The organism is Bradyrhizobium sp. JYMT SZCCT0180, assembly GCF_018130165.1.
In the GTDB taxonomy this organism is placed as follows: domain Bacteria; phylum Pseudomonadota; class Alphaproteobacteria; order Rhizobiales; family Xanthobacteraceae; genus Bradyrhizobium.
The window spans coordinates 115,344-173,014 of the sequence record NZ_JAFCLZ010000020.1 but is presented as its reverse complement, the minus strand read 5'-3'; the positions used below and the strand labels follow the sequence as shown (position 1 = coordinate 173,014).

51 protein-coding genes and 1 pseudogene (2 of these 52 cut by a window edge) are annotated in these 57,671 nt (G+C 59.7%); 40 read left to right on the top strand and 12 right to left on the bottom strand.

Features of this window, described 5'->3' with window-relative positions; all coding sequences use genetic code 11:
- Positions 1-699 carry the 3' end of a serine hydrolase gene (locus JQ641_RS27535; protein WP_211999010.1) on the top strand. Its footprint begins 1,044 nt before the window's first position, so only the last 699 of its 1,743 coding nucleotides appear in the window; its start codon lies off the left edge, out of view; its stop codon occupies positions 697-699.
- Positions 700-844: 145 nt separating this feature from the next.
- On the opposite strand, the gene JQ641_RS27530 is transcribed toward JQ641_RS27535, so the two are convergent.
- A complete protein-coding gene (locus JQ641_RS27530) occupies positions 845-1,579 on the bottom strand; it encodes a caspase family protein (protein WP_211999009.1) in 735 nt (244 codons plus the stop codon).
- A 171-nt stretch (positions 1,580-1,750) separates the two neighbouring features.
- On the opposite strand from JQ641_RS27530, the gene JQ641_RS27525 reads away from it, so the two are divergent.
- The 6 genes from JQ641_RS27525 to JQ641_RS27500 all read left to right on the top strand — a co-directional run bounded on the left by JQ641_RS27525 (position 1,751) and on the right by JQ641_RS27500 (position 8,384).
- Entirely contained in the window at positions 1,751-3,106 is a 1,356-nt protein-coding gene (locus tag JQ641_RS27525; protein WP_211999008.1) for a hypothetical protein, read from the top strand.
- 58 nt (positions 3,107-3,164) lie between these two features.
- On the top strand, positions 3,165-4,427 hold the full coding sequence (metK, locus tag JQ641_RS27520) for a methionine adenosyltransferase (protein ID WP_211999023.1): 1,263 nt from the start codon (positions 3,165-3,167) through the stop codon (positions 4,425-4,427).
- 77 nt (positions 4,428-4,504) lie between these two features.
- Positions 4,505-5,935 (top strand): adenosylhomocysteinase, encoded by a 1,431-nt coding sequence (gene ahcY, locus JQ641_RS27515; RefSeq protein ID WP_211999007.1) that lies wholly within the window; start codon positions 4,505-4,507, stop codon positions 5,933-5,935.
- A gap of 187 nt (positions 5,936-6,122) precedes the next feature.
- The gene (locus JQ641_RS27510; RefSeq protein WP_211999006.1) at positions 6,123-6,539 is read left to right on the top strand and encodes a nuclear transport factor 2 family protein; all 417 of its coding nucleotides are present in this window, start codon (positions 6,123-6,125) and stop codon (positions 6,537-6,539) included.
- Positions 6,540-6,593: 54 nt separating this feature from the next.
- Positions 6,594-8,060: a flavin-containing monooxygenase gene (locus JQ641_RS27505; RefSeq protein ID WP_211999005.1), complete on the top strand. Its 1,467-nt coding sequence runs from the start codon at positions 6,594-6,596 to the stop codon at positions 8,058-8,060.
- Between the two features lie 168 nt (positions 8,061-8,228).
- Positions 8,229-8,384, top strand: coding sequence for a hypothetical protein (locus tag JQ641_RS27500; protein ID WP_211999004.1), 156 nt, complete (start codon positions 8,229-8,231; stop codon positions 8,382-8,384).
- 131 nt (positions 8,385-8,515) lie between these two features.
- Here the strand turns inward: JQ641_RS27500 and JQ641_RS27495 are convergent.
- The 4 genes and pseudogenes from JQ641_RS27495 to galE form a co-directional block, all read right to left on the bottom strand.
- Positions 8,516-8,809 (bottom strand): annotated as a pseudogene (locus JQ641_RS27495) (GIY-YIG nuclease family protein).
- 199 nt (positions 8,810-9,008) lie between these two features.
- Positions 9,009-9,710 (bottom strand): fumarylacetoacetate hydrolase family protein, encoded by a 702-nt coding sequence (locus JQ641_RS27490; RefSeq protein ID WP_211999003.1) that lies wholly within the window; start codon positions 9,708-9,710, stop codon positions 9,009-9,011.
- A gap of 47 nt (positions 9,711-9,757) precedes the next feature.
- Entirely contained in the window at positions 9,758-11,578 is a 1,821-nt protein-coding gene (locus JQ641_RS27485) for an ABC transporter ATP-binding protein (RefSeq protein ID WP_211999002.1), read from the bottom strand.
- A gap of 108 nt (positions 11,579-11,686) precedes the next feature.
- Entirely contained in the window at positions 11,687-12,700 is a 1,014-nt protein-coding gene (galE, locus tag JQ641_RS27480) for a UDP-glucose 4-epimerase GalE (RefSeq protein WP_211999001.1), read from the bottom strand.
- A gap of 130 nt (positions 12,701-12,830) precedes the next feature.
- Between galE and JQ641_RS27475 the strand changes: the two genes are divergently transcribed.
- A complete protein-coding gene (locus JQ641_RS27475) occupies positions 12,831-13,895 on the top strand; it encodes a glycosyltransferase family 4 protein (protein ID WP_211999000.1) in 1,065 nt (354 codons plus the stop codon).
- Here the strand turns inward: JQ641_RS27475 and JQ641_RS27470 are convergent.
- The 4 genes from JQ641_RS27470 to waaF all read right to left on the bottom strand — a co-directional run bounded on the left by JQ641_RS27470 (position 13,873) and on the right by waaF (position 16,625).
- Positions 13,873-14,373 carry a cupin domain-containing protein gene (locus tag JQ641_RS27470; protein WP_211998999.1) on the bottom strand — a complete coding sequence of 167 codons (501 nt, stop codon included), beginning with the start codon at positions 14,371-14,373 and terminating at the stop codon, positions 13,873-13,875. The genes JQ641_RS27475 and JQ641_RS27470 overlap by 23 nt on opposite strands.
- Positions 14,327-14,869: a D-glycero-alpha-D-manno-heptose-1,7-bisphosphate 7-phosphatase gene (locus JQ641_RS27465; RefSeq protein ID WP_211998998.1), complete on the bottom strand. Its 543-nt coding sequence runs from the start codon at positions 14,867-14,869 to the stop codon at positions 14,327-14,329. Before JQ641_RS27465 ends, JQ641_RS27470 begins: the two co-directional genes overlap by 47 nt.
- Positions 14,866-15,468, bottom strand: a complete 603-nt coding sequence (locus JQ641_RS27460) for a D-sedoheptulose 7-phosphate isomerase (protein ID WP_211998997.1) — start codon at positions 15,466-15,468, stop codon at positions 14,866-14,868. The genes JQ641_RS27465 and JQ641_RS27460 overlap by 4 nt, the downstream gene beginning before the upstream one ends.
- 77 nt (positions 15,469-15,545) lie before the next feature.
- Positions 15,546-16,625 carry a lipopolysaccharide heptosyltransferase II gene (gene waaF / locus JQ641_RS27455; RefSeq protein WP_211998996.1) on the bottom strand — a complete coding sequence of 360 codons (1,080 nt, stop codon included), beginning with the start codon at positions 16,623-16,625 and terminating at the stop codon, positions 15,546-15,548.
- Positions 16,626-16,788: 163 nt separating this feature from the next.
- Between waaF and rfaD the strand changes: the two genes are divergently transcribed.
- From rfaD to JQ641_RS27435, 4 genes are all read left to right on the top strand, one after another.
- Positions 16,789-17,769: an ADP-glyceromanno-heptose 6-epimerase gene (gene rfaD / locus JQ641_RS27450; protein ID WP_211998995.1), complete on the top strand. Its 981-nt coding sequence runs from the start codon at positions 16,789-16,791 to the stop codon at positions 17,767-17,769.
- A gap of 18 nt (positions 17,770-17,787) precedes the next feature.
- Positions 17,788-19,260 (top strand): D-glycero-beta-D-manno-heptose-7-phosphate kinase, encoded by a 1,473-nt coding sequence (gene rfaE1 / locus JQ641_RS27445; RefSeq protein ID WP_211998994.1) that lies wholly within the window; start codon positions 17,788-17,790, stop codon positions 19,258-19,260.
- Positions 19,257-20,513, top strand: coding sequence for an O-antigen ligase family protein (locus JQ641_RS27440; RefSeq protein ID WP_502754999.1), 1,257 nt, complete (start codon positions 19,257-19,259; stop codon positions 20,511-20,513). Before rfaE1 ends, JQ641_RS27440 begins: the two co-directional genes overlap by 4 nt.
- Before the next feature lie 146 nt (positions 20,514-20,659).
- Positions 20,660-22,594 carry an SDR family NAD(P)-dependent oxidoreductase gene (locus JQ641_RS27435; protein WP_211998993.1) on the top strand — a complete coding sequence of 645 codons (1,935 nt, stop codon included), beginning with the start codon at positions 20,660-20,662 and terminating at the stop codon, positions 22,592-22,594.
- Positions 22,595-22,597: 3 nt separating this feature from the next.
- On the opposite strand, the gene JQ641_RS27430 is transcribed toward JQ641_RS27435, so the two are convergent.
- From JQ641_RS27430 to JQ641_RS27420, 3 genes are all read right to left on the bottom strand, one after another.
- Positions 22,598-23,629 carry an MraY family glycosyltransferase gene (locus JQ641_RS27430; RefSeq protein WP_211998992.1) on the bottom strand — a complete coding sequence of 344 codons (1,032 nt, stop codon included), beginning with the start codon at positions 23,627-23,629 and terminating at the stop codon, positions 22,598-22,600.
- Between the two features lie 266 nt (positions 23,630-23,895).
- Complete coding sequence (locus JQ641_RS27425; RefSeq protein ID WP_211998991.1) at positions 23,896-24,186, bottom strand: hypothetical protein; 291 nt, start codon at positions 24,184-24,186, stop codon at positions 23,896-23,898.
- Between the two features lie 130 nt (positions 24,187-24,316).
- Complete coding sequence (locus JQ641_RS27420) at positions 24,317-25,618, bottom strand: O-antigen ligase family protein (RefSeq protein ID WP_211998990.1); 1,302 nt, start codon at positions 25,616-25,618, stop codon at positions 24,317-24,319.
- Positions 25,619-26,156: 538 nt separating this feature from the next.
- Here JQ641_RS27420 and JQ641_RS27415 point away from each other — a divergent pair.
- From JQ641_RS27415 to JQ641_RS27280, 28 genes are all read left to right on the top strand, one after another.
- Positions 26,157-26,861, top strand: coding sequence for a winged helix-turn-helix transcriptional regulator (locus JQ641_RS27415; protein ID WP_349628629.1), 705 nt, complete (start codon positions 26,157-26,159; stop codon positions 26,859-26,861).
- A complete protein-coding gene (gene nusG / locus JQ641_RS27410; RefSeq protein ID WP_211998989.1) occupies positions 26,858-27,373 on the top strand; it encodes a transcription termination/antitermination protein NusG in 516 nt (171 codons plus the stop codon). Before JQ641_RS27415 ends, nusG begins: the two co-directional genes overlap by 4 nt.
- Positions 27,374-27,508: 135 nt before the next feature.
- Positions 27,509-28,450, top strand: coding sequence for a Gfo/Idh/MocA family oxidoreductase (locus JQ641_RS27405; protein ID WP_211998988.1), 942 nt, complete (start codon positions 27,509-27,511; stop codon positions 28,448-28,450).
- Complete coding sequence (locus tag JQ641_RS27400) at positions 28,447-29,037, top strand: acyltransferase (RefSeq protein WP_211998987.1); 591 nt, start codon at positions 28,447-28,449, stop codon at positions 29,035-29,037. Before JQ641_RS27405 ends, JQ641_RS27400 begins: the two co-directional genes overlap by 4 nt.
- 25 nt (positions 29,038-29,062) lie before the next feature.
- Positions 29,063-29,992: a class I SAM-dependent methyltransferase gene (locus JQ641_RS27395; protein WP_211998986.1), complete on the top strand. Its 930-nt coding sequence runs from the start codon at positions 29,063-29,065 to the stop codon at positions 29,990-29,992.
- A 93-nt stretch (positions 29,993-30,085) separates the two neighbouring features.
- Positions 30,086-30,913 carry an ABC transporter permease gene (locus JQ641_RS27390; protein WP_211998985.1) on the top strand — a complete coding sequence of 276 codons (828 nt, stop codon included), beginning with the start codon at positions 30,086-30,088 and terminating at the stop codon, positions 30,911-30,913.
- Between the two features lie 21 nt (positions 30,914-30,934).
- Positions 30,935-32,251, top strand: coding sequence for an ABC transporter ATP-binding protein (locus JQ641_RS27385; protein WP_211998984.1), 1,317 nt, complete (start codon positions 30,935-30,937; stop codon positions 32,249-32,251).
- A 63-nt stretch (positions 32,252-32,314) separates the two neighbouring features.
- Complete coding sequence (locus tag JQ641_RS27380; protein ID WP_211998983.1) at positions 32,315-33,790, top strand: ABC transporter ATP-binding protein; 1,476 nt, start codon at positions 32,315-32,317, stop codon at positions 33,788-33,790.
- A 27-nt stretch (positions 33,791-33,817) separates the two neighbouring features.
- Complete coding sequence (gene asnB / locus JQ641_RS27375; RefSeq protein WP_211998982.1) at positions 33,818-35,740, top strand: asparagine synthase (glutamine-hydrolyzing); 1,923 nt, start codon at positions 33,818-33,820, stop codon at positions 35,738-35,740.
- On the top strand, positions 35,677-36,567 hold the full coding sequence (locus JQ641_RS27370; RefSeq protein ID WP_211998981.1) for a class I SAM-dependent methyltransferase: 891 nt from the start codon (positions 35,677-35,679) through the stop codon (positions 36,565-36,567). The genes asnB (JQ641_RS27375) and JQ641_RS27370 overlap by 64 nt, the downstream gene beginning before the upstream one ends.
- A gap of 159 nt (positions 36,568-36,726) precedes the next feature.
- Positions 36,727-37,707 carry a CDP-glycerol glycerophosphotransferase family protein gene (locus tag JQ641_RS27365; RefSeq protein WP_211998980.1) on the top strand — a complete coding sequence of 327 codons (981 nt, stop codon included), beginning with the start codon at positions 36,727-36,729 and terminating at the stop codon, positions 37,705-37,707.
- On the top strand, positions 37,704-38,492 hold the full coding sequence (locus JQ641_RS27360; protein ID WP_211998979.1) for a phosphocholine cytidylyltransferase family protein: 789 nt from the start codon (positions 37,704-37,706) through the stop codon (positions 38,490-38,492). Before JQ641_RS27365 ends, JQ641_RS27360 begins: the two co-directional genes overlap by 4 nt.
- On the top strand, positions 38,489-38,899 hold the full coding sequence (locus tag JQ641_RS27355; protein WP_211998978.1) for a hypothetical protein: 411 nt from the start codon (positions 38,489-38,491) through the stop codon (positions 38,897-38,899). Before JQ641_RS27360 ends, JQ641_RS27355 begins: the two co-directional genes overlap by 4 nt.
- Positions 38,892-39,764 carry a formyl transferase gene (locus JQ641_RS27350; protein WP_211998977.1) on the top strand — a complete coding sequence of 291 codons (873 nt, stop codon included), beginning with the start codon at positions 38,892-38,894 and terminating at the stop codon, positions 39,762-39,764. Before JQ641_RS27355 ends, JQ641_RS27350 begins: the two co-directional genes overlap by 8 nt.
- 26 nt (positions 39,765-39,790) lie before the next feature.
- The gene (locus JQ641_RS27345; RefSeq protein WP_211998976.1) at positions 39,791-42,802 is read left to right on the top strand and encodes a PEP/pyruvate-binding domain-containing protein; all 3,012 of its coding nucleotides are present in this window, start codon (positions 39,791-39,793) and stop codon (positions 42,800-42,802) included.
- Positions 42,799-43,443, top strand: a complete 645-nt coding sequence (locus tag JQ641_RS27340; protein ID WP_211998975.1) for a gamma-glutamyl-gamma-aminobutyrate hydrolase family protein — start codon at positions 42,799-42,801, stop codon at positions 43,441-43,443. Before JQ641_RS27345 ends, JQ641_RS27340 begins: the two co-directional genes overlap by 4 nt.
- A gap of 1 nt (position 43,444) precedes the next feature.
- On the top strand, positions 43,445-44,854 hold the full coding sequence (locus JQ641_RS27335; protein ID WP_211998974.1) for a glycosyltransferase: 1,410 nt from the start codon (positions 43,445-43,447) through the stop codon (positions 44,852-44,854).
- A gap of 11 nt (positions 44,855-44,865) precedes the next feature.
- Positions 44,866-46,218 carry a hypothetical protein gene (locus tag JQ641_RS27330; protein ID WP_211998973.1) on the top strand — a complete coding sequence of 451 codons (1,353 nt, stop codon included), beginning with the start codon at positions 44,866-44,868 and terminating at the stop codon, positions 46,216-46,218.
- 3 nt (positions 46,219-46,221) lie between these two features.
- Positions 46,222-46,866 (top strand): imidazole glycerol phosphate synthase subunit HisH, encoded by a 645-nt coding sequence (hisH, locus tag JQ641_RS27325; protein WP_211998972.1) that lies wholly within the window; start codon positions 46,222-46,224, stop codon positions 46,864-46,866.
- Entirely contained in the window at positions 46,863-47,621 is a 759-nt protein-coding gene (locus JQ641_RS27320; RefSeq protein WP_249150736.1) for an AglZ/HisF2 family acetamidino modification protein, read from the top strand. The genes hisH and JQ641_RS27320 overlap by 4 nt, the downstream gene beginning before the upstream one ends.
- 98 nt (positions 47,622-47,719) lie before the next feature.
- Positions 47,720-48,871, top strand: a complete 1,152-nt coding sequence (locus JQ641_RS27315; RefSeq protein ID WP_349628630.1) for an N-acetyl sugar amidotransferase — start codon at positions 47,720-47,722, stop codon at positions 48,869-48,871.
- 144 nt (positions 48,872-49,015) lie between these two features.
- The gene (locus tag JQ641_RS27310; protein ID WP_211998971.1) at positions 49,016-50,545 is read left to right on the top strand and encodes a hypothetical protein; all 1,530 of its coding nucleotides are present in this window, start codon (positions 49,016-49,018) and stop codon (positions 50,543-50,545) included.
- 132 nt (positions 50,546-50,677) lie between these two features.
- Positions 50,678-52,114 carry a hypothetical protein gene (locus JQ641_RS27305; RefSeq protein ID WP_211998970.1) on the top strand — a complete coding sequence of 479 codons (1,437 nt, stop codon included), beginning with the start codon at positions 50,678-50,680 and terminating at the stop codon, positions 52,112-52,114.
- A 312-nt stretch (positions 52,115-52,426) separates the two neighbouring features.
- Positions 52,427-53,644, top strand: coding sequence for a hypothetical protein (locus JQ641_RS27300; protein ID WP_211998969.1), 1,218 nt, complete (start codon positions 52,427-52,429; stop codon positions 53,642-53,644).
- A 40-nt stretch (positions 53,645-53,684) separates the two neighbouring features.
- The gene (gene asnB / locus JQ641_RS27295) at positions 53,685-55,643 is read left to right on the top strand and encodes an asparagine synthase (glutamine-hydrolyzing) (RefSeq protein WP_211998968.1); all 1,959 of its coding nucleotides are present in this window, start codon (positions 53,685-53,687) and stop codon (positions 55,641-55,643) included.
- Positions 55,640-56,575 (top strand): NAD-dependent epimerase/dehydratase family protein, encoded by a 936-nt coding sequence (locus JQ641_RS27290; protein ID WP_211998967.1) that lies wholly within the window; start codon positions 55,640-55,642, stop codon positions 56,573-56,575. The genes asnB (JQ641_RS27295) and JQ641_RS27290 overlap by 4 nt, the downstream gene beginning before the upstream one ends.
- 14 nt (positions 56,576-56,589) lie before the next feature.
- On the top strand, positions 56,590-57,519 hold the full coding sequence (locus tag JQ641_RS27285; RefSeq protein ID WP_211998966.1) for an NAD-dependent epimerase/dehydratase family protein: 930 nt from the start codon (positions 56,590-56,592) through the stop codon (positions 57,517-57,519).
- 17 nt (positions 57,520-57,536) lie between these two features.
- Positions 57,537-57,671: the 5' portion of a class I SAM-dependent methyltransferase gene (locus JQ641_RS27280; RefSeq protein ID WP_211998965.1), read on the top strand. The gene runs 714 nt beyond the window's last position; only the first 135 of its 849 coding nucleotides appear in the window; the start codon lies at positions 57,537-57,539; its stop codon lies beyond the right edge, outside the window.

Below are 57,671 nucleotides of genomic sequence, written 5' to 3'. Positions count from 1 at the left end.
ACCTGGTACATCCTCGACCGGCTGCGCGGCCGCGAGCCGGTCGAATGGCGTGCGCGCTTCCTCAAGCAGCGCGACGAATTCATCGCCCACATGCAGGTCGATAAGGACGCGCGGGAAAAGGCGCGTCACAAGGATACGCAGCCAGCGCACGAGCTGGCGGCGTATGCCGGCGAGTACGCGCATCCGGCCTATGGCGTGATGTCGATGACTGCAAAGGACGGTGCGCTGCATTGGGCGTGGCGCGGGATGTCCGCGCCCCTGACGCACCGTCATTTCGAGACGTTCGAATTGCCCGAGGAGCCGCACCGCCTGCAGCCGGACCGGCTTGCCATTACCTTCCTGACCGATCGCGACGGCAACATCGTCAGCCTGTCGGCGCCGCTGGAACCGGTCGTGAAGGATATCGTCTTTGCACGCCTTGCGGCCGGCGACTGCACCGATCCGGCGTTCCGCGCCCGATGCGTCGGCCACTTCAAGAGCGGTTCGATAACGCATCGCGTCACGCTGGATAGCGAAAGCCGGCTCGTGCTGAAGCCCGACTACCAGCCGGCTTATCGTCTTGCGCCCGAACAGGGCAGAAGGTTTCGCATCGTCGAACTGGAAGGTTTTGTCGTCGAATTCCGCGGCGAGGCTGTTATCGACGAGGTGGTCTTTCACCAGCCGAATGGCGTCTTCGTTGCGCAGCGGGTGGAGGAGTAGGGCGTCGCCTCCCCACATCGTCATTGCCTGCGACAAACGCGAAGCGTTTGCGCAAGGGAGCGAAGCGACGAAGCAATCCATTCATCCGTTATGCCGCGAGATGGATTGCTTCGCTTCGCTCGCAATGACGATGGGGAGATCGCCGTCACTTCCCCGTCAGGTAGACCTCGCCGAGCAGCGATGAATTCGACCACGGCACCTGTTTGGATTTGGTCGCTGCGACCACTTCGGCGCGGACGCGGGTTAGCATCTGCTGCACCTCGAGCCCCGGCGTGCCAATGTGGCGCGACAGAGCTGCCGAGAACGGGCTGTTGACGCCTTCGCCGTCGAGCGCGACCTGTCCGGGCGCGGTCGCGTAAGCAATCAGCGTTCCCGCGCCCAGCGTCGAGCCGGCGCCAAGGCTGGCCGGCGCGGCGAGACCCGGTCCGGCTTGGATGCCACGGTTGGCGCCTGCGGAAGCGACCAGTGTCGTCGCCACGCGGTTGTGAAACAGGATGCCGCTTGGTGGTCCCAGCCGCAGCGCGTCGTTGAAGTCCGATATCGCGATGTCGTATTCGCCTTTGTCGTAATAGGCCGAGCCGCGCAGATTGTAGATCGCGATGTCAGGCTTGAGCCTGAGCGCCTCGCTGGCGTCGGCGATGACCTTGACGTAGTCGCCCTTCTTGTTCCAGCCGACCGCGCGCCAGAAATAGATGCCCGCGAGCTTCTCGCCGGAAAACACCTTCAGCGCGATGATCTTGTTGCAGGCATCGATCATCTGATCGGCCGGCGTGGTGTCGGTGGTGCAGAGCGGCCCGAGTTGTTTGCGGGACTGGGCGAGGGAGGGCGCCGACCACAGGGCGGCGGCGAGCAAGGTCAGCATCAGGATCGCGCGGCGCATCAATTGGTCCTTACCATCAAGGGGTTGCGTCCTTGTCTTGGTGGCGAAATGCGGGATGGCGGTTCATGCCGGCCGGGCCGGGAAAACAGGACTTTCCCCCGGTGGGCAGATGGTGGTAGGACGTCCCGGTCACCCGCCGTTGCCCACCACTGCGTCCCAAACCGCCACCCGATGAAAAACGACCGCATTCTCAGCCAGATATCGGACTTCTGCCGCCTGTCCGATATGGCGGAGACGACGTTTGGGCGGCGGGCGGTCAACGATGGCAAGCTGGTGCACCGGCTGCGCGAGGGCAAGCGCATCACCATCGACACGCTGGACCGGATCCAGGCCTACATCGCGGCCTCCACGCCGGGCGGCCTGCCGCCGCCGCGTGGCATCGAGGTGCCGCCGGAGAAACGCGATCCCAGGGGTAATTTCCGCTTCTTCGAGAACCGGCAGAAATATCTGTTGTTCGTCCATACCTGCAGCGAGAAGCGGGTGATCGCCGAGCGGGTGGCGCTGGAGCTGTCGAGCCTGCATCCGCGGCCGCCTGCGCTGCGCGTGTTCGATGCCGGAAGCGGCGACGGCACGGTGCTGGCGCGGGTGATGCGCGCGATGCACGGCCGCTTTCCCCATATGCCGTTCTATATCGCCGGAAAGGAGCTCAGCCTGGAGGATGTCCGGCTGACGCTCGACAAGATCCCGGACCGGCTGTTCGAGCATCCTGCGACCGTCTTCGTCCTCACCAACATGCATTACGCCGAGGCGCCCTGGCTGACGCCAACATCGCCGACGGCAGCCGCCGGCATGATCTGGCACGAGGTGCCGCTGCAGGGGGCTTCATCGGGAGAGTTCGAGGCGCAGATCGCTGCGCTGGGCCCATTTCTTGAGCAGAATTGGCGGGCCAATATCAGTCCCAAATCGGGCATGCCGACCTATGAACGGCCGGTGGCGCTGGTGGTTTACCGGGAGGACCACCGGTTCCTGCTTGATTCGATCATCCCCCGGGCGGGCCGAACCGAGGCCAATTTCGATCTCGTCATCGCATCCCAGCCATACCGGGCCAAATCCTCTGTGAATTTCCGCGCCAAGCGGATCATCGCGCCGCTGGCGCGGTCGCTGCGGGCCGGCGGCCGGTTGATTGGAATTCACTCCCACGGGCAGGATCCGGGGCTGGAAATCATCCAGGCGGTGTGGCCCGGAGAAAATCCTTTCGCGGTGAGCCGTCATGAGCTATTGCGCACGGTGAAATACGAGCTGGGGTCAGCCGGGCGCGACCTCAATTTTAATGCCTACGCCGATAACCGTTCCATCTTCCGTTATGATATGGAAGCGCTGCCCAACGAGGTCACCGGCTCGATCGGAACCTCGACGGCCTTTGCAGCGTGGAATGCGGCGGTGTATGTCGCCCAGATCGAAGATGACCGGTTGACGGACATGACTGGAAACAGCCGAGCCCTCGATGCCACCAGAGAGGTTCTGCGCAAGCATAATGGGCTTTGGTTTTACGACGAATCCTACGTCATCTCGCGCCGTCGCGACTGACATTCCGGGATAGATGACACACAAAGCCGCCGGGTCCGGCGGAAACAAGGGGTTGTTGATGCGCGCGTCCTATCTGTTCACAAGCGAGTCGGTTTCCGAGGGCCATCCGGACAAGGTTTCGGATCAAATCTCCGACGCCATTCTCGATGCCTTCCTCGAGAAGGACGTCAAGCTCGGCATTGCCGACGACAGCGCGGTGAATACCCGTCTCGGCTGCGAGACGCTCTGCACGACCAACAAGATCGTGATTGCGGGCGAGGGCCGTGGCCAGTTGTTCCGCGACATTCACGGCGTCTCGGTGGTCGATCGCGAACTGATCTCCGAGATCGCCCGTGGCGTGGTCAAGGACATCGGCTACGACCAGAACGGCTTCTCCTATCACGGCGCCGACATTGAGGTGCTGCTGCATGGCCAGTCGCCCGACATCGCGATGGGCGTCGATGCCAAGAAAAAGAAGAGCGGCGAAGAAGAAGGCGCCGGCGACCAGGGCATGATGTTCGGCTATGCCTGCAACGAGAGCGAAATCTACGAAAAGGGCAGCTTCATGCCCGCGCCGATTTTCTTCGCGCACCGCATCCTGAAAGTGCTGTCGGAAAAGCGCCGCAGCGGCCAGATGTTCGACCTGCAGCCCGACGCCAAGAGCCAGGTCACGGTGAAGTATGTCGACGGCAAAGCGGTCGGCTGCACCAAGGTGGTGGTCTCGACCCAGCACAATGAAAAGAGCCGCAACGGCAAGAAGTACTCGCCCGGCCTGATCAAGGACATGATCGCAGATGAGGTCGAGAAGGCGCTGCCGAAGGGCTGGATGCCGCAGAAGTCCTCAGACTTCCTGGTCAATCCGACCGGCAACTTCGTGGTCGGCGGTCCCGACGGCGATTGCGGCCTGACCGGCCGCAAGATCATCGTCGACACCTATGGCGGCTACGCGCCGCATGGCGGCGGCGCCTTCTCCGGCAAGGATCCGACCAAGGTCGACCGCTCCGCCGCCTATGCCGCGCGCTACCTCGCCAAGAACGTGGTCGCGGCCGGCTTCGCCGATCGCTGCACCATCCAGGTCGCCTATGCGATCGGCGTCGCCGATCCGATGTCGCTGCTGGTGGATACCCATGGCACCGGCAAGGTCGATGAAAAGAAGCTCGAAAAGGTGCTGCCGCAACTGTTCCGGCTGACCCCGACCAACATCCGCCGCACGCTGAAGCTGAACCGGCCGATCTATCGCCGCACCGCGTCCTATGGCCATTTCGGCCGCGCGCCGGAAAAGGATGGCGGCTTCTCCTGGGAAAAAACCGATCTGGTGTCCGCGCTGAAGGGTGCGTTCTGATTTTCTCCGTAATCGTTCTGCTTATTCCGGAAAGCCTTTCGCGCTTTTCGGAATAAGCTTTTTCAAGGGATCAACACATGACCGCCGCCGCCAAGAAGCCTGCCTTTACCGACTACATCGTCAAGGACATCTCGCTCGCCGACTTCGGCCGCAAGGAACTCTCGCTGGCCGAGACCGAAATGCCCGGCCTGATGGCGACGCGCGAGGAATACGGCCCGAAGCAGCCGCTGAAGGGCGCTCGCATCGCGGGCTCCCTGCACATGACGATCCAGACCGGCGTGCTGATCGAGACGCTGGCCGCACTCGGCGCCGACATCCGCTGGGTCTCCTGCAACATCTATTCGACGCAAGACCACGCGGCGGCGGCGATCGCAGCCGCCGGCATTCCGGTGTTTGCCGTCAAGGGCGAGAGCCTCACCGAATACTGGGATTACACCGCCAAGCTGTTCGACTGGCACGGTGGCGGTCACCCGAACATGATCCTTGACGACGGCGGCGATGCCACCATGTACGTCCATCTCGGTCTGCGCGCCGAGAACGGCGACACCAAGTTCCTGGACAAGCCGGGTTCGGAAGAAGAGGAAGTCTTCTTCGCGCTGCTGAAGAAGCAGCTCAAGGAAAAGCCGAAGGGCTACTTCGCCGAGATCGCCAAGAGCATCAAGGGCGTTTCCGAAGAGACCACCACGGGCGTGCACCGTCTCTATGACATGCAGAAGGCCGGTACGCTGTTGTGGCCGGCGATCAACGTCAACGACAGCGTGACCAAATCGAAGTTCGACAACCTCTATGGCTGCCGTGAATCGCTGGTCGACGGCATCCGCCGCGGCACCGACGTCATGATGTCCGGCAAGATTGCGATGGTCGCGGGCTTCGGCGACGTCGGCAAGGGTTCGGCCGCGTCATTGCGGCAGGCCGGCTGCCGCGTGATGGTGTCGGAAGTCGATCCGATCTGCGCGCTGCAGGCGGCGATGGAAGGCTACGAGGTCGTGACCATGGAAGACGCGGCACCCCGCGCCGACATCTTCGTCACCGCCACCGGCAACAAGGACATCATCACCATCGAGCACATGCGCGCGATGAAGGATCGCGCCATCGTCTGCAACATCGGCCACTTCGACAACGAGATCCAGATCGCGGGTCTGAAGAACCTGAAGTGGGACAACATCAAGCCGCAGGTCGACGAGATCACCTTCCCCGACAACCACCGCATCATCCTGCTGTCGGAAGGCCGCCTGGTGAACCTCGGCAACGCCATGGGCCATCCGAGCTTCGTGATGTCGGCCTCCTTCACCAACCAGACGCTGGCGCAGATCGAACTGTTCGCCAACAACAAGGACGGCAAGTACAAGAAGGAAGTCTACGTGCTGCCGAAGTCGCTGGACGAGAAGGTGGCCCGGCTGCATCTCGCCAAGATCGGCGTCAAGCTGACCGAACTGCGCCCCGACCAGGCCGAATACATCGGCGTCAAGCCGGAAGGCCCGTTCAAGGCGGACCACTACCGGTATTGATTGATCCAGATACGCGACAAAAAAGCCCCGGAGCGATCCGGGGCTTTTTTCATGGCAAAACCCTGATACGATCTGAGGTAGAAGCACGACAAGCCCGCGACTATTCTTCGGCGTCGATGCGCTGCAAGCGGGCGGTACACTTTCCAGACTTCGTTTTCAGTCGCCGAAAACATTGCGGAGGGAAGTCATGTCAAACGAAGCAGCAAATATCGCAATTCTCAAAGACGTCTATCGCCAATGGCACGACAGCAAAGGCGGCAGCGTCGAGCAGTTCCTGAGCATCGCCGATCCGAAGATCAGCTGGGGTTCGGTGCCGCGGGGTGCGGCACCGATTCAATTCGCGACGCAATACGATAGCCGCGAGGGGCTGCGGACTTACTTCGACGGGCTGCTGGCGGACTGGGCGATGATACACTACACAATCGACGAATACGTCGCACAGGGTGACGCTATTTGCGCGCGCGGCTCCACGGCGTGGACCAACAAGAAGACCGGCAAAGCCGTGGAGACGCCGAAGATGGATTTCTGGCGCTTCAAGGATGGCAAAGCGGTCGAGTTCTACGAGTATTTCGACTCTGCCGCGGTTGTCGTCGCGGCCACCTGAAGCCGGTTGCAATTTGGCGCGGCCCTGCCCATACCTGTGGGCAGGGAGAACGCGATGACCGCAGCATCAGAGCATTTCGACGTCCTCATCGTCGGCGCGGGGTTGTCGGGCATCGGCGCGGGATATCACCTGCAGGAGAAGTGCCCCGGCAAGAGCTACGCCATTCTCGAGGGCCGCGACTGCATCGGCGGCACCTGGGATCTGTTTCGTTATCCCGGCGTCCGCTCCGACAGCGACATGTTCACGCTCGGCTATTCGTTCAAGCCCTGGACCGAGCCGAAGGCGATCGCCGACGGGCCGAACATTCTCAACTATGTGCGGCAGACCGCCGTCGAGAACGGCATCGACCAGAAGATTCGCTTCAACCACAGCGTCAAACGCGCGTCGTGGTCGTCGCAGGATGCGCGCTGGACCGTGGAGGCCGAGCGCAAGGTGGGCGAGGGGGGACCCGCGACCGTGCGCTTCACCTGCAATTTCCTGTTCATGTGCTCGGGCTATTACAAATACGAGGAAGGCTACACGCCGGAGTTTGCAGGATCAGCGGATTTCGCCGGCCGCATCGTGCACCCGCAGAAATGGCCCGAAGACATCGACTATGCCGGCAAGCGCGTCGTGGTGATCGGCTCGGGCGCGACAGCGGTAACGCTGGTACCGGAGATGGCCAAGACCGCTTCGCACGTCACCATGCTGCAACGCTCGCCGACCTATGTGGTGGCGCGGCCCGCGGAAGACACGCTCGCCAACAAGCTGCGGCGCAATCTGTCCGCAAAACTCGCCTATCACATGATCCGCTGGCGCAACGTGCTGTTCGGCATGTATTTCTTCCAGCTCTGCCGGCGCAAACCCGACCGCGCCAAGCAGCTGATCCTCGGCGGCGTCAAAATGGCGCTTGGCCCCGACTACGACATCGGCACGCATTTCACCCCGCGCTACAATCCCTGGGAGCAGCGGCTGTGCCTGGTGCCGGACGGCGACCTGTTCAAGGCGATCAGGGACAAGCGCGCCTCCGTCGTCACCAATCATATCGATACCTTCACCAAAAGCGGCATCAAGCTGAAAGACGGCAGCGAACTCGAAGCCGACATCATTGTCACCGCGACCGGGCTTAACCTGCAGGTGCTCGGCGGTCTCGACGTCAGCGTCGACGGCAGGAAAGTCGATTTCGCGCGGACGCTGAACTACAAGGGCATGATGTATTCGGACGTGCCGAACATGGCTTCGGCGTTCGGCTACACCAACGCGTCGTGGACGTTGAAATGCGATCTCACCTGCGAATATGTCTGCCGGCTGATCAACTACATGCACCGGCACGGCTACAGGCAATGTGTGCCGCACAACCTCGATCCCACGGTGTCGGAACTGCCGTCGCTGGATTTTTCTTCCGGCTACGTGCAGCGCGCGATCGCGCAGATGCCCAAGCAGGGTTCGAAGCGGCCGTGGCGGCTCTACCAGAACTACGCCCTCGACATCGTCACGCTACGCTACGGCAAGATCGATGACGGGGTGATGCAATATTCGTGACGGCCTCGCCGCGGGCTGTCCGTGGCGCCCGCCGGAAAGCGCCCTGCGTAATTTCGCGTATACGCGGGCCCGTGCAAATCGTTCAGTCTGCTCCAACGGTTAACACCGGATTAACCGGTGCCGCCTACGCTGTCTGGCCTGAGGCTAACTGACAGCACGAGGAAGCCCATGGACGCCCAGCGAATTGCCGTCGATGCCGTGGTTGCATTGACCGATTGCGACCGCGACGCGGTCGTTGCCTTTATCCGCAGGCTCTATCTGGCCGGTGTCACGGACCCCAAGCGCCTGACCTTCAAGGGCCTGCAGGCGATGGGGCGGAGCTGAACTCTCCCTTTTTCGTTTGCCACACCCGCTCAACCTCGTGTCCCGGACGCGGTGCAGCGCCCCTTGGCAGTGCACCGCAGAGCCGGGACCCATCTCGACATACAGCAAATACCTCGATAAGGCGCACCGCGCTACGAATTGATCTGGTCCGTCAGGTCAGGCCAATCAGGATTGAGCTTCTCGATCAATTCGATCTTCCAGGCGCGCCGTCACCGCTTCAATGAATGCTCTCGGGCGCGTGCTTCGAGAATGGAATCGAAAGCCTCGATGTAGACAAGCCGATCGATGCCGTATTGTCGGGCGAAGCCGGGGACGAGTTTGGCTTTGTGTTCGGCGATGCGCCGAGCCAGAGAATTGGTGACGCCGATGTACAGCGTTCCGTTTCGCTTACTGGCGAGGATGTAGACGAAAAAGGGTGCGTCCATGCGGCTTTACCGAATGCAGACATAGGCTGGACACAGTTTTGCAAGGATCGAAGGGCGCTGCCAAGCCCTGTGGGTCCCGGCGCTGCGGTGCACCGCCAAGCGGCGCTGCACCGCGTCCGGGACACGAGAGCTAGTTTACCTCGAAAAAAGGCCCCGGACGATCTCCGGGGCCTTTCAAAGTTCGGATGTCGCGCAATCGCTATTCCGGCTCTCCAATCGCAACCTTGAGCGTGCCGACGCCATCGACGCCGCATTCGATCTTGTCGCCCGGCTTGAGCTGGGAGACGCCGGCCGGCGTACCCGTCATGATGATGTCGCCGGCGGCAAGCGCGACCTGCTGCGAGAGCTGCCAGATGATTTCCGGCACGTTCCAGATCAGTTCGGTCAAATCGCCCTTTTGCGTTTCTGACCCGTTGACCGTGAGCCAGATCTTGCCCTTGGCGGGATGGCCGATCTTCGAGGCCGGCTGCAGCGCCGAGCAGGGCGCGGAATAGTCGAACGACTTGCCGACTTCCCACGGGCGCTCTTTCTTGCGCGAGGCGATCTGCAGGTCGCGGCGGGTCAGGTCGATGCCGACGGCATAGCCGTAGACATGGTCGAGCGCCTTGTCGGTGGGAATATTCAGGCCGCCGCTCTTCATCGCGACGATCAGCTCGACCTCGTGATGCAGGTCCTTGGTCAGCGGCGGATAGGGAATGGTGGCGCCGTCAGGCACCAGCATGTCGGCGTGCTTGGCGAAGAAGAACGGCGGCGCGCGCTCGTCATTGCCCATCTCGCGGATGTGCTCGAGATAGTTGCGCCCGACGCACCAGATGCGGCGCACGGGATAGGACTTTGTCTCTCCGACGACGGGAAGCGACGGCTGCGGGGGGACGGGAATGACGTAGGATGCGGCGTTCATGAAATGGGTCTCTGGACGGGTTTTGGGGTGGAACGGCGGCGATAGCTTTACGCGGTTGCGCTGATCGGCGCCAGACTGGGGTGACCGGCGTCGCGCTGTTGCAGGCGGAAGAACGAGGCGTAGCGCCCGCCGCGCCGCAACAGGTCGTCATGCTGGCCGCGCTCGACGATCTCGCCGCCTTCGACCACCAGGATGGCGTCGGCGTGCATGATGGTGTGCAGGCGGTGGGCGATCACGATCGTGGTCCGGTTCCGGCACAGATGCTCGATGGCTTCCTGCACGGCTTTCTCGGATTCCGAATCCAGCGCGGCGGTGGCCTCGTCCAAGAGGATGATCGGCGCGTTCTTGATCAGTGCCCGGGCCACCGCGATGCGCTGGCGCTGGCCGCCGGACAGTTGCGTGCCGTGCTCGCCGACCGGGGTGTCGTAGCCGAGCGGAAAACCCATGATGAAGTCGTGGGCACAGGCGGCCTTGGCGGCGGCCTCGATTTCGTCCCTGGTGGCGCCGACCTTGCCGAAGGCGATGTTGGCGCCGATCGTATCGCGGAACAAATAGACGTCCTGGCCGACATAGCCGGTCTGCTGGCGCAGCGAATGGCGCGAGACGCCCGAGATCGCCTGGCCATCGATCAGGATGGCGCCGTCGGTCACTTCGTAGAGCCGCAGCAGCAGCGCCAGCACGGTGGATTTGCCGCCGCCGGACGGGCCGACCAAAGCGGTGGTCTTGCCGGGTTCGGCCATGAAGCTCATGCGGCGCAATACCGGCTCGTTCGGCCGGTAACCGAAGGTCACGTCGCGAAACTCGACCCGCGCGTCGATAAGTTTCAGGGCCGGCTTGTCGTCGTCGGCGGGCTCGGTGGGCGGGCTGTCGACGATTTCCAGCAGCTTGCGCGCGCCGATCAGATTGCTGTTCAACTCGATATTGAGCCGCGCCAGCCGCTTGGCCGGCTCATAGGCCAGCAGGAACGCGGTCAGGAACGAGAAGAACTGGCCGGGCGAGGCGCCCATCGCGACCACGCGATAACCGCCATACATCAGTCCCGCGGCGATCGCGAAACCGCCCAGCGTTTCCATCAGCGGGCTCGATCGGCTGGAGACCCGCGCCATCTTGTTGGCGTTGCGCTCGACGGCGGTGATGCTGGCGTCGATGCGCTCGCGCATCGCCTGTTCGAGCGTGAAGGCTTTCACGGTGCGGATGCCCTGCAGCGATTCCTGCATGGTTTCCATGATGTCGGCGGTGCCGGAGAACTGGTTATGCGCCAGGCCCTTGATGCGCTTGACCAGCTTGCGCAGCACCAGCATCGCCGGCGGGGCTACGCCGAAACCCAGCAGCGCCATGTACGGGTCCGTCATCAGCATGACGACGACGAGCGCGATCAGCGACAGCAGATCGCGGCCGATGGCGTTGATCAGGAGATTGAGGACCTGCGTCACCGACGTGGCGCCGGCGGTCAGCCGTGCCAGAAATTCCGAGGAATGCCGTTCGGAAAAGAAGGCGATGTTTTCGCTCATCAGCTTGGCGAACAGCTGGCGCTGGTTGTTGGCGAGGATCGCGTTGCCGATCTGCGACAGGATCACGGTGTGGCCGTAGGTCGCCGCGCCCTTGAGCGTGAAGATGACGATGGTGACCAGCGACAGGATCGCAATCCCGCGCACATCCTTGTCGACATAGGCCTTGTTGATGACTTCGCCGAGCAGATAGGCGGAACCGGCCGTCGTCGCCGCCGCAACCCCCATCAGCGCGAACGCCAGCAGATAGCGCCGCCAATAGGCGAGGCCCTGTTCGGCCACTAGGCGGCGAATCAGGATCGCTGCGCCATAGGGGTCATCAGTGATTTTTCTCGGCGTTTCTTTGGGAGGCTCGGTCATCCGCGTTCCATCGACGGCGCAGGGCGTGAATTACCCGCGTGTCAGGGCTGCTACGGTGACTGCTTGCCCGCTAAATGGCGGTTTTTCAAGCCAAATAACAGCTTGATTTTACGCCGATTCCGCTTGCCGGCCGAGGCCGCCGCGCTCGTGGAACAGCCGCTCTTCCCAGGCCAGCGCGTGGGTGGCGATGGTCTCGAGATCATCATATTGCGGCGTCCAGTCCAGCGTGGCGCGGATGCGGCTGGTGTCGGCCACCATGGTCATGATGTCGCCGGGCCGGCGCGGCGCGTATTGGACCGCGAAATTGCGCATGGCGACGCGGCGCACCGCCTCAATGGTCTCCAGCACCGAATAGCCGCGGCCATAGCCGCAGTTCAGCGTGACCGAGCTTCCGCCGCTGCGCAGATACGACAACGCCGCGAGGTGCGCCTGCGCGAGATCGCTGACGTGAATGAAATCGCGGATGCAGCTGCCGTCCGGCGTCGGATAATCGGTCCCGAACACGTCGATCTTGGCGCGTTGTCCGGTCGCGGCTTCGACGGCGATCTTCAGCAGATGCGTCGCGCCGACGGTGGCGAGGCCGACGCGTCCCTTTGGATCGGCGCCGGCGACATTGAAGTAACGCAGCGCGACATATTTCAGATCATGCGCCGCGGCGACGTCGTGCAGCATCAGTTCGGTCATCAGCTTGGAAGAGCCGTAGGGCGACAGCGGCCGCGTCGGCGCATGCTCGGGCACCGGCACAGTATCGGGATTGCCATAGACGGCCGCGGTGGATGAAAAGATGAAGCGGTTGACGCCGCCCTTGACGGCTGCGTTCAGCAGGCTGCGCGTCGTCATGGTGTTGTTGCGGTAATAGGCCAGGGGATCGCGCATCGAATCCGGCACCACAACCGAGCCGGCGAAATGGATGATGCTCTCGACGCCGTGCTGGGAGAGCACGCCCTCGACGAGGTTTTCGTCGCCGGCGTCGCCGATGAACAGCGGCACGCCCTCGGGCAGGAAGGCGGAGAATCCGGTGGAGAGATTGTCGATCACGACGACGCTTTCGCCGGCGTCCGCCAGCGCGTGAACCATATGACTTCCGATATAGCCGGCGCCACCGGTGACAAGCACGGTCATGGGCTTACCCTCTCTCCCAGTTGTTGCCGCCGATGCTAGCCGGGGCGCGGTGAAGAGTGGGTTTCGGCATGAGTGAACTGGCCACTATGCTTAATGTTGCGTATAGGAACCCATCTAAACGGAGCCGGACGTGCCGATCGAGAACAATTCAGCCGATGATCTGCAGCTGATCGTGCCGAATCTGCACAGGCGCTATTCCGGCGTCACGGCAACCAACCGGATGGTGGCGCCGAAGCTCGCCCTAATGTTTCGCGCGGCATGGCTCGGTTCCCATGCCCCTGACGGCATCGCGCGGTTGGGTTTCGGCGATTTGCCAAAACTCTGGCGCCGCCGCACGCCGCTGATCTGGCACGCGCGGCGCAACGACGAGATGATTGCCGGTGTGTTGTTGCGCGCGCTCGGCTGGCCGCTGAAGCTCGTGTTCACGTCGGCGGCGCAGCGGCATCATAAATCGCTGACGCGCTGGCTGATCCGGCGCATGGACGCGATCATCGCCACCAGCGCGCTGTCGGCTTCCTTCCTCAAACGCGACTCGACGGTCGTGATGCATGGCGTCGATACTATCAGTTATGCACCGCCGGCCGATCGCGCGGCGGCGTTTGCGCAGAGCGGATTGCCGGGCCGATATGCGATCGGCTGCTTCGGCCGCGTCCGCGCGCAAAAAGGCAGCGACGTTTTTGTCGAAGCGATGTGCCGGCTGCTGCCGCGCTATCCCGATTTCACCGCCGTGATCGTCGGCGCTGTCGTGCCCGAGCAGCAGGGTTTTGCCAACGGGCTGAAAAAACAGATCGAGGCCGCCGGCCTGCAGTCACGAATTATCATCACCGGAGAGATCGAGATCGAGGAAGTGCAACGCTGGTATCAGCGGCTGACGATCTACGCCTTCACCTCGCGCAACGAAGGCTTTGGACTGACGCTGATCGAGGCGATGTCATCAGGCGCGGCACTGGTGGCGTCACGGGCGGGGGCGGCCGAATTCGTGGTCGAGGACGGCGTCACCGGCGTACTGACGCCGCCCGGCGACGCTGATGCGCTGGTCGCGGCGCTGGAGCCGCTGATGCGCGATCCTGCCTCGGCGGCGGCGATGGGAATTCGGGCGCGAGCGCGCGTGCTGGAGAAGTTCAGTCTCGAAGCTGAAGCCAATGCGATCGCTGAAGTTTATCGCGGGCTTTCTATTTCGTCTCCAAACGCGTGATGTCCGATTCATCCAGATGAGCTGTTTTCTCATCAAGAAGCGGATTTGAGTGCCGGTCGGCGCTATCGCCGGCCTCGCCGTGCTTTACGGTGTGAATCACCGAATTGCGATACATGTAAACGTTGTGCGAAACGTTCGGCTCGGTGGTGCATATCTCGTTCGGTCCGAATATGCGGATCTTCAAGGCGCCTTCGACCAGTTCGGCGAGAGCCATTTTTCCCCGTTGGACGATATAGGTTTCGCGAACGTTGCGGTGATAGTGGCTCTTTTGCCAGCCGCCGCTGTCGGTCGCCTCGGTCCGGATATAGGCGGTGCCATCGTCGTGCTTGAGGCGAAATCGAAATTCGCCGTTTGGCATTTCGTTGTGTTCGATCGAGACGCCCTTCGTTCGCGCTTCTTCCGGCCCAATGTCGCGTGGTTGATCGGCCATGTCAGGAGACGTGTGTTTGCTGCAAGATATTTGCGACAAAAGCATCAAGGTCGCCGCCGGCGAACAGAAAGCCCGGCAGGCCGACGGCTTGCCCGGCCTCGATGTCGGTCGCGCGGTCGCCGATGACGAAGCTGCCGGCGTGGCGCACCGGCCAGTGCTGCATCAGATCATGGATCATGCCGGGGCTCGGCTTGCGCCAATGATGATTTTCGAGATAGCCGGCGACGGTGCCTTCCGGATGGTGCGGGCAGTACCTGATGTCGTCGATGACGGCGCCTTGCGCCGCGAGCTCGGCGCGCATCCAGTCATGCAGCGTGTTGAGTTCGGCTTCGGTGAAGTAACCGCGCGCGATACCGGCCTGGTTGGTGAAGAAGAACACGAAGTAGCCGGCATCGTTCAGCCGCCGGATCGCCTTGGCCACGTTCGGCATCCAGCGAATCCGCTCCCGTGTTCCGACATAGCCGTCGTCATGGTTGACGACGCCGTCGCGGTCGAGGAAGGCGGCGGGCTTCTGAATTGAGCGGGCGAGGTCGGCGCCGCTCATTTCGGAGAGGCCTCGCGCATCATGGCCTGCTCGATCTCGTCGCAGATGCCATGGCCGATCGCGAGATGGATCTGCTGCACCACCGGTGTGTCGTCGGTCGGCGCCACCAGCAGATGATCGCAATCCGCGCCCATGGCCGTGCCCTTGCCCCCGGTGAAGCCGACCGTGACAAGCCCGCGCTCGCGCGCCTTGCGCAACGCCGCCAGAATGTTCGGCGAGCGGCCCGACGTGGTGAGCGCGAGCAGCACGTCGCCGCGCACGCCGAGGCCTTCGACCTGGCGGGCGAAAATCTGCTCAAAGCCGTAATCATTGCCGATCGAGGTCAGCGCCGACGTGTCTGTGGTGAGCGCAATCGCGGCGTAGCCGGGCCGCTCCTGTTTGTAGCGGCCGACGATTTCGGCGGCGATGTGCTGGGCGTCGCCGGCGCTGCCGCCATTGCCAATGATCAGGAGTTTGTTGCCGGCGCGTAGCGCCGCAATGATCGCGGCTGCAATGGCGTGCGCGACGGTCAGCAGTGCCGCGTCGCTGTTGGCGCGTTCGAGTGCGACGAGCGACTCCTTCAGATGGGCGGCGATCAGATCTTTCGAATTCTGGTTCAAAATGCACCGTCAGGGTTGCAACGCGCGAGTTCTACCTTGGAAAGCCTTGGTACTGATCGCGCGGCTCACGCGCAAGCTCACGAGGGCTGATGTGCACGCGCGCGGGCTTCGCCGAGCACGCGCTGCACGATCTCGACCACGTCGGATGCCGGGATGTCCCGCATGCAGCGATGCTCGTTCATGGTGCAGACCGTGCGCTGGCAGGGCTGGCAGGCTAGCTGCGATCTGGTTTGCAGGACGGTTGCCGCCAGGCCGTTCAGCGGCGCCCAGAGGTAGGGGCTGGTCGGCCCGAAAATGCCCATGGTCGGCGTGCCGATCGCGGCCGCAATGTGCATCAGGCCGGAATCATTTGAGATGGCGACGCTGGCCGCCGCCATCGCCAGGATTCCGTTGCGCAGATCCGACCCGGTGAGGTCGCGGATTCGAGGGCCCCCGGCGGCGACGATCTCCTGCGCCAGCGCCTTTTCGCCGGGACCGCCGACCACCCAGACCTCAAACCCGCGTTCGACGAGGAGCCGGGCCGCTTCCGGGAAATAGGTCCAGCGCTTGGACGCACCGACGGAACCCGGCCCCAGCGCTACCGCAGGGCCGGTGCCCAGCCCATTGGCCTGCCGCCAACGGCTGGCATCCTCCGGCGACACGGCCAGTTGCGGCACCGGCCATTCCGGCGGCAATGGCGCACCGTCGGGCAGCGCCAGCGCGGCATTCTTGTCGATAAAGCGGGGCAGGGCCTTTTCGCCCCAGCGCATCCGGTTGATCAGCCCGAACCGGGCTTCGCCGAAGAAGCCTACCCGTTCCGGGATACCGGCCAGCGTCGGCGCAATCGCTGCCTTCCAGGTCCGGGGCAGGACCAGGGCGGTCGCATAGCCCCGTGACCGCAACTCCCTGGCCAGACCCTGCTGCCTGGCCACCGCCAGCCGGCTGCGCGGCAGGTCCCAGACAATCCCGGCGCGAACCCCCGGCATGTAATCGACCAGGGGGGCGCAAAGGGAGGTCACCAGCAGGTCGACCGGCCGGTTTGGCCAGCGCGCCTTAAGGACGCGCACCACCGTATGGCCTCGGACAAAGTCGCCGATCCACATATAGGGGATGATCAGGATCGGCCGGGTGTCGGCCGCATCCTCCATCGCAATCCCATCTACTGAATATTTATTCATATCTTCGGTGTCTGACGACTAGTCTTTTTCCGGCTCCGTCGGTAACCGCTCCACACCGGCAGGTAAAGTCGTCCCCGCGGTCTTCACCACGGCCCACAACCCAAGTTGCCTGCCGGGCAGGACTGGGGCAAAGCTGGCGCCGCACAATCAGGCAGGGGACGGCATGTTACTGGTGACCGGTGGCGCCGGTTTTATCGGATCGAACGTCGTGGCCGCGTTGAACGACGCGGGCCGCACCGACGTAGCCGTGTGCGACATCCTCGGCCATGACGGCAAATGGCGTAATCTGGCCAAGCGCCAGCTCGCCGACTTTGTCCCGCCGGCGGAACTGATGGACTGGCTGAAGGGCCGGCGGCTCGACGCCGTGATCCATCTCGGGGCCATTTCCGAGACGACCGCGGCCGACGGCGATCTCGTCATCGAAACCAATTTCCGGCTGTCGATGCGGCTGCTCGACTGGTGCACCGCGAACGCGACGCCGCTGATCTATGCGTCCTCTGCGGCCACCTATGGCGATGGCGAGCGAGGCTTTCGCGATGACCAGTCCGTGGAAAACCTGAAAAAACTTCGGCCGATGAATCTGTACGGCTGGAGCAAGCATCTGTTCGACATGGCGGTGGCGGAACGCGCCGCGCGCGGCGAGCGGTTGCCGCCGCAATGGGCCGGGCTGAAATTCTTCAACGTGTTCGGGCCCAATGAATATCACAAGGGCATGATGATGAGCGTGCTGGCGCGGCGCTTCGACGACGTCAAGGCCGGTCGCCCCGTGCAATTGTTCAAGTCGCATCGCGAAGGCATTGCAGATGGCGATCAGCGCCGCGATTTCATCTATGTCGACGACGTCGTTCGCGTGATGATATGGCTGCTGGCGACGCCTCATGTCAGCGGTCTGTTCAACGTCGGAACCGGCACTGCCCGCAGCTTTCGCGACCTGATGCTTGCGGCGTACGCCGCGCTCGGCGCCAAACCGAACATTGAGTATGTCGACATGCCCGAACAGATCCGCGGCAGCTATCAATATTTCACCCAGAGCGAAGTCGATCGGCTGCAGCACGCCGGATATAACGGCGGCTTCACGGCGCTGGAGGACGCGGTCGACGCCTACGTGAAGGGTTTCCTCGACCGCACCGACCGCTTCCGCTGACGGGCTACAGGTAAAGATATGTTCGATTTTGATGCCCTGTCGTATGCCCTTGCCAGCCGGACCGTGCTGTGCGTCGGCGATCTCATGCTGGACGAGTTCGTCTATGGCGAGGTCTCCCGGATTTCGCCGGAGGCTCCCGCTCCTGTCATCGCGGTCCAGCGCAGCGAAACCAGTGTCGGCGGCGCCGGCAACGCCACGCGCAACATCGCCTCGCTCGGCGCGCGCTGCATTTTCGTAGCTTTGGTGGGTGAAGACGAAGCGGGCGCGAAACTAAGGGCCGAGCTTTCGCGGGAAGAGCGGATCGAAGCCGTGCTGGTTTCCGATCCCGGCCGGCCGACAACGCGAAAAGTGCGTTTCGTCTCCGAGCATTTTTCGACCCACATGCTGCGCGCAGACTGGGAACTGGCGCAGCCGGCGGCGCCCGACATCGAGCAAAAGCTGATCGACGCCATCCTGCCGCAACTCGCCCGCGCCGATATCGTGCTGCTGTCCGACTACGCGAAGGGCGTGCTGACGCCGCGTGTGATCCGCAATGTCATCGACGCCGCCAAGAAACTCGGCAAGCGCGTGATCGTCGATCCCAAGAGCGCCAATCTGGCGATCTATCGCGGCGCGACGCTGCTGACGCCCAACCGCAAGGAATTCGCCGCTGCGACCCGCACCCGCGCCGACACCGAACAGGGCATTGCGGATGCCGCCCAGGATGCGATGTACTTGGCCGATTGCGAAGCCATACTGGTGAAGCAGAGCGAACGTGGCATGACGCTGGTCGTGCGCGGCGGCGGGGTAATCCATGTTCCGGCGCTTCCCGTCAAGGTGCGCGACGTCTCCGGCGCTGGCGACACGGTCGCCGCCGTATTGGCCCTGACGCTCGCCGCCAACGCCGATTGGGAGACCGCGCTGCGGATGGCGAATGCTGCCGCCGCCGTTGCGGTCGGCAAGAAGGGCACCGCCACCGTCACGCCCGCCGAACTGCGGCGAAAAATCCTGCCGCATGCGTCGCTGGCGGCTGAGGAAAAAATCGTGGCCGCAGGCGGCGACCTCGACGTTCATCTGGTGGAATGGCGCAAACAGGGCCTGCGCGTTGGTTTCACCAATGGCTGTTTCGACATCCTGCATCCTGGCCACGTCAAAGTGCTGACCGCGGCGCGCGGCGCCTGCGACCGCCTGATCGTCGGATTGAACAGCGATGCCTCGGTCAAGCGGCTGAAGGGCGAGGGGCGCCCGATGCAGGACGAACGCGCGCGCGCCGAAGTGCTGGCGGCGCTGGAGGCGGTCGACCTCGTCGCGATCTTCGAAGAGGATACGCCGATCGACCTGATCGCGCGCGTGAAGCCGAGCGTGCTGGTCAAGGGCGGCGACTATACCCGCGAGCAGGTCGTCGGCTACGAGGTCGTCGAGGCCTGCGGCGGCGAGGTGTTGCTGATCGATATCCTGCCCGGACACTCTACGACCTCGCTGGTCGACCGCGCCCGCGGGGGCGCAGCGTGAACGCCAGGACGGCCACTTCGCCGGCAGGCCAGGCGCTGCCGGTCTGGCGCGATCCCGCCCGGTGGATGAAAGCCGCCGATATTTTCGCGGTGCTGATCGCGTTCTCGCTGCCCTGGTCAACCTCGCTGGTCGGCATCTTTGCTGTGATCTGGCTGCTGGCGGTCGCGCCGACGCTCGACTTGAGGCTTTTTCTGCAGTCGCTGAAGCGGCCGATCAGCGCGTTGCCGATCGCGCTGTTTCTGCTGGCGCTGGTCGGGACGCTTTGGTCCGACGCGCCATGGGACGTGCGCAGGTATGCCCTCAGTCCCGCAACGAAGCTCCTTGTACTGCCGCTGCTGTTCTATCATTTCGAACGCTCGGCGCGCGGCATGTGGGTGTTGGTCGCCTTTCTGGTCTCCTGCACGCTGCTGATGGTGATGTCCTGGCTGGTCCTGATATATCCCGGCCTGACACTCAAACCGGAGGGGGGCGACCGCGGTATTTTCGTCAAGAACTACATCGACCAGAGCCAGGAATTCGCACTGTGCGCGGTCGTACTCGCTTATCCCGTCATCACGCTGTTGCGGGACAAGAAGTTCTGGAAGGCATTGCTGCTGATCTCGATTGCGGCAAGCCTGCTCGCCAACATGGCGTTCGTCATCGTGTCGCGCACCGCGCTCGTCACCATGCCGGTTATGCTCGCGGTATTCGCGCTGATGCACCTGAAGTGGCGGACCAACGTCATCCTGTTCCTGGCCACGATCGTGCTGGGCGGGCTGGCGTGGATCGCCTCGCCCCAGTTGCAGGCGACGACGGACAGGTTCGCGCGAGAGTACCGGTTGTACAAGGAACAGAACCAACCGACGTCGCTCGGCTTGCGGCTGGTATTCTGGGAGAAGTCGCTGCGGTTTTTTGCCGAGGCGCCGATCATTGGACACGGGACCGGATCGACGCGGAGGCTGTTCGAGGCCGCCGCCACCGGTCCCGCGGGACTTGTCCAGCGCGAGGTGATCGGAAATCCGCATAACCAGACGCTTAACGTCGCGGTCCAATGGGGTTCCGTCGGGGTCGTCCTCTTGTATGCGATGTGGCTTTCGCATCTGCTGTTGTTTCGTGGCGAAGGCCTGGTGGCCTGGATCGGCCTCATGGTCGTCCTGCAGAACTTCTTCAGCTCATTGTTCAACTCGCATCTGTTCGATTTCCACGAGGGCTGGATGTACGTGCTGGGTGTCGGAGTGGCCGGCGGCATGATACTGAGGGCCAAGGATAATTAAGGGTGGAAGCGCGATGCCGGCGTCCACAGGCTGACAGGTCAGCGATTCAGGGGATCAGCAACACCGGCCGTAAACGCTGGTTTGGGTGATCGAGATGAGCTATCAGCGGGTTTGACGTTGCGGGACAGGTTTAGTTGATCAAGAGCATGACGCGTCTTTCCCAATTAACGCTGCGGAACCTGCTGATCGCAGTGCATGATGCGCTTGCGACCGGCGCAGCGTTGTTTGCCAGCTTCTTTCTCCGGTTCGAAGGCGACATGTTCTACGATCGCCTGCCGTTGCTGCTGCGCATATTGCCTTTTTTCGTCGTATTCAGCGTTGTCGTTTGCTACTTCTCCCATCTCACCACGACGAAGTGGCGGTTCATTTCGCTGCCGGATGCGCTGAACATCCTGCGCGCGGCGACGATTCTGACGCTCGCGCTCGTGGTGCTCGACTACGTGTTCGTCGCGCCGAACGTCCTCGGCACGCCTGTCGCGCCGAACGTGCCGGGTGCGTTCTTTATCGGCAAGATCACCATCATCCTCTACTGGTTTCTCGAGGTGTTCTTCCTGAGCGGATTGCGGTTCGCCTATCGGTATTTTCGTTATACGCGCGCGCGGCTTCATGCGAAGGCCGAGAACGCCTCACCCGCGCTGCTGGTCGGCCGCGCTGCGGACGCCGAGATTCTGCTGCGTGCTATCGAGAGTGGCGCCGTCAAACGCATCTGGCCGGTCGGCGTGTTGTCGCCGTCGCCGGCTGATCGCGGGCAGTTGATCCGCAACATTCCGGTGCTGGGCGGCATCGACGACATCGAGGATGTGATTCGCGATTTCGAGGCGCGCGGCAAGCCGATCGCGCGCCTCGTGATGGCACCATCGGCGTTCGAGCCGGAAGCGAGGCCCGAGGCGGTACTGATGCGCGCCCGCCGGCTCGGCATGATCGTCAGCCGGCTGCCGTCGCTGGAAAGCGGAGAATCGCCGCGGCTGACCACGGTTGCCGTCGAGGACCTGTTGCTGCGTCCGAGCGAGGCCATCGACTACGCGCGGCTCGAAACCCTGGTGAAGGGCAAATCCGTCATCGTGACCGGCGGCGGCGGGTCGATCGGTTCGGAAATTTGCGAACGCGTAACGACGTTCGGCGCCTCGCGGCTGCTGGTGATCGAGCATTCGGAACCGGCCCTCTATGCGATCACCGAAGCGCTGGTCGAGAGCGGAACCACCGCCGAGATCGACGGCCGGATCGCCGATATCCGGGATCGCGAGCGGGTCATGCGCCTGATGATCGAGTTCAAGCCGGATATCGTGTTCCATGCCGCCGCGCTCAAGCATGTGCCGATCCTCGAACGCGACTGGAGCGAGGGGGTCAAGACCAACATCTTCGGCTCGGTCAATGTTGCCGACGCAGCGCTGGCCGCCGGCGCCAAGGCGATGGTGATGATTTCGACCGACAAGGCGATCGAGCCGGTCTCGATGCTGGGCCTGACCAAGCGCTTTGCCGAAATGTACTGCCAGGCGCTGGACCATGACCTGGCGACGCAGTCGGACGGCAAGCCGCGGATGCGGCTGATTTCCGTGCGGTTCGGCAACGTGCTGGCGTCGAACGGATCCGTCGTGCCGAAGTTCAAGGCGCAAATCGAGGCGGGCGGTCCGGTCACGGTCACCCATCCGGACATGGTCAGGTATTTCATGACCATCCGCGAGGCCTGCGATCTCGTGCTCACGGCCGCGACGCATGCGATGACGCCGGCGCGTCCCGATGTTTCGGTCTATGTGCTCAACATGGGACAACCGGTGAAGATCGTCGATCTCGCCGAACGCATGATCAGGCTGTCCGGCCTGCAGCCCGGTTACGACATCGAAATCGTCTTTAGCGGGATGCGGCCGGGAGAACGGCTGAACGAAATCCTGTTCGCCAGCGAGGAGCCGACCATCGAGATCGGTGTGGCCGGCATCATGGCCGCCAAGCCCAACGAGCCGCCGATGCAGGTGCTGCGCAAGTGGCTCGCAATACTGGAAGAAGCGATCGCGAGAGATGATCGTGCCACCATCAGTGCGGTGCTCAAGGACGCGGTTCCCGAATTCGGATCGACGGCGGCTTGAGCGCTAGCGCGGGCCGGTCTGCGCAACGCGCGCCTGCGAAAACTGAAACAACACGGCCGCAACACCTAAAGCCCCAAGCGCCAGCATCGTCAGATCGATGCTTCTTGAGGAGGCGGCGATCGTCGTCATCGCCAGGCCAGCCAAGCCGAGGTTGAGCAGGAACACGCGGGCGACGACCTGCGTGACGCTGAACCCGTTATCCGTCGCGCGCTGATAGAAGTGCGATCGATGAGCGTCCCAGAACCGTTCGCCTTTAACCAGCCGCCGAAACAAGGTGATCGTCGCATCGGACAGATAATAGAGCGGGAGCAAAATGGCCGCGGCGAGGTGTTGACGGGATGCCAGTTCAAGCAGGCACCAGCCGGTGAGCAGGCCGATCGGCAGGCTGCCGACGTCGCCGAGGAAGAGTTTGGCCACGGGCCGGTTGAACGGCGCGAATCCCAACAGGGCGCCTGCGAGCCCGAGCGCGATCGGCAGTATGTCCGCGGGAGCCTCACCCAGGAGCGCGATGGCACCGAGCGCGACAGTCATCGGAACCATCTCGGCAACCGTCATCCAGTCAAGACCATCCATGAAATTGACGAGATTGATGAACCAGAGCATCCCCAGCACGATCAATGCCCGTTCGATCGCAACGGGGATGATCTCGAAGAATCGGATTTGTGGCGGAAGGGCCGTGAACAGCACCACGACCACGGCCAGTTGAAGCGTCAGACGGGGAAGCACCGGGATCGGGCGAAGATCGTCGACCATGCCTACGGCAGCGAGGCAGAAAGCTGCAGCAAGCACGATCAGAACGGACGTTCCTGAAGCGGTCGAGCCAGACAAAACTGTCAATGCCGCACCGATGGCGGTAGCGGCAATGACGGCCAACCCCCCGCCCTGGGGCGTCGGCGTCACATGCGACGATCGCGCATTCGGCCTTGCGAGCGCGTAGCGTTGCAGCAGGGGACGCAGCGCCACAATCAGAATCGTACATATCATCGCGGCCGTGGCCGCGATTGCCAGCGATGTGGTCGGTGCGAGGGCGGTCATAAGAGCATAATTGGCGATTGTCCGATTTTTGGTATCGATGACCTAGCAGGTGAACCGGGCCACAAGCTCGACAATTCGCATCCCGGATGGGAGCACTGTGAGCAGCACAACCGCGGCCAGCTGCAAGGCGAGCCGCGGGATAACCGGAATAGGTCTGAGATCGGTAGCGATCATGAAAGTCCGTCAGCGGCAATATCCAGCCGCAAGGCATATAGGGAGGCTGCGCGTAGATCAATCGACGAAGAGCGAAGGCATCGCAGAGGTGGCTACCGCTTCAATAACGTGTCCATGAGACGGCGATAAGAGCCGAGGGCAATTTCGCTGGTATGGTGCGAAGCAATCTCTACCGCCCGATAGGCTTTCCGTGCCGTGCTGCCCGAATTCGATGCGGCCTCGGTGATCGCAGCAGCAATTGCCACGGGATCTTCGGGAGGCGCCACCCAGCCGACGTCTTCTGCGCGGATTATTTTCCGGCTCATGTCGCGGCCGATTACCACTATGGCGTCGAACCAACGGAAGATGGTCTTATTCGCGGACCGGAACCCACGGGTCAGCATCGACGACACTCCCAGAAATCCGGCCATCACCAGGGTGTCGGGATAAAGATCGTAGATGATCAGGGCGGAGCCGGCTTTCTTGTGCCCGAGCAGCTAGCGCGAACCGCATATGGCAAGGTGAATGGCGTCGTCACGCATTACGCACGCGTCGATCTGGAATCGCGGGATTTTCAAGCCGTCTCATGGCTATGATTCCAACGGTAAGTCCGAAGAAGAATAGCAAACTGTATGAATAGGCAAATGCGCCGGAAAGCGCGGTGCCCGCAAGATTGAATACGTATAGCGCGATCGCGGATCTTTCTGCGGATGAAAACAGGCTCCAGCGGCTAATGGCGGCCGCCACGGGAAACAGGGTAATGATGCAGAATAACAGCAGGCCGACAATTCCGGTTTCATAAAGTAGTTCGAGGTGCAAATTATGGGGATAGTGTTTGGACCCTTCCGCTTTGCGAAGTAACCAATCGGGCGCACCAAAGCCGTCATTCACCGGGAACATGCCAACGCCGCGGCCGAACAGAAGCCGATCAGGTTCCGCCAAGATGCGCGCTGCCGTTCTGGCCCAAATCTGTATTCGGAAGCCCGGTCTAGGATCCTGAATTTCCCGAATGGTACGAGAAATTGCATCTCCCGCATTCGGATCGACGGCCTTGTCCCCGAGCGCCTGCTGATAGAACCAGCTCGATGTAACTCCGGCTACGATCACGACAGCGATAACGCCAAACGCGACTTGCTTCCTTGAACGCACCCAAAGAGGTGCGGCGACCAGGAAAAGTAGACTGCATACCAGTGCTACCAGCGCTCCCCTGGCTGCAATGTGAAACATGAACAGGAGAACCAATGGCAACGCGCAGAATGCGAGAACGCGCGCTGTTCGATTTGAGCTAAGTCCAAGCGCTGCAAGCGCGGCCAAGCAGAGCACAGTTCCAATGTTCTGGTGAAAGGTGAGATAAACTGCCGACTCACCAACACCAAACACATCATGAATGAAGCCATCCCGCATCAGGTCGCCAAATCTGACGACATGCTGCGCGATGAACATCAAATAGACAGCGCCGGCGGCCGCGAGCGTCCATAATACCCAGACCACGGCGCGCGCAGCGGCAAAGCCGAAAATCATGAACAGTGCGTGAAAAATCAGAATTCCCAGCAGATGGGTTACGGGAACCAAAGGCAGGGAGTGGGTTAGAAAATTGATGATGATCGCGGTGTAAAACAGGCCCAGAGCGACAATGATTTCTGTTATGTTGCCTGCCGCTGCGAAAGCCCGCCGCCAGCTCATCGCGATCAGTCCGCAACCGATTGCGACAGAAGCCGAGAATATTAAAGTGGATCCGATCAGGTAGAAGGGCACGAACACCTTGGCGAAAGCTGCGACGGTGACGGCGATCGATGTCCACTTCGCGAGGTCTCGGCTCTGGGACTTACCCAGCATGGCATTCTCTCGGAATCGGCAGCTTGCCCCTGCATGCAGGTGATTGTGGCCTTATGCCGGATCGATGCTCCGTTGAACAGCTAAAATGTCGTCGTGCACATCGACCGGTCGAGAGCAGTCACGTCGGCTCCGCGAGCCGTGGCACGTTCCGCGACGACGCTCCGAGAAAACCGGCCATCACCAGGGGACGGGATAGAGATCGTAGATCGATCAGGGCTGAGCCGGTTTTTCTTGAGCCAAGTAGCTAGCGCGACCGCTTATGGTAAGGATTGGCGTCGTCACGCAGAGAGGGGGACATCTAGGACTCCACGTATTCTTCAGTGCAGCGGAGAACATTCCGATGGACAACAACACGGACGCGATCGACCGCGAAACCAACGTGGATTTTCCTGGCCTCTAGCTCTTGATCGCCTAATTCTTCTTCGTACACAGCGGGCCACCTAGCGAGTGATGGTAGTCTGGAGTTGACGCGGTTCCATCTCATTGATTTCACGACGAAATATCCCGATTATTTAGTCGCTTGAAGTTTGTTCATCGCGTGAACAAATCGCTTGACGTTCACGGCGTGAACGCGCTAAAGCGCGCTCGATTGCGGGGGGCCAAATTGCGTACGCTACCGAGCGAAAGCGGCGAAGACGAACGGATACTGTTGGGTTTGCTCAGTTCGGTGGGGGACGGGGCGAGTTCGCAGCGGCGAATCGCGTCGGATCTCGGCATCGCGCTCGGCCTCGTCAACGCCTACCTCAAGCGCTGCGTGCTCAAGGGCTATGTCAAGGTCAGCCAGGCGCCAGCTCGCCGTTATGCGTATTACCTGACTCCGCAAGGCTTTGCGGAAAAGTCTCGCCTGACGGTGGAGTATCTCACCTATTCCTTTTCGTTCTTCCGTGAGGCCAAGGCAGATTGTGCGCGGGCTTTTGCAACGGCGAAAGAGCGCAATCTCAAAAGTCTCGTGTTGTGTGGCAAATCCGACTTGGCGGAGATCGCAATTCTTTCCGCTGCCGATTCCGAGGTGTCCGTCGTAGCCATCGTTGATGCGAGCGCTGACGAGACACTGTTTGTCGGCATACCTGTTGTCGATGGGTTTGATCGCGTTTCCGTACCGTTTGATGCGGTTCTGATCACGGACCTTGTTGGCGCCCACCGCGTCTTTCACGAAGCGACCGAGCGCTATGGTGCCGATCGTGTGCTGGCTCCGCGGCTGCTCCGGCTGCACACCCCCCAACGCGTGGAGGGCAAGCAATGACGATGGCACCCAACGCGCTCTGGTACGTGGTTCAAACGCAGGTCAATGCGGAAGCAAAGGCCGCGCGCAATCTCATACGTCAAGGATTTGAAATCTATCTGCCGCGCTATCTGAAGCGGCGCAGCCATGCACGCAGGATCGACAAGGTCGCAGCTCCGCTGTTTCCGCGTTACATGTTTGTGCAAATGGACATTGCCACGCAGCGGTGGCGGTCAGTTCAATCAACATACGGTGTCTCGAACCTCGTGCAGAACGGTTCCGATCCCGCGGCGGTTGCCGCTCAGGTGATCCATGCGCTAAAAGCGCGCGAAGACGCGAGCGGTTATGTGACGCTGGACCAACGCGCGAAATTCGCGATCGGCGACAAAGTTCGCGTGCTGGCGGGTGTTTTTGCTGAGAATCTCGGGCTTTTCGACGGCATGGCCGATCGCGATCGCATCGCAATCCTGCTGGAGCTCCTGGGACGTAAGGTTCGGGTTTCGCTGGAGGCGGACCTGGTCGCTGCGGCCTGACGGTCGCTACAGAACGAGTATGCGCGATATCGCGCGTGCTGGCGTGAGATTTGCCGGTGGTCTGGTGACAGTTCGAGTCACCCGGACTGCGGTAGCTTGAGAATATCCATCTCGAATGCTTGCAGTGAGGCCGTGATGTTATCCTTTGCATTGATTGGGGCCGCCGGGTACGTGGCGCCTCGGCACATGAAGGCGATCCATGCCGTGGGCGGCGATCTCAAGGTCGCTTATGACCCGAATGATTCCGTTGGCATCCTCGACAGCCATTTTCCGGATGCGAATTTCTTCACCGAGTTTGAGCGGTTCGACCGCCATATCGACAAGCTTCGCCGTCGCGGCGACAAGATCGATCACGTGTCGATCTGCTCGCCGAACCATCTTCACGATGCGCATTGCCGTTTCGCGTTGCGCTCAGGCGCCGACGCGATCTGCGAGAAGCCATTGGTGCTCAATCCCTGGAACATCGACGGCCTGGCCGAAATCGAGCGGGACACCGGCCGCAAGATATCGACCATACTGCAGCTTCGGCTGCACCCCGCGATCCTGGCGTTGCGCGAGAGATTTGCGACCAGCAACAAGCGGCACAAGGTTGAGCTCTCGTACGTCGCTTCGCGCGGGCGCTGGTATTACGCGTCGTGGAAGGGCGAAGATGCGAAGTCCGGCGGGGTCGCCACCAATATCGGCGTGCACTTCTTCGACATGCTAAGCTTCATATTCGGCAATGTGAAACGCAACGAGGCCTATCTCCGCGAGCCGGAGCGCGCGGCCGGATATCTGGAATGCGCGCGCGCCGATGTCAGCTGGTTCCTCTCGGTCGACCGCAACGATCTGCCGGGCGAGGTGCAGGGCAAGAAAACCACCTTCCGCTCGATCACGGTCGATGGCGAGGAGATCGAATTCTCCGAAGGGTTCACCGACCTGCACACGCGAAGCTACGAAGAAATCGTCGCCGGTCGCGGATTCGGGCTCGACGAAGTGCGGTCCTCCATCGACATCGTCTCGACCTTCCGAAGCGCGCCGATCACTTCGGGCCGCGAATGGCGACATCCCGCAATGCGCAAGGCTGCCGCGAAATGAGCGAGATGCGCGAAGACCCGCGCTTTCCCGGCGCGCTGATCCATGCCTCGAGCTATGTGGACGAAGGCGCGATCATCGGCCGCGGCACCAAGGTCTGGCACTTCTGCCACGTGTTGGCCGGCACCGTGATCGGGGAGGACTGTTCGATCGGGCAGAACGTCATGATCGGCCCGCGCGTGAAGGTCGGCAATGGCTGCAAGATCCAGAACAATGTCTCGCTCTATGACGGTGTCGAGCTTGCCGACGACGTGTTCTGCGGCCCGAGCTGCGTGTTCACCAACGTCAACAATCCGCGCGCCAATGTCTCGCGCAAGGATGAATTCCGTACCACGCCGATTGGTCGTGGCGCCTCGATCGGCGCCAACGCAACCATCGTCTGCGGACACGCGCTCGGTGAATACTGTTTCATCGGCGCGGGTTCGGTGGTGACAAAGGACGTGCCGGCGTTTGCGCTGATGGTCGGCAATCCGGCGCGCAGGATGGGCTGGGTGAGCCGTGCGGGCGAGCGGCTGGGCAGCGAACTCGTGTGCCCGAGAAGCGGGGAACGCTATCATCAGGCCGCTTCGGGCTTGCTGCAGTTAGTCTGAAACACGCATAGTAGGCAGGCTGAAGATGCACAGGATCCTATCGTCGATTTCTGCCCGGCTCGCGCGTCCCGAGCCCGCCCCGACGGCGGCGGCGTCGGCGGCGGCGATGTCGTCGGCGGAGTACTGGTCGCAGTACAAGGTCGATTCACCGTCTTCGATCTTCGACTCGGTCGACGCCTCGCTTCGGCACTATGCGTGGCGTAACGCGCAGTATCCGGGCTACATCGAGCTGATGCCGGTCGACAAGGCCGATGGTCTCACGGTGCTTGATTTTGGCTGCGGCCCAGGCAACGACATTGTCGGGTTTGGGCATTTTAGCAAAACAAAGAAGCTCTTTGGTGCGGACGTGTCGCCCCTCGCGCTGGGGTTCGCCCGCCGACGCGCGGCGTTGCACAATATCGGCGCCGAATTTGTTCAATTAAATGAGGCTCGTATTGGTCTTCCGCTAGCGGATAGTTCGGTCGACCTCATTCATTCTTCCGGAGTTGTTCATCATACACCGGACCCGGTCGGCATTCTGCGGGAGCTCAAGCGGGTTTTGCGGCCCGATGGTCATATGCAGATCATGGTCTATCATCGCGACTCGATCTGGATGCATCTCTACGTCGCGTATGTGAGAATGATCGTGGAGGGCGAGGGCGCGGCTTTTGACCGGGCGACGGCATTTCGGCGTTCGACTGACGGGCCGGACTGTCCGATTTCCAATTGCTACACCGTGGCTGAATTCATCGCGCTTACCGCGCAGGCCGGTTTACGCTGCGAATTCGCCGGCGCTTCCATGTCATTGCTTGAAATGAAGTTGCTAAGCCGTCGATTCGAGGCAATCGAAAGCAAGGTATTCGACCCCGAAAGTCGCGATTTTCTCTCCAGCCTGACGTTCGACAATCGGCAATGGCCGTATCACAACAATGCTGTTGCCGGCATCAATGCATGCTTCCGCCTCTATCACGCCTGATCCGATAGATGATCGCTTTGCCGAACCTGTGGCGAAGCGACCGAGCCAATCACGACATCCCCGTACTGTGCGACAAACCGCGATAGCCATTCCATGATTTCCCAATCTGCCGACAGGGGCCTGACCGGCTTCCTGGTTGCCCCGCTTGTTCGATGCCTGCGATTTCGCGGGATTCTGGCTCGAACGACTCTGGTGGAGCTGCGTAATACATACGCTGGCTCAGTCCTTGGTTTGTCGTGGCTCGTCGTTGGCCAAGTCTTCATGCTGAGCATCTACGCGCTGACTTATACGGTCATTTTCAGGGTCAACCCGGAGACGATGACCGTTGCTGACTATGTGCTTTACGTGTTCTCCGGACTGGTTCCGTATATGACTTTCGCCGCAGCGATATCGGCCGGAGCAGGTGTACTGACCAAGGACCGGCAGTTGCTTCTCAACACGGTATTTCCATCCGAATTGCTCCCGGTGCGTGCGGCGCTCGTGGCCAGCGCGGGGCTTCCGATCGGTGTAACGATCCTCATCGTTATTGCGCTGGCGCTCGGCAAGTGGAACGCAACGCTCCTGCTGGTGCCCTTCGTGATGGTCCTTCAATTCATGTTCCAGTGCGGACTTATCTGGCTCCTGTCCCTGCTCACGCTGGTCGTTCGCGACGTGCAGTTCATGATTCAATATGTGATGATGGTGCTGTTGATAGCTACCCCGATTGGCTACACGGTGGATATGATGCCGAGAGCTCTCAAGGTTATGGCGTATGCCAATCCCTTGTTCTATTTCGTGACCTGGTATCAGGACCTCATCGTAATGAACAAGCTGCCGAGTCTCCCAATCGTCGCCGTAACGATCGTCATGAGCGTAATGGCATTTGCCATGGGGTTTTGGATTTTTGAGCGCGCCAAAACGACGTTCTTCGACTACGCGTAGTTCCTTGCAATGACAAATCTCTTGAACGATAGCTCGGCCGTCCCGACGGAGGACTCCGAAGTCGTGCTGGCGTTGCGCGGCGTGAGCAAGTCTTACCCGCTTTACGCCAGCCGCACGGATATGATTCTGGACAGGCTCGGCGCACCTCGCTTCTTGTTACGCGAAATTCCCGACTTCTACGCGCTGTCAGACGTCAATCTCACGGTGAGAAAGGGCGAGCGTATCGGTGTCGTCGGCAAGAATGGCGCGGGCAAATCTACGATGCTCAAGCTCATCACCGGCAATTTCAGGCCGACCACGGGGCAGGTGGAAGTACGTGGCACCGTGCAGGCGCTGATGCAGGCAGGACTTGGCTTCAACAACGCGGCAAGCGGCTACGACAACATTCGCTCATCGTTGAGCTTCAATGGGCTCGAGGGTTCCGAATTCGAGGCTGCGGTTGATGACGTCTCTGAATTTGTTGAGCTCGGTGAATTCCTTCATCAGCCGATATCGACCTATTCGCAGGGTATGCTGGCGAGGCTGCAGTTCGCGACCGCGACAGCAATCAAGCCCGATATCATGATTGTCGATGAGGTAATGGGCGCTGGTGACGCCTATTTCTCCGCAAAATGCGCGCGCCGCATGTACGACTTAACAAGGTTCGGATGCAGCCTGCTTCTCGTGTCTCATTCACCGCAACAAATCATCCAATATTGCGACCGGGCTGTTTGGTTGCACGACGGGCGGATTCACTATGAAGACACCGCCAGAAAGGTCGTGGCAGCGTACGAGGTCTATATGGAGCGTCTGTCGCAAGCTGCCATGACCGGAGCGCGCGTCAGCGACATTTCCGCCGATGACGATGTACTTACGCCTCTCGATGACGGGAAGAAGGTCTATCGCTGGCCCGGGCGCCCAGGATTGCAGGTTTCGGGGTTCTCTGTGACCTCGGAACAGAAGGTGGTGACTGAAGTAAGGCCCGGAGCGCAGTTGCAGGTCGAACTGTTGCTGGATGTTCAGGAGGCCGGACGCTACGGCTGCATTTATTATGTCGGATTTTGGACGAGTGAGGGGCACCGGATCTGTCGCGCGGAAAGTCCGATCGATTTTTTCGATGCTGAAGCACCGTTGCTGCGAAAAGTTCGCGTCGATCTTTCGCCTTTTCCTCTAGGCGAAGGAGAGTATCTGATGTCGTTGTCCATTTATGATCGTTTGAATTATTCGACCACAACCGCCGGGACGCTTTGTCGATTTGACACGTTAATGCGCTGCTACGAGTTGAAGGTCGTGGATGATCGACAAGTACGTGCCCAGTCGTACCCGTTGGCGAACTGGAAGTTTGCGGAAGCCGTCTAGGCCGCCGGCAACATCGACAATCGAAAAAAGTACGCTCCCTTCAGGTTTACTGCAGCTCCACAAGTGACAAACGCAATTCAATTTAACGGTGTTAAAAAGGCGTATCGTCTCTATTCGTCTTTTAACGAAGCCATAATTGACCGGATAGGCCTCTATAAGCTGCGGTTCTGGCGGCCGCTGCCTACATTCGTGGAGTTCGAGGCTCTCCGAGGCATCAGCTTCACCGTCTTGCAAGGCGAGAGGATCGGAATTATCGGCCGAAATGGTGCCGGAAAGACCACTTTGCTTAAGCTGGTAAGCCGTAATTTTGCGCCCAGCAACGGCACAGTGACTGTCACGGGCTCCGTTCAAGCGATAATGCAGGCAGGTCTCGGCTTCCACAACGAGTCTACCGGCCGCCAGAATGTTGAAGCGTCCCTGATCTACAACGGCCTTGATCGCGCGGCATCAAAAGCGGCGATGGCAGACGTGGAGGACTTTGCTGAACTGGGAGCTTTCTTCGATCGGCCGATATTGACCTACTCTCAAGGTATGGTTGCCCGGCTCCAGTTCGCGGCTGCGACGGCTGTGCGTCCGGACATCGTTATCATCGATGAAGTGCTGGGCGCAGGCGATGCGTATTTCTCGAATAAGAGCGCCGCCCGGATGCGTAAACTCGCTGCGTCGGGCGCGACACTGTTGATCGTTTCGCACGGGCTCGGGCAAATTCGCGAATTCTGCAATCGCGTCATCTGGATGGAGAGGGGCGAAATTGTCGCCGACGGCGCGCCGGACGAAGTTATCGATGCATATGAGAATGCCATCCAGAAACGGGTTAAAAATCAGGGACTGGCCGTTGAGCTGGTTAAAGATCAGGGACTGACTGTCGAGCCGGTTGAGGATCAGGGACCGCCGGTTGAAGCGGTTGGAGATCAGCCTGTTGCATCGAACGACTGGGCGGCGCAACTTGTCTCACGCGTTCAATTGAGAAAGAACATTCTCGCGCAAGAGATCATCAGCTCCCGTGATGAAAATGAGAGACCTGATGTTCTATCCAATGGGGCGACGGTCTTTCGCTTTGCGTCGGACAAGGTTGTTCGCATCACTAACCTCGAGCACAAAGATGCTGACGGCAATCGAGCGGTTGTCGCAGTTGGAACAAATTTCGAGCTGAAGATATCGCTCGGTTGCGAGCGGGCCGGCGCATACAGTCTCAAATACGTTGCGATGATTTACAGCGTTAACGGAAAGCGCGTGGCCTCCTTCGAAAGTCCGCTCGATCGTTTCACGTTCGATGACGACGCTGAACGAGAGGTAACGATGTCGATTTCGCCGCTCCCGTTGGGTTCGGGAGAGTATCTCCTCTCGATCGGAGTCTTCGATGTCAGTGTTCACAGTCAATTTACGGTCGAGAATCGTCTCGACTACGTTTCCAGGGCTTTTTGTCTGAAAGTTGCTGACACCAACGATAGCGATCCGCCAGCGCTTCTCTACGCTGGGGCCTGGCTGTTGGGTGACGCAACAACTGCGGTTTCTCCGCAAATCGACGGTAGAATTTGAGTTCCAGCATGAGGATAGGCTAACTTCATGTGCGGCCTTGTCGCACTGGTTTCTCCGAGACCAATCGAGCCTGCCATTCTCGATCGCATGCGCGATCGTATTGCCCATCGCGGACCAGATGGCTTCGGATCGTGGATTGGAACTGCCGGAACCGGCCACGTTGGTCTTGGGCATCGGCGGCTTGCCATTCTGGATTTGCGCGCGACGGCAAATCAGCCGATGTTTACGTCCGATAATTCGTGCGCGATTGTCTACAATGGTGAAATTTACAATTTTGCCGAGCTGCGCGAGGAAATGGCGCAGAATGGAGTTCAATTTCACACGACCTGCGACACGGAGGTTCTTCTGCAGGCGTACCTGACCTGGGGTACGGAGTGTGTTAGTCGGCTCAACGGGATGTTTGCCTTTGCAATCTGGGATCGGCGTTCGCGGCAGCTATTTGTCGTTCGCGATCGGTTCGGCGAAAAGCCGCTGTTCTATGCATCTCTAGACGGCGGCGGAATTGCTTTCGCTTCAGAGATGAAGGCCCTTTTTGCACATCCCGAAATCGAGGCCACGCTGGATCACGAGCAGGTCGAGCGATATGCTGGTGGCGCCTCCCTCGATCTGTCGGAAGGGACTCTGTTCCGGATGGTTCGGCGAGTTCCTGCTGCAACCGCCATGATTGTCAATGCGAGTGGCAAGATCGAACGGCAATGGCGATACTGGACTCCCAAGTTTGAAGGTACCCGTCCCTATAACCGCACGCAGGCTGTAGAGCAGTTCAGATCGCTGCTGGAAAAAAGCGTGGAACTGCGCCTGCGAAGCGATGTGCCGCTCGGCGCTTGTTTATCGGGTGGTCTTGATTCGTCGGCGCTCGTCGGATTTACCGCCAAGAACAGCGAGAACGGGCGGTATCCGGGCAAAACATACTCCATCAGGTTCGACGACGACCCGGAGATATCGGAAGGCCATTTTATAGATCTCGTCAACCAGCACAGCGGCGGAGATCCTCGACCCCTCAGTGTTGATCCGACGCGGTTGATCGAGGAATGCCAGCTGCTTCATTGGCACCATGAAGAACCAAACGTTTCGGCATCGACCTATCTGGAATGGTGTCTGATGCGGCTGGTTCGTCAGAGCGGCGACATTGTCGTGCTAAACGGACAAGGGGCTGACGAGCTTCTTGGCGGCTACCAGTATTACTTTCAAATGGCGCAATTCGATTGGCTGAAGCAGGGGCGATATGCACACGCTGCTAAAGAAACGCTGATGTGGGCATGGAAGCTAAAGCGAGAAGCCGCCAAGTATGAAAATGGGTCACGACGGATTGGCTTTTCGGTTGCGGAATTGGCGAATTGGGGGGTTAGGCAGTGGCGCGAGGGTATGGACCCGGATGAACCGGCCCGATCGGGAGTGCCGTCGTCGAAAGGTGGAAACACGTTCCGGCATCTGCTCGCGCATGGTTTACAGTACTCTGTCTTGCCCGAGCAGCTTAACTCGGCCGACCGCAATGCGATGGCATTCGGCGTAGAGGCACGCTTTCCGTTTCTCGATTACAATTTCGTCGATTGGTGCATCGGGCTTCCCGATGATGCGCTGCTGCATAACGGATGGCACAAACACATCTTGCGATCCGCGACGAAGGATTATTTGCCGGAGCAAATTCGGTGGCGAGTCGATAAGATGGGGTTTGCGGCTCCCTTTGACGTCTGGATGCGAGGTCCGCTCAAGAATTGGTGTCGTGAGCGGCTTTTTGAGGGGCCGATAACGAAACTGAAGGCATACGACCGAGCAAAGATGACCGGCATGTGGAACGACCTCCAGGATGGTCTTGCCCCGCGGCATTGGGATTTGTGGCGCTGGATAGGATTGAATGAGTGGTTACTTCTTTCTGAAGGCGGACTTTGGAAGACGTATTCCCCGAGTTTAAAGAGCGCATCAACCAATCTTTCGGCCAGAGCGGTCTAGCAAGCAGCATGATTCCAAAGAATTACAGAGCCAAACTTAGCCTTCGACCGAAGGTGCATGGGAAGGTCGTCCGACTGGCCGCCGTTATGCACGGCCTTGCGATCAGGCTGACGTCGCACGCGCGTGATGGCGTTATGGCGTTGTATTATTCCGACAAGGACGGCGATACACCCGATCCCATGCGTGATCAGCTTGCGCTTCAGCGCAAGATTGACGACGTCTTGCGGCGCTATAAAGCTGATGCGGCCAGCTTCAAGTATTTTCACGATCTTCCTTATCAGGGATTGGCCATCGCCGGCGTGCTCGGCGATAGAATGTCCGACTATCGTTTTGACGATTACGAATTGCGGCGCTGGATCAAGCCGAATGAGTCCGTCCTCGATATCGGATGCAATTGCGGTTTCATCGCTGTGCTGGCCGCCTACCGAATTGGCGCCTCTGCACACGGCATAGATATCAATCCCTACATGATCGAAGTCGGTCAGTTGGTAGCGAAGCATCTGCGAGTCGATGACTCGGTCCACCTCTCGGCTGGAAATCTCGTCGAATATCGACCCCCAGCCCCGTTCGATACCGTTCTGTCATTCGCTACTCACTGGACCGACGATCACAATTATCGCGTAAGCATTGTCGATCATATGGAGCGAATGGCTTCGCTGCTTCGCCCCGGTGGGACGCTGGTATTCGAAACCCATTGTAATGACGTCGGTAGCGCCGAGTTCTACGAAGGGATGGCCAGCGTCAAGGACAGGCTCTTTCGATTTGACGGGGTCTACAAGAAGACGGACGCCGGTACGCGCGAACTCTACATCATGCAGCGTATTTGAAGTCGTCTCGGACGGGGCCTGACGTCTGTGCTCAAATCGGTGCTACGCTGGTTCAAGCGACCGCCATCTACGGACATATTGTTCTATGCCGCCTCATGGGTTGATGAGGTATGGATTCGTTCCACCATTTGGGAAAGCCGCAGGCGAGGCTGGAATGTTGTGTTCGCCATCACCGGCCCGGCGCCCGCCACCGACATCGCGCGTTACCAGGCGATGGGAGTTACAGTCGTGTCCTCGATCGCACCGCTTGCGTTGCGGACGATCAGCGCTCCGATCGCAGTGACGGCCTCCAGCGGGATACCGGCGGACTGGTTCGATGTCGCTACAAGCTACCGTATCCACATGCCGCACTCGCTGGTCAGCCTCCATATGGCGTATCCCGTCGACGCATTCGACGGCTACGACGTGCTGTTCGCCGCCGGGCCTCATCACATTGCCGAATTCGAGGCTCTGGCGCGAAGACGGAATCTCGTCGGCCGTCAAAGCAGAGCGATCGGGTACGGCAAGGCGGACGTCTTGCCAGCTTCGGAGCTGCCCGGCCAGACCGGGAGAAAGCCGCATGTGCTGTTGGCACCTTCCTGGGGGCCGGAGAGTCTCCTGCCGCGTCTGGGGCGGGAGCTAACGCGAGAGCTGTTGAAGCAGTACCGAGTGACACTGCGCGCACACCCGATGCAGGTCGAAAACCAGGACCCGGCGTATCTCGAGATGATTGAGACGTTCAAAGGGCAGGATTTCAAAGTCGAATTGCCGACTGAATTGCCAGTCTCCATGAATGAAGCCGACGTTTTCATAACCGATTATTCCGGCACGGCGTTTGAATACGCACTGATGCGCAGGAGGCCGATACTGTTTGTGGACGTTCCACGAAAGGTAAACAACTCCACCTGGCAGGATCTGGGTCTTGCGCCTATCGAGTTGCGTGCCCGCGAAGAGGTCGGGGTTGTCGTACCGGCGCTTGCTCCGGCATGCGCGGCCGCGGCCGGCCGGTTGCTGCAGGATCTTGCGAGTTGGGAGAGCCGAATTGAAGCCGCGCTCCCGGGCATCGTCTTTCGTCGGCCGTCGGTCGCCAAAGCCGCATGCGACGCGATTGAAGGGCTCGGTCGGCGCGGCCTGCAACCTCGAGCCACGGTGTCGCCATGACGTCTGCCGTCATCCTTGCTGCGGGTTTTGGTGCCCGTCTGCGCCCGATAACGGACACGCGGCCCAAATGCATGGTCTCGCTTGCCGGCCGTTCGCTGCTCGACAGGCAACTTGAGGTCTTCAGGGATTGCGGCATTGACGATGTTTCGATCGTGCTTGGCCATGCGCCGGAAAGCGTTGACCCTGCGGTATATCCGTTGCGGCGATTCATGAATGAGGAATACCGCTCGACCAATATGGTCGCCTCGCTCATGCGAGCGAGCGCATTGTTCGATGGTACGAGGGATGTCCTCGTTAGCTATGGCGACATCGTCTATGAACGCCGCGTGCTCGAGAGCGTGCTAGCAAATCGTCACGAAATTTCGGTGGCGGTAGATCGTCGATGGCGTGACCTGTGGGAATTGCGCATGGACGATCCTCTGTCAGACGCAGAGACGATGCGCATCGCCTCGAACGGCCGCATCGAAGAACTGGGCAAGAAGCCAAAGTCATATGACGACGTCCAAGGACAATATATTGGGCTGTTTCGGGTGGCCGCCAGGGTCGCGCCGAAGGTTGTGGAGTTTCATCACCGTCTGCCCCCGGAGGGGCCCTATGACGGGCGCGATCGCTCCAACATGTTCATGACGTCCTTCATTCAAGCGCTCATCGATGCTGGTTTCGACGTTGGTGCCGCCTTTATCGACGGGGGCTGGCTGGAGATCGACCAGCTTGCCGACCTGGAGCGTTACGAGGGTCTGGCCGGCAAGGGCACGTTGAGCGGCTATTACGACGATCGACTATGATGAAGGTGTCCCAATTCGTGTCGGATCTGCCAGCGCCACGGGCAGCAGATGAATTCTTCTCCGTCGAGTGCTTCCTGGCGGAGCAGCGGGAATTGGAGGACATCGTCAAACACCGCGCAACCTTCGACCGCCTGCGCCGGAAGGTCGAATTGACGCGGCGGCTGCTTGCCTTTTACGACCGGGACTGGCGTCAGCCCGGAGACGGGATCGTCGCTGCGCCGCAATATGCCACGCTTCTGTGCGCACAGTTGTTAGCTCTTGCCGAAGCCGACCGCGAATGGACTTGTCTTAATGCAGCGTTCAAGATGCTGGACGGAATATTGCTGGCGCCAGAAATCGTATCATCGCCCTCGTTGAAGGCATGGGCGGAGCGCCTCGCGGAAGGCATGACGCTGTCGCATGCGTAGTCTTTCGCTAACTGTTGTGGCGGCGCGGCATTGCCCGACGAGCCGCACTTATCTCACTTATCTCAAGGAGGCGGGGTTCCGTCCGTCAAAAGTGTTGCTGGTCGACTTCGTTGGCTACGTTCCGCGCTATGCGAGCTTGCGGAAGAAGTTTGGCGAAAGGCTGGCGTGGCTTTGGTTGCAACGCCTCCGCTCGCCAGCGGTGACGGGTGATGACGAGTTTTGGGCTCTTTGCCGTCGTGTCCAGGCGAACGTGCCGCGGCCTATCGATTATTCCGTCGAGTTCGATCATTCGGCTTACTGCGACAAACTCCAGCGCGTCACCGCGGTAGACTACAATGATGCCGGCTTGCACCGGACCTTGCGCCGCCAATCATGCAAGATCTTTCTTTATACTGACGGAGGACGCGTACCTCCTGCGCTGTTGAATGACCCTTCGATTCGCTTTCTCCATATCCATCCGGGTGTTGTTCCCGAGGTGCGTGGTTCGGATGGGTTGTTCTGGTCGCTTCTGATACGGGGGCGTCCCGGCGCCAGTTGCTTCTTCATGAATCAAGGCATCGACACAGGTGACGTGATCATGACGCGCGATTTCGATCGACCGGCATTCGATGGAATTCGGTCCGCGGTGGAGCGGGATGCTCCCACCGCCTATCGTGCGGTTTTGCACGCGTTCGATCCTCATCTGCGGGCACAATTGTTCGTCGACGTCGTAAAGCACGTCGACGGTGATTTGCGCCGACTGACAGGGCGACGGCAGGAGCCGACAGAAGGCATGTCATATTACTGGATGCATCCGGCGATGTGGCGACGTGTTCTGACACAGCTCGACACAGCGCCCTCACAATCATGCACACAAGCATCTTGACAACGGCAAAAGCGCGCGAGGCGCGCTTGATCATTCTTGGCGCCGGACGTCCGTCCGTCGGGCGCAAGCATAGCGCGCTTCGGGTCGTCGGCAGGGATCGCAAGACGCTGGATTGGATTCTGCATGCGTTCAAGAAATTGGTGGGAGGCACCGTATTCGTTGGCGGCTATGAAATGCAGAGCGTCTTGGAGGCCTTTCCCGGCGTCGACTTCGTTCTGAATTCGGCCTGGAACGAGACCGGCGCTGCGGGGTCGTTGCTCGCCGCGCCGATCGAGGAGGACCGGGACTGCTACGTTTGTTACAGCGATATCGTCTTGCGGCCTGAGCTCGCGCGCAAGATGGCCGATGCTCCGGACTATGCGATCGTCGTTGCCATTGATAGTCAGCCGGAGCACGAGACCGGGATCCGTCGCACGGAGCGCGAGGCGATACGGATCGACGAAGGTCGTGCGATTGGTGTCGGGGTGGCCGGGCCGGGGCGGCGGGCTGAATTCATCGGCGCAGTGAAGTTCCCGGCTCACATGATGCCAGCGCTGCGAACCATGAAGGTGTCGGCCGACCCGGCGTTGAGACAGGGGCACTTATCGGCGATTGTGGGCGCGCTGATCGCCGATGGCCACAACGTCCACCTTGTCGACGGGCATGGATGCTGGTCGGATCTCGACGATGATCGTGACCTCACGCGGTTCCTGTTCGGTACCAAGGCGGAGACGCTCGAACGCCTGCGCGAACGTATCAGCCACTCGATAATCCTGGAGCAGGTTCGAATCGATGTTGGCCGCTGGAACGATGATGACCAGGCGTGTCTGCAGCAAATAAGTTCGCTCGGGACAGGGCCCTTCGCGGTCCGTTCGAGCGCCTTGGCGGAGGACAGTTTCGCGAGCAGCAATGCCGGCAGGTTCAAAAGCAAGCTCGATGTTCAGGGCAATGAGGAAGCCTTGCGTGAGGCCATCGCACAGGTGATTGGATCGTACGACGGTCACGATGCGGCCAATCAGGTGCTGGTCCAGCGGATGGTGGGCAACGTTCGCGCGAGCGGGGTCGTGCTGACGCGTACCGGTCGCATTGGCGGCCCGTACATTACGGTGGCTTGGACTGAAGGCGACCGCACCGACGATGTAACGAGCGGCCGGGCGCAAGACCAGCGGACTCTCGTATTGTACCGTGGCGCGTCGACAGTGGTTTCCGGCGTTCCGCGGTTCATTGCGGATCTGGTCGAGGCGACGCGTGAGATCGAAGATATTTCCGACAATGACACGCTAGACCTGGAGTTTGCGGTAGACCAAGCCGGCCGTGTCTTTGTCCTCCAGGTCAGGCCCCTGGTTATCGCTCATGAACGCACCAGCGAGACGGACGGGCAGGTGATGGAGGCATTGAGCTTCGTCGAAAGCCAGATGAAGGAACTGGCGACTTTGCCGCCCTCGCAGGTTGGCGACAGGACGATCTGGGGCGTGATGCCGGACTGGAACCCGGCAGAGATCATCGGAATCCGTCCCGGCCGCCTCGCATTCGATCTCTACCGACGTTTGATCACTGACGAGGTATGGGCCAGGCAGCGCGCCGAATATGGCTATCGAAATGTCGGACGTTGGCCGCTGGTCCGACGATTTGCCGGTCACGCCTATGTAGACGTACGAGCGAGCTTCAACTCCTTCGTCCCCGCGGTCATCGACGAGGGCACGACGAAGGACCTTGTCAACGCCTGTTTGGATCGCCTTGAGCGTAACCCGGAGTTACATGACAAGGTCGAATTCGAGGTCGTGCCGACGGCTTGGTCCTTTGACCTTGACGCGAAGCTCGCCCGACTGGCTGATGAGGCCGGTCATCGTCGAGAGCGATTTGCCGCGATGGCGCCGGCCCTGGCAGATATCACTGCTTCCGGCATTCGTCGCGCACATGGTGACCTCCAAGGCTCTTTGACATTCTCATCGTTGCTCGACAAGCGTCTGGATGAGGGGGCGCAGAAGAACGATTTATCATGCGCTCTCGCGCTGATCGATTTATGCAGCGAGCACGGCACGTTGCCGTTCGCGCATCTCGCGCGCGGCGCGTTTGTCGCGATGACATTGCTGCGCAGTGCGGTTCGAGAGCAGGTGCTGTCGCATGAACGTGTCGAAAATTTCCTACAGTCGATCAGCACCGTGAGCCAGGATTTCGTGTCAGATGCCGTCGCCGTGAGATCCGGGAACCTCACTTTTGCGGAGTTCGCCGGCCGCTACGGTCATTTGCGTCCTGGCACCTACGACATTGCTTCTGCGTGTTATGCCGAGATGCCAGATCGATTTTTGAAGCCGATTGTCGATGTCGCTAAAGTCAAACCGCATGTCGAACATATCTGGACGCTTGCAGAAGCGAACGCGCTTACCAGCCGGCTGCGCGCTGCGGGAATTGACGTCGAGATGGACACGTTAGACGCGTTCTTCCGCGAATCCATCCAGGGCCGCGAACTTTCGAAGTTTGTCTTTACGCGCGCTTTGTCGGAAGCACTGAATATCATTTCGAATTGGGGTGTCTCGATCGGAATGTCGCGCGAGCAACTCGCCAATCTCGAATTGTCGGATCTCGTGGCTTTCTCGCGCGGTATTGGGGCCGACGCGGAGCAACTGCGCACGCGAGCAGACGCGGGAGCTGAAGAATCCCAACTGGCTTGCTTCGTCGAGTTGCCGACGCTGATCTGTCGCGCGGGCGATCTTTACAGCTTCGAGCATCAACAAACCCAACCGAATTTCGTGACTGGCAAGAGCGTAACGGCGCCCGGGATCGCACTGCGCGACGACGATGCGGCAGGCGATCTTGCCGGCAAGATCGTCATTGTGCCACGCGCCGATCCGGGATTTGACTGGATATTCGGCCATCGTATTGTCGGCCTTGTTACAATGTACGGCGGTGCCAATTCGCATATGGCAATTCGTTCGGCCGAGTTCGGTTTGCCGGCAGCCATCGGCATCGGAGAATCGCGCTACAAGGAGCTGGTCGATGCGACACTGGTGGAACTCAACTGTCGCGAGCGGCGGTTGAGCGCGGTGGCCCGCCCATGACAAAACGCCTCGTGGTCGCTTTGACGCAACGCGTAGACGTTTCGCAAACTGGTGAGCGACGCGATGCACTGGATCAGGCGTGGGCTGCAATGATGGAACAACTCGGCCACATTCCGCTTGCGTTGTCGAACAATGTAGGGTCAGCGGACGAGTACCTTGCTGCGCTGGCCCCTGACGCAGTGATACTCACCGGCGGCAATGACGTTGCGACCTTGCCTGGCGCAGTAAATCCCGCGCCCGAACGAGACCGATTGGAAGAGGCAGCGATTGCGTACTGCCAGCATCGAAGTAAACCGCTGCTCGCTGTTTGTCGGGGTCTTCAGATGCTCAATCTTCACTTGGGAGGAACGCTCGTGCCGGCCCATGATCATGTTGCCACATCGCACCCAATTCGCGGCGAATACCTGCAGGGTGTCGGCTCGGTCAACAGCTTCCATAATTGGGCAATTCAGAGCGGCGGACTGGCTAAGGACCTCGTCGCGCTGGGGACTGCGCCCGACGGCACGGTCGAGGCTGCGCATCATGGTCGGCTGCCCTGGTTCGGCGTCATGTGGCATCCCGAGCGGCCGATTTCGGATCCCGCCTTTCACCGCAACCTCGTCGGCGCCGCGATCGAGGGCCGGCTCAAGGGGATTGCCTAGCATGAGTGCGACCGCTGTTGCTCCACCGGCTTTTGGCGATGGCAGGGCAGACTGCATGTATTTCCTGATGTATGACAGCTGGCCGTGGGAGATGCGCAGCAATCGATGGCATTATGCCTCGCGCTGGGCGCGACACTTGCCGGTTGTACTGGTGCAGCCGGTCCTGATGAAGGACGACGAGCCATCGGTTTCCCTGGCCGAGCCTCGCATTCCAAATGCACGCATTTTGCATGTCCGTGCGGCGTACCCGCCACTCTGCACGCTGACGACAGGCATCCTGCAAGCAAGGCAGCTTCACGACGATATGGCCGCCCACGGTTACTCGCGGCCGATTCTGTGGACCTATAATCCGGATTATCTGTTTGCTTCGGAAATCTTGCCGGCGTCCATGCGTGTTTTTCACGCGACCGAGAACTATTTCTATTTCGAGCGTTTGACCAAAGGCTTCATTGAGCGGCTTAAGCGCCTGTTGGCGATCTCGGATCTGGTCATCGGTGTCAGCGAAGGCGTCGTTGCGTCGCATCGTCCGTTCGCGAAGGACGTAGCGACAGCCGTAACCAATGGCTGCGACTTCGCATTCTACAATACGCGTGAGCGCGATGCGACCGTGGTACGACTTGGCGAAGGTTGGGAGAAAACCGCAGTCTATGCCGGAAACATCAACAACAGGCTCGACTTTGAATTGCTCGATGCCGCAGCCGCAGCCAACCCCACGACGAACTTTGTCTTCTTCGGCCCGATTTCCGGAATTGCTGAAACCCCCGACGCTGCGCGTTGGAAACTGCTCGTTTCTCGCAAGAATGTTAGCTATCAGGGAGCCGTTGACGTCGAACGGCTACCCGGGATCTTTGCGGCCGCCCACGTTGGGCTGATACCCTACAAGAGTGACCCAATTCTGGTAGACAACACCTTTCCCCTGAAAGCGTTCGAGATGCAGTCGGCCGGCCTTCCGGTCGTGTCGACTGATCTCAGTGCACTCAGAACCGAAACGGGGCCGGGGCTTCTCATGGCATCGGGAAGGGATGAGTTCGTTGACGGTGTCAAGCGAGTTGACCGGCGGGTTCTTGGTGACAACGACCAGCTGATCATGCGGCAGCAATGCCTGGCACATGATTATGATCGCAAGTTCGATGCCGTGTTTGAACTGGTCACGTCGCACCTGAAGCGGGACCTCGGCATCAGCGCTCCCGGACTGGAACTACGCGGACTGGCCTCCGCCATGCAGAGCCCGGAAGAGCTGGCGCGACTATACGCGCCCAGCGCGCCCAATCCGCCTCGCCAAGTGAGCATCCGTAGCCTGCTAGCCGAGCGGATGTCCCGGATCGAGGAAGCCATTGTCAATGGGGTTCGGTCGAAAGTGCCGCGACCTGTCAAAAACATCCTGAAAAAGGTTTTGAAGGTAAGTCCATGAATAGGTCTGCGATGCAAGACCGAAAGCTGAATATTCTAGTCGTTTATTGGCACAATGCGCCCACGATGCGCATCGCAACGTACGATCATTTGTACTGTTTCGAGCGGCATTTGCCCCAGCATCGCGTCTTTTACCTAAATCTGGAGCACAAAGATCTGCCGGATTACGCGAAGAATATTTCCTTCGACATTATCGTTTTTCATGACCTTTTCTTTTGCGGCAGATGGGGAGGGCCTGCGCTCTTTAACCGGCTTTGTAGCCAGATTGAATTCTTGCGTGATTCGCCGGCAATCAAGATTGCCGTTCCCCAGGACGAATTTATCTCCGCCGATTTGTTGTGCGACTTCATTAATTCCTACGATGTCAGAGCGGTTTTCTCAGTTGCTCCCGCAAGCGAATGGCCGAAGATCTATCCGCTCGTCGATAGGCAGAGAGTGCAGTTTTATACGGTCCTTACTGGATACCTTGAGCAACAAACTCTGCGGAAGATCGACGCGCTGCAAGCCGGGCGTCGTGACGCTCGGGATATCGACATCGGCTATCGGGCGGGCGGAAGAAACTGGCGGCAAGCCTCTTGGCTCGGACGACATGGCATCCTCAAGATCGAGATAGGAGATCGTGTCGAGGCGCATGCCCGAGGGACAGGTATTCGAACGGATATTTCGTCCCGGCCGGAAGACGTATTTATGGGCGACGCGTGGTACGATTTTCTGTTGCGCTGCAAGTACACAATTGGCCTTGAGGGCGGCGCCAGCATCCTGGATTGGGATGGCACCATTCGAATTCGCACGCTTGATTATGTGGAGAAACATCCAGCCTCCAGCCTGGAGGAGATTGAATCTCAGTGTTTTCCGGGGATGGATGGGACGTTTGCCCTATTTGCATTGTCGCCCCGACATCTCGAAGCGTGTGCGACGGGCACATGTCAGGTGTTGATTGAGGGAGACTATAATGGCGTATTGGAGCCATGGGTCCATTACCTGCCATTGAAGCGCGACTTCAGTAATCTCGCGGAGATTATGTCACTCGTGAAGCAGGACACTCATAGATCTGAGATCGTTGGGCGTGCCTACCGGGACATCGTGCAATCCGGAAAGTACTCCTACAGTGCGTTTGCGGAGCAGGTATTATCGGAGACCCTCCAGCTGTCTCCCGGGCTTGCTCAAAACGCAGAAATCTTCGGAATAGATGAGACGTATGAGCGTGCGCGGGAGGAGCACAAAGCCGCCAACGCGCGTCTTGGCCAGCCCGCCGGCACGAGTACGGCCCAATGGCTGCGTGGCCTGAATGTCGGCGTTAAGCAGCGCGCTCGGCGGCTGATCTCGCGCGCGGCTCCCTGGCTGAACAACGAAATTCGCGGCTAATCGATGATCGCGATCATCAACTACGGCATCGGAAACCTCGGTTCAATCCGGAACATGATTGAACACGTCGGCGGCAATGCCGTGATAACCGACAGTGCGGAGACGTTGCGAGAAGCGACAGCGCTTATTTTGCCGGGCGTCGGAGCCTTTGACGCGTGCGTCGGTGCCTTGCGCGGTTCGGGGTTGCTGAGCGTTATTGAAAGACGGGTGCATACGGATCGAATCCCGCTCTTGGGAATTTGTGTTGGCCTACAACTGTTGGCGGATCGCAGTGAAGAGGGGCGTGAGCCTGGTCTCGGTTGGATCAAAGGCGACGTGCAGAGGCTTCGGCCCGATCCTGAAGCGAAGCTCAAGGTCCCTCATCTGGGTTGGCGTTCTATCGATGTTGGGTCGGCTGGTATCTGGACGGAAGTCGGCAATAGGCCACGATTCTACTTCGCGCATTCCTACCATTTTGTGCCGTCAGACAAGGAAGTGATCGTAGGTACGCTCGACTATGGTGGACCTGTTGTTGCGGCGGTTTCTCAAGAAAACATACTCGCGGTTCAGTTTCATCCCGAGAAGAGTCACAAATTTGGCTTTCAGTTCTTCAGGCAATACTTGAAAGAATTGGGAGCTCCGTCGAACGAGGGGCGGAAAAAAGCTTGAAGGAAATCCCGCGCATCATTCCGTGCCTGCTTATTGAGCATGGTCGTCTCGTCAAAACCACCAAGTTTACCGATCCCAAGTACGTTGGCGATCCGCTCAACGCGGTCCGGATTTTTAACGAGAAAGAGGTCGACGAACTCATTTTTCTGGATATTTGCGCCTCAAGAGAGCGAAGCGAAATAGACTACGATTTGATTAGTTCGATCGCATCTGAATGCTTCATGCCTTTTGCCTATGGAGGCGGCCTGCATAACCTGGATCAGGTGCGTCGCGTTCTCCGGAACGGCGCTGAAAAAGTCATCTTGAGCACTGCGGCGCTTGAGAATCCCGGGTTGATTTCCTCTGTTGCCGACGAGTTCGGAAGTCAAAGTGTGGTGGTATCGATCAACATAAAGAGAAAGCTATTCGGAGCTTATTGCGTGTTCGACCCCCGAAACAAGAAACCCTTGAGCCTTGAGCCGTTACAGTTCGCCAAGCAATGTGTGGAGCACGGGGCTGGCGAGCTATTTTTGAACGACGTCGACCGAGATGGGACACGAGCGGGCTACGATGATGCTTTGATACGCTCCGTCTCGCAGCATGTCGACGTTCCAGTCGTCGCTTGCGGTGGGGCGTCGTCAGTCGAAGACTTAAAGCGCGCAATAGACGTGGGCGCCTCTGCCGTGGCGGCCGGCAGCTTGTTTGTGTTGCACGGAAAGCATCGTGCCGTATTGATTACCTATCCGGAACGCGAGAAGTTGGAGCGGATGTTCTGACGATATCGAAAGTTCCGTGCCTATCCAGGCTATATCCCGGTTGGTGTGCGCTCTGTAGCGGCTGCCGGTGAGTTGGATTGACCTCTATCAAGTGGACGATGATGAATAGCAACGTGCGGTATCAGATCTGTGTCCGATGCGTAATGGACACGACGGATGAGAACATAATCTTTGACGAGTCCGGAATTTGCAATCATTGCAAATTGATCATGGATCGCAGGGACAATTACTGGCTCCCCGATGAGCGCGGAGAAAAAAAGTTAAACGCTCTTATCTCTGAAATGAAACAGCGAGGGCAGGGAAAGGCGTACGACTGCGTTCTGGGCGTCAGCGGCGGGGTCGACAGCTCTTACCTCCTGATGAAGGCTCATGAGGAATGGGGCTTGAGGATCCTCGCTATTCATGTCGACGCAGGATGGAACAGCGAACTCGCCGTAAGAAACATCGAGCTGATGATCACAAAGCTCGGAATTGATCTGCACACTGTTGTGGTCGACTGGGAAGAGATGAAGGATTTGCAGGTCGCGTTCCTGCGGGCAGGCGTACCCAATCAAGACATACCGCAAGATCATGCCTTCCTGGCGGCACTGTACAAGGAGACCGCGCGCCAGCGGATTCCCTTTGTTTTGACGGGGAGCAATTACGCGACGGAGTCCATTCTACCGAGCGCTTGGGGCTATAGCGCAGGCGACCTGACCCATATTCGGGCAATTCACCGGCGGTTCGGAAAGCGACGGTTGAGCAAATTCCCCATGATGGGTTTTTGGTACTTCAACTACTACCTTCCAAAACTTCTTGGCCTGAAGATCGTGGCGCCGCTTGATCTTATGCCTTTCAGCAAACGGTCTGCAATTGAGGAACTCGAGCGGCGATTTGGCTGGCGCTATTACGGGGGCAAGCACTACGAATCGCGGTTCACAAAATTCTTCCAAGGGTACTATTTGCCGACGCGTTTCGGGTTCGACAAACGGCGCGCTCACCTGGCTAGCCTGGTGGCATCGGGAGAGATGACGAGAGACCAGGCCCTCGCCGAACTTCAGCAACCATCCTACTTTGCCGAGGATATCGCGAAGGATCGGGCGTTCGTCTTGAAGAAACTCGAACTGTCGGAAGCCGAGTTTGGCGAACTGCTGGTGGCGCCGCTCAAAGCGCATCGCGAATACCCGACTAATGAGTGGATGCATAAAGTACGTTGGGCCGTGAGCTTCAGAGAGCGACTTAGAATTCTTCGGAAGCACCTTGGCTTCTAGTGAGTATTTACCAAGCCGTCGTTCGTGTGGGCCAATGCATCCTTCGTGGCTCGTTCAGCGTTCGCGGCGGACAATCGTTCGACAGCGCTGGCCTGAGCTTTCGCGTTTGCTGAACTCCACGGCAGTTTGCCAAGGAGACTGAGAGTGGCCGAAACAATGCCTGATCGAGAACCAGGGACAGGAGGGCGGCTGGCCGCTCAATCACAAGATCATAGCGGCAAGTTTGCTACTTTGCAGGAAGAACCTCTTACAAAATCGAAGTCCCAGACCGGCGGTCGGCGGTTGTCGATACTCGTCTTGTATTCGCCCCATGCCCTCTTTACCTCGACCGTGATGGAGCACATCAGTTCGTTCGGAGCGTATTCTCAAAACGATGTGCACTACGCGACCGCTGTCGATGCCGTCGACTGCTTGTACGACATGGCGAGCTTCGATGTCGTTGTGATTCACTACTCTGTACGTCTTTCCCTGGAGCAGCACATTTCGCCGCAGGTCGCTGCTGCAGTTTCCGGCGCTCGTGCACATCGAGTGCTGTTTATCCAGGACGAGTACGAGTACACCGAGCGCGCCCGTCGGTGGATAGAGACGCTCAACATCGATACGGTGTTTACCTGCATCCCCGATGGTCAATCGGAAAAAATATACCCCTCAAGTCGTTTCAAACGCGTGAGGTTTTTGACCAATCTGACCGGATATGTACCCGAGCGGCTCGAGAGGATGGGGGGCTATAAGCCGCTTAGCGAGCGTCCGATCCATATTGGGTATCGAGGCAGGCCGTTGCCGTTTAGATTCGGCGATCTGGCCAAAGACAAGTACATGATTGGCTACCGAATGCGTCAGGAGTGCCAAACAAGGGGCATTCCGCACGACATCGAAGTCGAGGAAGACCAGCGCATTTATGGCGATGCCTGGTACGATTTTCTTTCAAACTGCAGGGCGGTTCTAGGCAGCGAAAGCGGATCGAACGTTTTCGACGATGACGGAAGCATCGGGCGTCAGGTCCAGGCCGCGCTTGCAGAAAATCCGTGGCTCACATACGAGCAGATACGAGAACGCTATCTGGCTTCGCATGAAAGCGAAATTCGGATGAATCAGATATCGCCTCGTGTATTCGAGGCGGCCGCGACGAAATCGGCGCTGATATTGTTTGAAGGAGAGTACAGTGGATTGCTTCAACCCGACGTCCACTATCTGCCTCTGAAGAAGGATTTTTCGAATCTGGAATCCGTCATCGAGCGGCTTTCAAGGCTCGATCAATTGGAAGAAATGGTTGATCGCACCTACCGCGATATTATTTCGTCTGGTCGCTGGTCCTATAAAGCTTTTGTTGCACGTTTTGACGAGCATCTGGACTGCGTCTTGCCCGTAGCAGGAAGAACACCGATCGAGATGTCTTCAAGCCCGGACTATGATGGTTGCTACTTTGGGGGGCTGACGAACTGGCCGATTTCGAGCGACGGCCTGCGTGATGCCCCGCAACGCGTGCGATCTCGGTTTGTTAAGGATCTTGCTGCGACAAAGTCATCTTGGGGTGTTCCGCTGCCGGTGTTCAGGAGTGGCTCGCTTGCGCGCAGAGTCTACCGTCGATTGCCAGGTTGGGCGCGTCCTACCGCAGATATGGCTCTACGAAGGCTGCGTGACTTTGCCAGCCGCCTGCCGCGCTCTCAAGGTTAGCGGTTTTGAATAGCCAGGTGCCTCCGGCAGTCCGTCGGCCGGCCTGATTGCGCATCCGTTTTGCTGCAATGTGACAAGTGAATTCCTGGCTCGCTCCTTCCTTTCTTTTTGCATGACATCAGGCGGACCGTAATGGTCAACACAACTCCCAAGCGAATCCTCGTGGCTTATTCAAGCTCGTCGACCTACGTGTCGACCACGATGGAGTATCTGCTGTCTTTGAAGAAGTTTACGAAGTTCGATGTCGATTACGTTCACGTGACGGGTGGCGCACAGGTGAACTTCGATCTGAACGAATACGACGTCCTCTTCCACAGCTATTGTTGTCGGCTGATCTTGGACGACTATGTGAGTGAGAGCTACAAACAGGCGCTGCTGAATTTCCGAGGCCTGAAGATAATCTCCGTGCAGGACGATTATGACCGTACGGCCCGGCTCCATCAAGAATTGAGGCGGCTCGGCTTTCATGTCTTGATTACGCCTGTGCCTGGCGATTTCTGGCATCTCGCTTATCCAGCATCTGAGCTTCCGGGGCTCAGAATTGTGAATGCTCTGACCGGCTATCTGCCGGAAGGTCTCCTGGACCGCCGTCCCTTGATTGTGCCGCTCGATGAGCGCCGGGTCTCCGTTGCTTATCGCGGCCGCAACCTCGGGCCGAAGTACGGACGGCTCGGTTTCGATAAATACGAGATCGGCCGTCGTATGGCGGAGCTTTGCAGCGCGCGCAATATTCCGCACGATATTGCAATGGATGATGCAAGCCGGATCTATGGAACGGCGTGGTTTGAATTCCTCGGGGCCAGCCGCACCATGCTGGGATGTGAAAGCGGATCGAATTTGTTCGATTTCGACGGGGAGTTCGAGAAAACGATTGAGCAATTTGAGGCAGCGCAGCGCCGCAAAGCGACATATGAGGAGTTCGAGGACGTGACACGTCCCATCGAGGCATCATTTGACATGGGCCAGATATCTCCCCGCGCTTTCGAGACGGCCATGATGATGACTCCAATGATTCTGTTCCGAGGAAATTATTCCGGCGCGATGGAAGCTGATGCCCACTATTTGCCACTCGAAAAGGATTTTTCGAACGTCGACGACGTGCTCTCAAAAGTTGGCGATACTGAATACCTGGCCGCCATGGCCGATCGCGCCTATAGGCACTTGATAAGGCCGGAGAAATACGGCTACCAGGCATTCGGCCGGATGATTGAAGAAACCATTGAGGAAGAGTTTCCGAAGCGCGTTGATCCGCGTTGGGTTGAATTTCGGGCTAGAACGCAACTCAATTCGAACGCGGCTGTCGTGCAAGGAACAGTGGTGCAAGAGATGGCGACCGATCTGCCGGTGGATGCCGTAACGCTGTTCAGGAACTCAACCCAAGGGACGACAGAGCCAGGGACGACCGAGCTTCAGCACAACATTTCGGCCCAAGGGGGGGCGGAACTTCGGCACAAGACGGCTGTTCCGAGATCGGAACGGCTTGCCAAGCACTATCCTTTCGCCTTTTGGGCCTATAAGTGGCTCCCTACGCCTCTTCGAAAGCGAGTGCGGCGCCATCTGGGCATCTAGTATGGGCCGGAAGGGTCGCCAGAGGCGACGCCTTGCTCGCCTTGTGAAGTTGCAGAAAGTGCCTGAGAGATTGTTCCATCGATACGATAGATCGGGAAATGATCGTGGTGAATTCGTGCGGAAGTTGCTGCCTGGCGGATTCAAGTCGCGGGCGATGATTTTGTCGGCGGCCCCGAATGTCTCCGTGCGCGCAAGGTGCATCGCCTCATGAGGCGAGAGATACTGCTTCTCTGCGACTACCGCGAGGACGGTGCTGCGACCGTGCGTCAACACATCGACTCTCTGATTGAGTGCTCCCGCCACCGGATCAGAATGATCTCGATCTTTGGTGATCTGCCGCCGCGGCTCGATCTAGATCATTTCGACGCGGTGATCGTTCACTACTCTCTGATCGCCTGCAACGACAGTTACGTGACCTCTCGCACGCGCAAGGCGCTCGCGAACTTTCGCGGACTAAAGGCAATCTTTATCCAGGACGAGTATCGTTTCGTTGACGCGACGATTGCGGCAATGCAGGAAATCGGGATCGACGTCCTCTTCACGTGCGTTCCCGAACAGGAGATCGAGAAAGTCTACCCGGCCGGACGGCTTCCTGCTGTGACCAAGGTAAACGTGCTCACGGGCTACGTCCCGGAGCACCTGCTTGAGCTTGACGTCGAGCCTTACGAAGAGCGCCGGATCGATGTTGGATACCGAGCCAGAAAGGTGCCGGCATGGCTTGGCGAACTCGGCCAAGAAAAGTATGAGATTGGTCGAGCATTCCGCGAGCAGGCAACGAACGATGGGCTCACACTCGACATCTCCTTCCGGGAAGAGGATCGCCTCTACGGTGAGAAATGGACGGAGTTTGTGCGCTCCTGCAAAGCAATGCTGGGCGTGGAGAGCGGGGCTTCCGTCTTTGACTTCACCGGCGATATCCAGAAGGCGGTCGACGCGTACGAGCGTCGGAATCCGGGTGCGCAATTTCAGATCCTGAAGGAGCTTTATTTTGCGGATGTAGACGGCAAGATCTCCCTCAACCAGATATCACCTCGATGCTTTGAGGCTGCAGCCTTGAGGACACTACTCGTGATGTACGAAGGTGAGTATTCCGGCCGAATGCAGGCTTGGCGGCACTACGTGCCTTTGATGAAGGACCACTCGAACCACGCTGAGGTGGTCGCTGTTCTCAAGGATCCAGCGCGTGCCCGCGAAATTATCGAGCGAGCTTATCGAGAAGTGGCTTGCAATCCCGATAACACATTTGGTGCTTTTGTTGCAAAGTTTGATGAGGTCATTTCAGCCAGCTTCCGAGCGGACCAGAGCGCAAGCCTGCCGTACTTGTGCGATCGCGATTTCGAGGTTGCCGCCGCCCCGGGGTGGGTCGCGCGCCGCCGCTGGGTCACGCGAAACATCATAGAACGCTGCTATCGCCTGCTATTCTCAACCGTGTTGGGCCGTGCTAGACCAGAGACGCGCGAACTGGTCCACGCGTGGCTGAAGACCCTGTTGCACCCATTACGGTCGGTGCTGGCCCACCTGAAATCCTGAATCCTGAACTGATCAACAATTACATGGGCAAGACGTTAGTATGTGCGGCATAGCCGGTTTCGTATCGCTGCAAGATGCTCCCTTCGCCGAGGGCGCGTCCGCGCTTGGCGCGATGTCGACGTTGATATCGCATCGTGGCCCGGACGGCGACGGCGAATGGATGTCCTCGGATAGACGCGTCGGCCTCGTGCATCGCCGTCTCGCGATCATTGATTTGACGGCTAGCGGTGCGCAGCCGATGCGGGCGCCAAATGGCACGATCATCACCTACAATGGCGAAATCTATAACTATATCGAGCTGCGCAATGAGCTCGCCGCTCACTGGACTTTCCGTTCGACCTCCGACACGGAGGTCATCCTCGCGGCTTATGATCGATGGGGGGAGGATTGTGTTTCCCGCCTGCGTGGAATGTTCGCCTTTGCGATTTGGGACGAGCGCAACCAAAAGTTGTTTGCCGCGCGTGATCGATTCGGAATCAAGCCGTTCTATTACACCGAACAGGGCAATCGAGTCTTCTTTGCTTCGGAAGCCAAGGCATTGCTGCCCTTTCTGAGCGATATCAAAACCGATTCGTCTGCGCTCGCGGAATACCTCACCTTCCAATACACGATTGGCGCCCGAACTCTGTTCGAAGGCGTTAGCGCTCTCTTGCCGGGGCACACCTTCGTCGTTTCCGCCGGTGCTATTACTATCCGGCGATACTGGGACGTTCAGTACGACGTCGATTTCAACCATAGCCCGCGCTACTTTGAGAGCCGTTTTGAAGAGCTGGTCGCGGATTCGCTCAACATCCATCTCCGCTCGGACGTGCCGATTGGAGGCTATGTGTCGGGCGGTCTCGATTCCAGTCTGGTGGCCTTGCTGGCCTCCAAGCACGACCATCGTAATCGGCTGGCCTTCCATGGTCGCTTCACGGAGTATCCGGGCTATGACGAGAGCCGCTACGCCCGCGAGGTCGCCGAGCGCGCGGACATGGCGCTCCACATCAGCGACATCACGGCAGAGGATTTCCGTCGTTCGCTGAACGACGTCATTTATCATCTCGATTTCCCGGTTGCCGGTCCGGGCTCATTCCCGCAATATATGGTCTCGGCGCTCGCCGCGAAGCACGTCAAGGTTGTATTGGGCGGGCAGGGCGGCGACGAGCTGCTCGGCGGTTACGCGCGATACCTCGTTGCTTATTTCGAACAGTGCATCAAGGCGGCGATGGACGGCACCTATCAAAAGGGCAATTACGTCGTCACCATCGAGTCCATCGTCCCCAATCTCGGCTTGCTGCGCGAGTACAAGCCGATGATCAAGGAGTTCTGGCGCGACGGGTTGTTTGACGACATCGACAAGCGTTACTTCAGGCTGGTCGATCGCTCCACCGACATGGTCGGCGAAGTTGACTGGTCATCGCTCGATAAGTCCCGCGTTTTCGAGGCATTCCGCGACATCTTCAACAACCAGGACAATGTGAAGAAGGAAGCCTACTTCGACAAGATGACGCATTTCGACTTCAAGTGCCTGTTGCCGGCGCTGCTGCAGGTCGAGGACCGGATGAGCATGGCGCATGGTCTTGAGAGCCGGGTGCCGCTGCTCGACCATCCGCTTGTCGAGTTCCTGGCGACGGTGCCGGCGGACGTCAAATTCAAGGGCGGTCAGATGAAGCAGCTGATGAAGACCGCCTATCGCGACGTGCTGCCGACGAGCATCGTCGAGCGCCGCGACAAGATGGGCTTTCCGGTTCCGCTGAAGGAATGGTTCAAAGGGCCGCTCGAGGGCTTTGTCGCCGATGTTTTCGATCAGCAGCGCGCTCGCAAGCGGGCCTACTTCAACACCGATGTCGTGCTGGCGAACTTCCAGGGTGCCTCGCAGTTCTCACGAAAGACATGGGGGCTCCTGTCGCTCGAATTGTGGCATCAGCGCTTCCATGATCGGGCGAATGAGTTTAAGGCAATGCTCAAACCCGGGCAGCAGGCTGCCCGCGCTACGTTGAGGGATACAGTTCAATGAAGGTCTTTGTTACCGGCGGAGCCGGCCAGGTCGGATCGACCGTGATTGATATGCTGCTTGCGCGCGGCGACGAGGTGCTGGCCATCGACAATTTTTCGACGGGGCGGCGCGACAACCTCACACAGCACGCGAATCTGCGACTGATCGAGGACACGATTGTCGACGGATCGGTCGTTGACAAACTGTTTGCCGAGTTCAAGCCGCAAGTGGTGATCCATACGGCGGCATCCTACAAGGACCCCGACGATTGGGGCACCGATGCGCTGGTTAACGCCGCCGGTACGGCCAATATCGCGAAGGCGAGCAAGACCCATGGCGTCTCGCGACTGGTCTACTTCCAGACCGCACTTTGTTACGGCACCAAGCCGACCCAGTCGCCGATCACGCTTGACCATCCGATCAACCCGGTGAACTCGAGCTACGCGATTTCGAAGACCGCAGGCGAGCACTACGTCCAGTTCTCGGGCGTCGATTGGGTGACCTTCCGCCTCGCCAATGTCATCGGTGAGCGCAACGTGTCGGGGCCGCTGCCGATCTTTTTCGAGCGCCTGTCTGGCGGCAAGAAATGCTTTGTCACGCCGGCGCGCCGCGACTTCTGTTATGCGCCGGATCTCGCCCGCGTTGTGGTGCGTGCGGCCGATGGCACCGGCCACGGCACCTACCACTTTTCGTCGGGCAAGGACGTCGCGATCCGCGAGCTCTATGATGCCGTCGTCGCGGCGATGAAGCTCAACGATTATCCGGAACCGGAAGTGAAGCCGCTCGGCCCGGATGATGCCGCCTCCATCCTGCTCGATCCGTCGCGGACCTTCGCCGACTTCGGCGAGGTCGAGTTCACGCCGCTGTTGAAGATCGCTGAAGCTGCGGTGGAGCGCTGGAAGCGCGAGGGCGTGCAGGGCGGCTACACCCATCTCAAGGTTGCTCGCTCCTGAACTCAGGTACACCCATGCGTATCCTCATCACAGGCGGTGCCGGTTGCCTGGGCTCGAACCTGATCGAGCATTGGCTGCCGCAAGGGCACGACATCCTCGTGCTCGACAATTTCGCAACCGGCAAGCGCGAGGTCGTGCCTGCGCTGCCACGCCTGTCGCTGGTCGAAGGCTCGGTTGCAGATCGTGTGGCGGTGGACCGGGCGTTCGATTCGTTCAAGCCGAGCCATGTCGTCCATTCGGCGGCTGCCTACAAGGACCCGATGGACTGGGGCGAAGATGCCGCGACCAACGTCGCAGGCACGATTAACGTTGCCGACGCGGCCCGCAGGCACGGCGTCTCGCGGTTGCTGAACTTCCAGACGGTGCTCTGCTATGGCCGCCCCGAAACCGTGCCGATCCCGGTCGACCATCCGCTGCGGCCGTTCACGAGTTACGGCATCTCGAAGGTTGCCGGCGAGCAGTATCTTGCAATGAGCGGGCTGCCGTTTGCCTCGCTCCGGCTTGCCAACGTCACCGGCCCGCGGCTGGCGATCGGGCCGATCCCGACATTCTACAAGCGGTTGAAGGCGGGGCAGGGCTGTTTCTGCACCGACGCGCAACGCGACTTTCTCGATATGTCCGACTTTCTCGCCGCGGTCGATCTCGTCATGAGGGCCGATGCGCCAACGGGAATCTTCAACGTGTCGAGCGGCGAGGGGCATTCGATCCGCGACGTCTATGACGCGGTTCGCAGTCACCTCAAGCTGGCGCCCGATCCGGATGTGAAGGTCGTGCCGGTTGGCGATGACGACGTGCCGGCTGTCGTTCCCGACCCGTCGCGGACCAAGGCAACTCTGGGCTGGAGTGCCAAGGTGACGTTTTCGGAGACCATGCGGCGCATGCTGTCATGGTACGATGCCCATGGCGTGACCGACATCTACAGCCATCTGGCCGCTGCGCGCTGACGGTTCGAGCAATCGAGATGCCTGAAGGAAGTCCCGTCGAGATCGAGCGCGTCAGGGCGTTCTGGGAGCAAAATCCCGTCGCGGCGTCGGCGATACCCGCCGAGCTCGGCACGGCTGCGTACTTCAGCGGCTTCGACGCGTTGCGGGAGGCC

What these genes read in the sequence shown, in the direction of transcription:
- JQ641_RS27355 (WP_211998978.1), top strand. Translation starts at nt 38,489, where the DNA reads ATGATGAAGGTGTCCCAATTCGTGTCGGATCTGCCAGCGCCACGGGCA.
- JQ641_RS27405 (WP_211998988.1), top strand. Translation starts at nt 27,509, where the DNA reads ATGTTATCCTTTGCATTGATTGGGGCCGCCGGGTACGTGGCGCCTCGG.
- metK (WP_211999023.1), top strand. Translation starts at nt 3,165, where the DNA reads ATGCGCGCGTCCTATCTGTTCACAAGCGAGTCGGTTTCCGAGGGCCAT.
- JQ641_RS27485 (WP_211999002.1), bottom strand. Translation starts at nt 11,578, where the DNA reads ATGACCGAGCCTCCCAAAGAAACGCCGAGAAAAATCACTGATGACCCC.
- JQ641_RS27290 (WP_211998967.1), top strand. Translation starts at nt 55,640, where the DNA reads ATGAAGGTCTTTGTTACCGGCGGAGCCGGCCAGGTCGGATCGACCGTG.
- waaF (WP_211998996.1), bottom strand. Translation starts at nt 16,625, where the DNA reads ATGAATAAATATTCAGTAGATGGGATTGCGATGGAGGATGCGGCCGAC.
- JQ641_RS27435 (WP_211998993.1), top strand. Translation starts at nt 20,660, where the DNA reads ATGACGCGTCTTTCCCAATTAACGCTGCGGAACCTGCTGATCGCAGTG.
- nusG (WP_211998989.1), top strand. Translation starts at nt 26,858, where the DNA reads ATGACGATGGCACCCAACGCGCTCTGGTACGTGGTTCAAACGCAGGTC.
- JQ641_RS27390 (WP_211998985.1), top strand. Translation starts at nt 30,086, where the DNA reads ATGATTTCCCAATCTGCCGACAGGGGCCTGACCGGCTTCCTGGTTGCC.
- JQ641_RS27490 (WP_211999003.1), bottom strand. Translation starts at nt 9,710, where the DNA reads ATGAACGCCGCATCCTACGTCATTCCCGTCCCCCCGCAGCCGTCGCTT.
- JQ641_RS27360 (WP_211998979.1), top strand. Translation starts at nt 37,704, where the DNA reads ATGACGTCTGCCGTCATCCTTGCTGCGGGTTTTGGTGCCCGTCTGCGC.
- JQ641_RS27500 (WP_211999004.1), top strand. Translation starts at nt 8,229, where the DNA reads ATGGACGCCCAGCGAATTGCCGTCGATGCCGTGGTTGCATTGACCGAT.
- JQ641_RS27335 (WP_211998974.1), top strand. Translation starts at nt 43,445, where the DNA reads ATGAGTGCGACCGCTGTTGCTCCACCGGCTTTTGGCGATGGCAGGGCA.
- JQ641_RS27315 (WP_349628630.1), top strand. Translation starts at nt 47,720, where the DNA reads ATGATGAATAGCAACGTGCGGTATCAGATCTGTGTCCGATGCGTAATG.
- rfaD (WP_211998995.1), top strand. Translation starts at nt 16,789, where the DNA reads ATGTTACTGGTGACCGGTGGCGCCGGTTTTATCGGATCGAACGTCGTG.
- JQ641_RS27395 (WP_211998986.1), top strand. Translation starts at nt 29,063, where the DNA reads ATGCACAGGATCCTATCGTCGATTTCTGCCCGGCTCGCGCGTCCCGAG.
- hisH (WP_211998972.1), top strand. Translation starts at nt 46,222, where the DNA reads ATGATCGCGATCATCAACTACGGCATCGGAAACCTCGGTTCAATCCGG.
- JQ641_RS27300 (WP_211998969.1), top strand. Translation starts at nt 52,427, where the DNA reads ATGATCTCGATCTTTGGTGATCTGCCGCCGCGGCTCGATCTAGATCAT.
- JQ641_RS27340 (WP_211998975.1), top strand. Translation starts at nt 42,799, where the DNA reads ATGACAAAACGCCTCGTGGTCGCTTTGACGCAACGCGTAGACGTTTCG.
- JQ641_RS27330 (WP_211998973.1), top strand. Translation starts at nt 44,866, where the DNA reads ATGCAAGACCGAAAGCTGAATATTCTAGTCGTTTATTGGCACAATGCG.
- JQ641_RS27525 (WP_211999008.1), top strand. Translation starts at nt 1,751, where the DNA reads ATGAAAAACGACCGCATTCTCAGCCAGATATCGGACTTCTGCCGCCTG.
- JQ641_RS27350 (WP_211998977.1), top strand. Translation starts at nt 38,892, where the DNA reads ATGCGTAGTCTTTCGCTAACTGTTGTGGCGGCGCGGCATTGCCCGACG.
- JQ641_RS27465 (WP_211998998.1), bottom strand. Translation starts at nt 14,869, where the DNA reads ATGAGCGGCGCCGACCTCGCCCGCTCAATTCAGAAGCCCGCCGCCTTC.
- JQ641_RS27420 (WP_211998990.1), bottom strand. Translation starts at nt 25,618, where the DNA reads ATGCTGGGTAAGTCCCAGAGCCGAGACCTCGCGAAGTGGACATCGATC.
- JQ641_RS27530 (WP_211999009.1), bottom strand. Translation starts at nt 1,579, where the DNA reads ATGCGCCGCGCGATCCTGATGCTGACCTTGCTCGCCGCCGCCCTGTGG.
- JQ641_RS27400 (WP_211998987.1), top strand. Translation starts at nt 28,447, where the DNA reads ATGAGCGAGATGCGCGAAGACCCGCGCTTTCCCGGCGCGCTGATCCAT.
- JQ641_RS27425 (WP_211998991.1), bottom strand. Translation starts at nt 24,186, where the DNA reads ATGCTGACCCGTGGGTTCCGGTCCGCGAATAAGACCATCTTCCGTTGG.
- galE (WP_211999001.1), bottom strand. Translation starts at nt 12,700, where the DNA reads ATGACCGTGCTTGTCACCGGTGGCGCCGGCTATATCGGAAGTCATATG.
- rfaE1 (WP_211998994.1), top strand. Translation starts at nt 17,788, where the DNA reads ATGTTCGATTTTGATGCCCTGTCGTATGCCCTTGCCAGCCGGACCGTG.
- JQ641_RS27305 (WP_211998970.1), top strand. Translation starts at nt 50,678, where the DNA reads ATGGTCAACACAACTCCCAAGCGAATCCTCGTGGCTTATTCAAGCTCG.
- JQ641_RS27430 (WP_211998992.1), bottom strand. Translation starts at nt 23,629, where the DNA reads ATGACCGCCCTCGCACCGACCACATCGCTGGCAATCGCGGCCACGGCC.
- JQ641_RS27285 (WP_211998966.1), top strand. Translation starts at nt 56,590, where the DNA reads ATGCGTATCCTCATCACAGGCGGTGCCGGTTGCCTGGGCTCGAACCTG.
- JQ641_RS27505 (WP_211999005.1), top strand. Translation starts at nt 6,594, where the DNA reads ATGACCGCAGCATCAGAGCATTTCGACGTCCTCATCGTCGGCGCGGGG.
- asnB (WP_211998982.1), top strand. Translation starts at nt 33,818, where the DNA reads ATGTGCGGCCTTGTCGCACTGGTTTCTCCGAGACCAATCGAGCCTGCC.
- asnB (WP_211998968.1), top strand. Translation starts at nt 53,685, where the DNA reads ATGTGCGGCATAGCCGGTTTCGTATCGCTGCAAGATGCTCCCTTCGCC.
- JQ641_RS27510 (WP_211999006.1), top strand. Translation starts at nt 6,123, where the DNA reads ATGTCAAACGAAGCAGCAAATATCGCAATTCTCAAAGACGTCTATCGC.
- ahcY (WP_211999007.1), top strand. Translation starts at nt 4,505, where the DNA reads ATGACCGCCGCCGCCAAGAAGCCTGCCTTTACCGACTACATCGTCAAG.